Here is a 56,903-nt window from a genome sequence, read left to right on the forward strand (position 1 = left end):
CCGCGATCGCCGTCACCAGGTCGGCGATGATCTCCCGCTGCGCACCGTAGACCGGCTCGGACTCGCGCGGCGCCATCACGTAGGTCACGGCCACGCCCTTGAGCGCGAGGATCTCGTCGGCCGTGTCGTCCGGGACCACCAGCCGGGCGGAGTACCGGGTGAGCGGGCCGTCGCCGTAGACGTCACGCGTCGCGCGCTGCGCCGCGCCGCTGAACCGGCCGATGAGCTGGCTCGTGGCGTCCTTGAGCGCGGCGAGCGACCGCCGTGAGCCGTCGAAGTCGGTCACGAGATGGCCGGTGCCCAGCAGCCGGCACAGGGCGGCGTCGAGCGCCTCGGGGTCGTGCCAGTCGCCGTACCAGGACCGCACGTGCTCCACCACCCGCCGGCGCTCGGACTCGTCGTCCAGCAGGCGCAGGTCCACCCGGCCGCCGACCACGGCGTCCTCGACGTCGTGCACCGAGTAGCTGATGTCGTCGGCCAGGTCCATCACCTGGGCCTCCATGCAGCGCACTCCCCCGCGCGGCGCTCCCTGGCGCAGCCACGCGAACACCGGGGCGTCGTCCGGGTAGACACCGAACTTGTGGGTGGAGCGGCCGTCGGGCCGTGGCGGTCCCTCGCCGAGACGCCACGGGTACTTGACGCTGGCGTCCAGCGAGGCACGCGTGAGGTTCAGACCGCGGGGGGCGCCGTCGTCGGCGATGATCTTCGGCTCGAGGCGGGTCAGGAGCCGCAACGTCTGGGCGTTGCCCTCGAACCCGCCGATGCCGGCCGCGATGTCCGCGAGCGCCCGCTCGCCGTTGTGCCCGAACGGCGGGTGGCCGAGGTCGTGCGTCAGGCAGGCCGTGTCCACGAGGTCGGGGTCGCAGCCCAGCGCGCGGCCCATCTCGCGCCCCACCTGGGCGACCTCGAGGGAGTGGGTCAGGCGCGTCCGTACGAAGTCGTCGCTGCCGGGGGTGAGCACCTGGGTCTTGGCGCCGAGGCGGCGCAGCCCCGAGGAGTGCACCACCCGCGCCCGGTCCCGCTCGAAGGGCGTGCGGTGCTTCGACTTGGCGGGCTCGACCGCCCACCGCTCGGTGTCGGCGTCGGTGTACGACGCCGTACCCTCCTCGCCCGGGGCGGGGCGCGGCCCGGTCCCGACGACGGTCGGGTCGAACGCGTCCTGCGAGAACGTCTGCACGGGGAGCAGCCTACCGAGCACCACCGACGGTGCTCACGGCGTCAGCGCCCGGTAGACGGCGGTACGCAGCTCCTGCTCCCAGGCGGCGTACTGCGGCATATCCGCCGCGCGGGCGGCGGCGAGCTCGGCGTCGACGTCGTAGGGCAGCCGCACGAGCTGCAGGCCGAACGGAGCGGGGTAGACGGTGTCGGGCACGCCCTCGAGGATCGCGTAGGCGGCGCTCGGCTCGTCGAGGGCGTTGCCGACGCTGCCGACGTTGAACAGCGTGCGGCCGCGGTCCGTCTCGACGTAGGCGTCGTGCACGTCGCCGTAGCCCACCATGTCGGGCTCCGGGCCGGGACCGGTGAGCTCGGTGGCGGCGAACATGCCGGCGAACTCCTCCGGCGTGTGGTGGAAGTGCACGCGCGTGTGCACGCTGGCCGCCGAGGCGTGGAACAGGCGGATGCGCCGACCGGACAGCCGCAGGTCGTGGCACAAGGGTCGGCGCCGGATCGCCGCGAGCCGGTCGGCGCCGACCTCGTCGCGCCACCACACCATCTCCGGCGCGCCGTCGTCGGGGATCTGCGGCAGGAAGTCGTCCCAGTTGCCGCGGACGTTGACCTCGCACACCTGCGTGGTGCGGTCGACGACGGCGCGCCCGCGCGGCCCCTTGCCGACGTCGTCGCCCAGGTTGACGATGCGCTCGATCCCGCGTGCCGCGACGTCCGCGAGCACGGTGTCGAGCGCGGTGAGGTTGCCGTGGACGTCGGAGATGATCGCGATCCGCTCGGTGGCCACGCCCGATGCTCCCACAGCCGACGGCTACGCCCGCCCCGTCCTCTCGAGGACGCCGCGCAGGTAGTCGATCTGCGCGGCGTGCTCCAGGGAGTCGACGGCGATGCTCACGAGGCGGGCACCGAGCGTCACCGGCGGGTCCCACGACCGGTCGACCACAGTCTCCAGGTCGACGTCGGCCAGACCGGTGAGCACGTCGAGGGACTCGTTCTGGACGTCCTCGACGTAGCCCAGCAGCAGCTCGGCAGGTGCGCGTACCGCTGCGACGTCGTCCGCGGTGTGGCCGTTGCCGGAGTCCTCCGGGCCGAACGGCAGCGCGAACTTCTCGTCCCACGCGCCCGCGGTCCACACCTGTTCACGCTCGCAGGCTTCGGACACCTGCAGGTCCTGCCCCCGTGCGGCGTGCCAGGCGAGCCACGCGATGGTGTTCGACGCCGGGTCGAGCCGTGCCGTCAGGGCGTGGTCGGACACCCCCTCGACGCCACGGCGCAGCGTGGGCCCGATCCGTGCGTACAGGTCCTCCAGCAGCTGCATGCCGTCCATCAGTCCTCCGTGCTTCCGGGTGGTTCGGCTCGGGGCGGGCCTCAGCGTCGGCGGCGGCCGAGCGCCCACCCGGCGGCGAGCGCGACCGCGATCCCGACGACCTGCCCGCCGAGGATCACCTTGTTCAGGTCGAGCACGGGCTGCCAGCGGGCACCCTCCGGCGAGACGACGTAGACGCCGAGCGGCTTGACCTGGAGACCGAAGCCGCCGCCCCCGCCCCCACCTTCGCCCGACCCTTCGCCGTGGGTCTCGGCGCGGATCTCGCCCTGGGCGTCACCGGAGGCGTCACCCGCGTCGGACCCGTTCGCCGAGTCGTCGCCGGGCTCGTCGGCAGCCCTGGAGCGCGAACCGAGCTGGAAGCTCCGGGACCAGCCGCCGAGGTGGCCGGAGCCCTTCCCCGTGCCGGTCCCCTGCCCGGAGCCGTGGCCTGCGCCCGTGCCGCCGCCACCTCCGGAGCCCGTGCCGATCCCGCCCCAGACCTTGGCGACGGGGATGACGAGGTGGCCCTGATGCTCATAGGGCTCGCCGTACGCGCGGCGCACGGAGAACGAGTCGTCGGCGGCGTCGGTGAGGCGCCCGAGATCCGGGGTGTAGCTGCGCGTGTCATCCGTCATGCGCCCAGGCTATGGCCGCGGTGTGACCACCGCCACAGGCCGGGCCGATGTTCGTCAGCCCTTCACCGACCCGGCCGTCAGACCGCCGACGATGTACTTCTGCAGGAACAGGAACAGCGCGAGGATCGGGATCGTCGAGATGACGGCGCCGGCGGCGAACAACCCCCAGTTGGCCTCGAGCAGGCTGGACACCCACGAGTAGAGGCCGACGGCGAGGGTCCAGTTCGACTCGGACTGCAGCAGCACGCGCGCGATGACGAACTCGCCGAACGTCGCGATGATCGACAGCAGCGCGACGACGGCGAGGATCGGCGTGACCAGCCGCAGGATGATCGTCCAGTAGGTCTGCGCGTGCGTGGCGCCGTCGATCTTCGCGGCCTCGTCCAGCTCGCGCGGGATCGTGTTGAAGAACCCGTACATCAGGAACGTGTTCACGCCCAGCGCCCCGCCCAGGTAGACGCACACGAGCGCCACCTTGGAGTTGAGCCCGAGGGCCGGCACCACCTCTCCGAGGCTGATGAGCAGCAGGAAGATCGCCACGAACGCGAGCATCTGCGGGAACATCTGCACGATCAGCAGCGTCGTGAGCCCGGCCCGGCGGCCCTGGAAGCGGAACCGGCTGAGGGCGTACGCCGCGGCCGCCCCCATCAGCACGGTGCCGATCGAGGTCACCACCGCCACCTGGACCGAGTTGACGAACCAGGACCAGAACGCCGTGCCGGACAGTGCGGCGTAGTTCCCGCCGTCGATCGTGTCGAAGAGCTGGTTGGACCCCGTCAGGGTGCCGCCCTCGGAGAGCGACGCCGAGAGCACGTAGACGATCGGGAACACGGCGTAGACGACGAACACGACGCCGACGACGTGCCGCCAGCCGGTCTCGGCGAACCAGCGTCCGGCGGGCTGCCGACGACGGGACGCCGCCGCCACCGGACGTGCGGCACGGTTCTCGGGGAGCGTGGAGGCGGTCATGTCAGTTGATCTCCTCGAGCGAGCGGGTCCGCTTGAAGGCGATGGCCGAGATCGTCGCGATGATCACGAAGATGACGATGGACAAGGCACTGGCCAGACCGAAGTTCTTGGGCGCGCTGCCGTCCAGCCCGGCCACGGAGTAGACCATCGTGATGAGGATGTCGGTGTGGCCGAGCGGCACGGACGCGTCGTCGAACCGCGGCCCGCCGCCGGTGAGCATGTAGATCAGCGCGAAGTTGTTGAAGTTGAACGCGAAGCTCGAAATGAGCAGCGGCGTGGTGGAGACGAGCAGCAACGGCATCGTCACCGAGCGCCACGTGCGCAGCCGCCCCGCGCCGTCGATCTTCGCCGCCTCCATCACGTCCGTGGGCAGCGACTGCAGCGCCCCCGTGCAGATGAGGAACATGTAGGGGAAGCCGAGCCACAGGTTGACCGCGATGATCGAGAACTTCGCGAGCCAGGGGTCGGTGAGCCACGGGATCGCGGCCCCGCCGAGCAGCACCTGGTTGACGAACCCGAAGCTGCGGTTGAGCAGCCCCGACCACAGCAGCGGGGCGACGAACCCGGGGATCGCGTACGGCAGGATCAGCAGCGTGCGGTAGAGCTTGCGGCCCCGGATCGGGGCGTTGAAGACGGTCGCCAGGAACATCCCGAGCAGGAACGTGGTGGCCACCGAGGCGAACGCGAACACGAAGGTCCACACCACGACCTTGAAGAACGGGCCCGCGTACCGGGAGTCGGAGAACGCGGTGGTGAAGTTGTCGAACCCGACGAACACGCGCCAGCCCACCTGCAGGGTGGTGCCGTCGGCAGCCTCGAACTGCCCGTCGTCGTTCGGGGTGTAGACCGTGCCCGTGACGGTGTCCGTCATGGTGTCGGCAGTCTCGTCGTAGACGAGCGTCGGGGTGAACACGTACCCGGTGCGGGCGTCCTGGGTCCGGACCGAGCCGTCGTTCGGGTCGTCGGAGACGGGCACCCGCAGCGCCGTGACCTCGCTCTGGCGCTCGAGGATCTCCTGGCGGTCCAGGACGTCCCACCCGTCGACGGCGGCGACCTGTCCGTCCGTCACCGTGGCCTCGACGGAGGCGAGCGCGTCGTCCGCGTCGCCCACCGCCGTCGTGCCGTCCGGCCGGACCACGGCGAAACCGAGGTCGTCGCCGTCGCTCACGACGGTCAGCGGCAGGCTGGGCGAGCCCTCGACACGACGTTCGTTCTGCGCCAGCAGCGCGACGACCGCGTCATCCTTGGTCGAGTTGTGACCGTCACCGTAGTTCGTGAAAGCCACCCAGCCGGTGTACGCGATCGTGAAGATCTGGAACGTGAACAGGAAGACCAGGCCGGGCAGCACGTACTTCAGCGGCACGGTGCGCCGGGAGAAGTACACCCAGTTCGCGACGGCGAGCATCGCCACCATCGCGCCGAGCACGATCCACGACTCGGCGACCCACGCCGACCAGACGACGTAGACGCCGAACGCGTCCACGACGGCCATCAGGGCGAGCTTGGCCACGAAGCCGGGGCCGTAGCGCCCGGCCGGGGACTCGTCGCGCCGCGCGGTCCGACGGCGGCGCTCGTCAGGGGGCGGGGTGGCGTCGCCAAACGTCTCGCGGGCGTCGGCGACGTGCTGCAGGTCGGTCATCGGTGGCCTTCCGGGCTGGCGTGCCGGGCCGCGGCGTCACCGCGGCCCGGCACAGGGAGGTCAGGACGTCAGGAGTCGAGCGCGCCCTCGATGTCCGAGATCATCTTGTTCCACGCCTCGGCCGGCTCGGCCTTGCCGGAGATGATGCCGGCCTCGGTCACGCCCCAGAAGGCCCACACCGAACCCATCTCGGGGATGGAGGGCATCGGCACGGCGTCGGCGCCGACCTCGCGGAAGCCCCCGACGATCGGGTCAGACGACGCGGCGTCGGCAGCGGCCGTCAGTGCCGGCGGACGGCCGCCCGCCTCGAAGAGCGCCGTCTGCGCCTCCTCGGTGGACAGGTAGTTGACCAGGAAGTCGTTGGCGAGCAGGGCGTTCTCGCTCTTCGCGCTGACGTAGAAGCCCTGGACGCCGACGAACGGCTGGGCGGGCTCGTCACCGGGAGCCGGGACGGGGTCGATCGCCAGGTCCAGGTCGGAGAACTGCTCCAGCATCCACGGCCCGCCCACGATGAAGGGCGACTCGCCGTTGGCGAACGCCTCGACCGCGATGTCGTAGGTGGTGTCGATGGTCAGGTTGCCGGCTTCGCCCTGGTCGGCGAGCCACTGCGCGTAGGCCTCGCCGTTCTCGCCGCCCATGGCGAGCTCCGGGGCGTAGGAACCGTCGGCGTTCTGCTCGAACACCGGGGCGCCGAACGACGTCTGGAACGGGTAGTACGTGTACGGGTCACCGTTCTCCCCGTCGGACTGGACGAGGAACGGGAACTTCGTCCCCGCGTCCTTGCCGGCGGCGATCGCGTCGTCCCACGTGGCCGGGGCGGAGTCCGCCAGCTCGGTGTTGCGGATCAGGGCGATGTTCTCGATCGCGTACGGCAGGCCGTAGACCTGCTCGTCGGCGGTGAACGCCTGGACGGCGACCTCCTCGAACTCGGCGGCCTTGTCGCCGAGCTCGACGGGTGCCACGACGCCGTTGGTGATGAGCTCGCCGAGCCAGTCGTGCGCTCCGACCGTCACGTCGGGGCCCTCGCCGGTGGGGACCTGCGCGATGAAGTCGGCGCGGATGTCCTCGAACGGCTTGAGGACGAGCTCGACCTCCGCGCCCGTCTCGGCCTCGAAGTCCTCGGCGGCGGCCTCGACGGCAGCCTGCCGGGTCTCGTCGACCCAGACCGTCAGGGCGCCGCCGTCCGCGGCGGTGTCCTCGGCGGCCGACTCCTCGGTGTTCCCCTCGGCTGCCTCACCGGCATCGTCGGTCCCGCCGCACGCCGACAGGGCGAGGGTGGTGACCAGGGCGGAGGCAAGAAGGATGCTCCGTCGCATCGTGGTACTCCCAGCATCAGAAGGATGGCCCGACGGCTTGGACGCCGGTGGGCCCTGCTGGCGGAGAATCTAGGAGGTTCAGTCGCCTTTTGCAAGATCTTGCAATAACATTTCTGCAACACGACGTACGAACTGGCGTCCAGCCGATGGTCGCCCAGGACGAGGGGGTCCGTTGTCACCTACGATCGGCGGCGTGCGAACCCGACTGAGCGACCTGGCCGAGCAGGCCGGCGTCTCCACCGCAACGGTTTCGCGCGTGCTCAACGGCAAGCCAGGCGTCGCCAGCTCGACGCGACAGGCCGTCCTGGCCGCCCTCGACGTCCTCGGGTACGAGCGGCCCACCGCCCTGCGTGGGCGCTCGGCCGGGCTCGTCGGCCTGGTCGTCCCCGAGCTGACGAACCCCGTCTTCCCCGCCTTCGCGCAGGCCGTCGAATCGATCCTGGCGCAACGCGGCTACACGCCGCTGCTGTGCACCCAGGCACCCGGCGGCACCACGGAGGACGAGTACGTCTCCACGCTGGTGGACCACTCCGTCGACGGCATCGTCTTCATCTCCGGTCTGCATGCGGACACCCGGGCGGACCACACCCGCTACGAGCTGCTGCGCGGACAGGGCATCCCCATCGTGCTGGTCAACGGCTACGCCCCGGGGATCGACGCACCGTTCGTCTCCCCCGACGACGTCGCCAGCGTGGACGTCGCGGTCCAGCACCTGGTGACGCTGGGTCACCGCCGGATCGGCCTCGCGATCGGGCCCGAGCGGTACGTCCCGGCCCAGCGCAAGGTGGCCGCGTTCATGGCGGCGCTCGTGCGGCACGGGCTGGCCGACGACGAGGCCGACGCGCGCGGCCACGTCACCAGCACGCTGTACACGCTGGAGGGTGGTCAGGCCGCCGCCGCGGAGCTCCTCGCCTCCGGCCACACGGCCGTCGTCTGCGGCTCGGACCTGATGGCCCTCGGGGTCGTGCGGGCTGCCCGGGCGCGCGGGCTCCGCGTCCCGGAGGACGTCTCGGTCGTCGGGTACGACGACGCTCCGCTCATCGCCTTCACCGACCCGCCGCTGACCACCGTGCGCCAGCCGGTCGAGGCGATGGCCCACGCCGCGGTCAGCGCGCTGCTGACCGAGATCGGCGGCGACCCGGCCCCGCGCACGGAGCTGCTGTTCGCACCGGAGCTGGTGGTGCGCGGATCCACGGGCATCGCCCCCCGCGCCTGATTTGCGCGCACCCAGCCTGCCACGCAGGCTGGTCTGCAAGTGCGACACGCCCGGGCGCGCCCCGCGCCAGCGTTGCAAACCTTGCAGCAAGGAATACACTCGACCGACATACCTACCGCCGACTCATCGAGGACCCTCATGGCCACCACCGAGCCGACCCCTCCGACGCCCGCGCCGCTCACCGCCGACGGCACCGTGCACGTCGGATCCGCCGCAGCCCGCGAATGGTGGCGCGACGCCGTCATCTATCAGGTCTACCCGCGCTCCTTCGCGGACGGCAACGGCGACGGCATCGGTGACATCCCGGGCATCACGTCCCGGCTCGACCACCTGCAGACCCTCGGGGTCGACGCCGTCTGGCTCTCGCCGTTCTACCGGTCCCCGCAGAAGGACGCCGGCTACGACGTCGCCGACTACCGCGACGTCGACCCGCTGTTCGGCACCCTCGCCGACTTCGACGCGATGCTGGCCGGCGCCCACGAGCGCGGCATGCGGGTCATCGTCGACCTGGTCCCGAACCACACCTCGGACCAGCACGTCTGGTTCGCCGAGGCGCTGGCCGCCGAGCCCGGGGCGCCCGCGCGCGACCGCTACATCTTCCGCGACGGCCGCGGGCCGGACGGCTCCGAACCGCCCAACAACTGGCAGTCGATCTTCGGCGGCGCGGCCTGGACGCGCGTCGACGACGGCCAGTGGTACCTGCACCTGTTCGACGCCTCCCAGCCCGACCTGGACTGGAACCACCCCGAGGTCCGCGCGGAGTTCGAGGACGTGCTGCGGTTCTGGCTCGACAAGGGCGTGGACGGGTTCCGCATCGACGTCGCCCACGGCATGGTCAAGGCCGACGGCCTGCCGGACTGGCACGGTCACGTCTCGATGGTCGAGGGCAGCGCCGCCGAGGAGGACCAGCCCGTCGACCCCGGCGCGCCCGAGGACGGCTCCACCGGTGCCGGCAACCAGGGCCCGATGTTCGACCAGGACGGCGTCCACGAGATCTACCGGTCCTGGCACCGCGTGCTCGCCGAGTACGACGGCGACCGCTGCCTCGTGGCCGAGGCATGGGTGGAGCCCCTCTCCCGCCTGGCGCGCTACGTGCGACCGGACGAGATGCACCAGGCGTTCAACTTCTCGTTCCTGACCACCGCGTGGGACGCGGCCGCTCTGCGCCGCGTGATCGCGGCGTCGTACCGTGCCAACGACGAGGTGGGCGCCCCCACGACGTGGGTCCTGTCCAACCACGACGTGGTGCGCCACGCCACCCGCCTCGGGCTGCCGGAGGTGGGCGTGCGCCCGAACGGCGTGTTCGCGACCGACCCGCAGCCCGACGAGGAGCTGGGTCTGCGCCGGGCGCGGGCCGCCTCGCTGCTCATGCTCGGCCTGCCTGGCTCGGCCTACCTCTACCAGGGCGAGGAGCTCGGCCTGCCCGAGCACACGACACTGCCGAACGAGGTGCGCCAGGACCCCGGACACTTCCGCACCGGTGGCGCCGAGGCCGGCCGCGACGGCTGCCGCGTGCCGCTGCCCTGGGAGGCCGACGCCCCCGGGTACGGGTTCGGACCGTCCGGTGAGACCTGGCTCCCCCAGCCCGAGTCCTACGGCCGCTACGCCGCCGACACCCAGTACGGCGTCGACGGCTCGACGTTCGAGCTGTACCGGGCGGCGCTGGCGACGCGGCGCGCCGAAGGGCTCGGGCACGGCGGGCTGACCTGGCTCGAGGCCTGGGCCGACTCCCCCGACGTCGTGGCGTTCGTCGACCGTGGCGTCGCCGTCGTGGCGAACCTGGGATCCGATCCGGTCGCGCTGCCCGAGATCGAGGTGCTCCTTGCCTCCGGCGACCTTGCCGAAGGCATGCTCCCGGCCGACACGACGGTCTGGCTGCGCGTCTGACGCTCCGAGGGTTCGCGCCGAGGTAGTGGGGCGGTCTCGGCGGGGATCAGCCGCCGGAGACGCTCAGCTCGGCCTCGCGCAGCTTCGCCTCGAACTCGGCGTCCAGCTCGCGCGAGTCCAGCCAGCCGTAGGGCAGGTGCGGCTTCTTCGGCGTGCCGGCGCGCCCGCGCGGCCCTTCGGCGTCGGCCCCCGGGTAGCCGAGCGTGAGGTCGAGCGCGTCGAGGAGCGTACGCAGCTCGTCGAGCGTGGACACCATCGCCAGCTCACGGCGGGTCTCGCCGCCGACGGCGTAGCCCTTGAGGTACCAGGCCATGTGCTTGCGCAGGTCGCGCATCGCCTTGGACTCGTCGCCGTCGTAGTAGGAGATCATCAGCTCGCCGTGGCGGTGGATCGTCCCGGCCACCTCGCGCAGACCGGGCCGCACCCGCTGGTCGGAGCCGTTGAAGGCGGCGGCCAGATCGGCGAACAGCCAGGGGCGGCCCTGGCAGCCGCGGCCGACGACGACACCGTCGGCGCCGGTCTCGCGGACCATGCGCAGTGCGTCCTCGGCGGACCAGATGTCACCGTTGCCGAGCACCGGCACCGTGGTCACGGCCTCCTTGAGGCGAGCGACAGCGGACCAGTCCGCCGTCCCGGAGTAGTGCTCCGCCGCCGTGCGGGCGTGCAGCGCGACGGCGGCCACCCCGAGGGACGCGGCCGTCCGGCCGGCGTCGAGGTACGTCAGGTGGTCGTCGTCGATGCCCTTGCGCATCTTGACCGTCACGGGGACGCCGTACGGCTCGGCGGCGTCCACGGCGGCGCGCACGATGTCGCTGAAGAGCTGCTTCTTCCACGGCAGCGCGGAGCCGCCGCCCTTGCGGGTCACCTTGGGGACGGGGCAGCCGAAGTTGAGGTCCACATGGTCCGCGCGGTCCTCGCTCGCGATGATCTTCACGGCGGCGCCGACGGTCGCGGGGTCGACGCCGTAGACCTGCGCCGAGCGCGGCGTCTCGTCGTCGCCGAAGGTGACGATGCGCAGCGCCTCGGTGTTGCGCTCCACGAGCGCCCGGCTCGTGACCATCTCCGCCACGTAGAGCCCCGGGTCGAACCCGGTGGAGCGGCCGGCCTCGCGGCACAGCGTGCGGAAGGCGCGGTTGGTGACGCCGGCCATGGGTGCGAGGACCACGGGCGTGCCGACGGTGATCGGCCCGATCTGCAGCGGGGGCAGCACGCGCGTGCCCGACGACGGAGCCCCGGTCGCGCTGGCGGGCTGCGGCGTCGTCGTGCTGACGGGTTCGAGCGTGGAAGTCACATCCGCCATTGTCGCAAACGTCTCCCGGCGACACCGGGCCGTCAGAGCCTCCCGGATGCGTGACACCGGTCACCGGACGATCGCTCGACGTGCCAGCACCGCGAACCTGTGACACGTTCGGAACATGTCGCGACAAAAACTGTCGTGACGGACGAAGGAGGTCGACATGCCCCTCTGGCTGATTCTGATCCTGATCGGCGTGGTGCTGGTCATTCTCGGTGTTGCGACCGAGATCGGGATGTTCCTGCTCTGGATCGGCGTCGCGGTCCTGGTCGTCAGCCTCGTGCTGGCGCTCATGAGGCGCGCCAAGACCTGATCGTCGTCTTGACGTGCTCCCGCCCGAGTGCGGGAGCAGAACGGGGGCCGTCCACTCGGGACGGCCCCCGTTCGCGTGCTCGGGCGGATCAGCCTCAGACGCCGGGCATCCGCTGGGCGAGGTAGCCCGCGACCTGGTCGAGCGCGACACGCTCCTGGGCCATGGTGTCCCGGTCACGGATCGTGACGGCCTGGTCCTCGAGGGTGTCGAAGTCGACCGTCACGCAGTACGGCGTGCCGATCTCGTCCTGACGGCGATACCGCTTGCCGATCGCCTGGGTGACGTCGTGGTCGACGTTCCAGTGCTGGCGCAGCTCGGCGGCGAGCTTGTCCGCCGTGGGCAGCAGGTCGGCGCTCTTGGACAGCGGCAGCACGGCGGCCTTGACCGGCGCGATGCGCTTGTCGAGACGCAGCACGGTGCGCTTGTCGACGCCGCCCTTGGTGTTGGGGGCCTCGTCCTCGGCGTAGGCCTCGACGAGGAACGCCATGAGCGACCGCGTCAGGCCGGCGGCCGGCTCGATGACGTACGGGAAGTACTTCTCGTTGGTCACCGGGTCGCGGTACATCAGGTCCTTGCCCGAGTGCTTCGCATGCGTGCTGAGGTCGAAGTCGGTGCGGTTCGCGATGCCCTCGAGCTCGCCCCACTCGCTGCCGGTGAACCCGAAGCGGTACTCGATGTCCACGGTGCGGGTCGAGTAGTGCGAGAGCTTGTCCTCGGGGTGCTCGTACAGGCGCAGGTTCTCCGGGTCGATGCCCAGGTCGGTGTACCAGGCCATGCGCGTGTCGATCCAGTACTGGTGCCACTCGGCGTCCGAGCCCGGCTCGACGAAGAACTCCATCTCCATCTGCTCGAACTCGCGCGTGCGGAAGATGAAGTTGCCGGGCGTGATCTCGTTGCGGAACGACTTGCCGATCTGCGCGATGCCGAACGGCGGCTTCTGCCGCGACGCGGCCGCCACGTTGGCGAAATTCACGAAGATGCCCTGCGCCGTCTCGGGGCGCAGGTAGTGGCGGCCCGACTCGTCCTCGACCGGGCCGAGGTACGTCGAGAGCATCATATTGAAGTCGCGCGGCTCGGTCCACTCGCCGCGGGTGCCGCAGTTCGGGCAGGCGATCTCGGCGAGCCCGCCCTCGGGCGCACGGCCCTTGCGCTCGGTGAACTCCTCGATCATCTGGTCCTCGCGGAACCGCTTGTGGCAGCTCAGGCACTCGGTCAGCGGGTCCGTGAACGCTCCCAGGTGGCCGGAGGCCTTCCACACGGGCGTGGGCAGGATGACGGCCGAGTCCAGGCCGACCACGTCGGGCCGCCGGGTCATGGCCTTCCACCACTGCCGCTTGATGTTCTCCTTGAGCTCCACGCCCAGCGGGCCGTAGTCCCACGCGGAGCGGGTCCCGCCGTAGATCTCGCCGGACTGGAAGACGAACCCCCGGCGCTTGGCGAGGGAGACGACGGCGTCGAGCTGGGCGGTCGCGGATGCAGCCACGGATCACTCCTGAGGTCGACCCCGCAGGTGGCTCCTGCGGGGCGGGTGTGCACGGTAGGACGGCGCCTGCGAACGGACGACGGCGCCGGTCTGCCAGCCTACCGGGCGGGGCGGAGCGCAGCCTGCGACCCGACTGCTGACACACCTGATCGAAGAGGGCGCCACCGTGATCGAGCAGGAGTGCGGCTCTCGCGATGTCGAGCACGATCGGGCCGTGGAGGAGCTCACCTCCTTGGCCGCCTTCTACTCGAAGGGATACCTGGACGACGTGCGTGAAGGGTGGGGCGAGTGATCGTCGCCGACGCGAACGTCGTGATCGCCGCAGCCCAACCGGACCACGTCCACCACTCAGGTGCCCGACGCATCGTGCGGGAACACGGACTCGAGCACATCGCGATGCACTCCCTGACCCTCGCCGAGCTCCTCGTCGGCCCGGCCCGCGTGGGTGCTCACGCCTCAGTCCGCGCGAAGCTCGCCGAAGCCGGGTTCGCGCTCTCCCCTCAGGGCGACCCGGCGCCGGAAGCGCTCGCCGTGGTGCGGGCCGAGACGTCGTTGAAGATGCCTGCCGCATGCGTGCTCGCACTCGCCGAGCACCTCGACGTCGCTCTCGCCACCTTCGACCAACGCTTGGCCCGCGAGGCCGGGGCGCGTGGGAGGCACGTCTACGGACTCGAGTCGGGCTACCACGCCTGACACTCGGCGCGCAGCGTGACGAACGCCCCACCCGACCTCTTTGACAGAGGTTCCTGCCAAGGCTGAGAATGGTTCTCATGCCCCGACGCCTCGCGCTGCCCGTCGCAGCCGCCCTGCCCCTCGCTCTCGTCCTGGCCGCCTGCGGCACCGACGGTGTGGGTACCGGAGCCGACGGCACGGGCGACGGGATGCAGGTGCTCGCCTCCTTCTACCCGCTGCAGTACGTGGCCGAGCAGGTCGGCGGCGACCTGGTGAGCGTCGACAACCTCACTCCCCCGGCCGCCGAGCCGCACGACCTCGAGCTCGCGCCCTCCCAGGTGCGCGAGGTCGGTGACGCCGACCTGGTCGTCTTCCAGTCCGGGTTCCAGCCGGCCGTCGACGAGGCCGTCGAGGCCCGCGCCCCCGAGCACGTGGTGGACGCCGCCGAGCTCGTCACGCTGGAGGAGAACCCCGGGTCCGCCGAGCACGCGGACGAGGAATCCGGCGACACCCACGATCACGGCAACACCGACCCGCACTTCTGGCTCGACCCCACCCTGCTGATCCCCGTGGCCGACGAGGTCGCCACCGAGCTCGGTGGCGCTGACCCGGACAACGCCGCCACCTACACGGCCAACGCGGACGCCCTCCAGGCCACGCTCGAGGACCTCGACACGGAGTACGCCGCCGCGCTGGAGCCGTGCCAGGGCGAGACCCTCGTGACGAGCCACGCCGCGTTCGGGTATCTCGCCGAGCGGTACGGGCTGTCCCAGATCGGCATCTCCGCCCTCGACCCGGAGGCCGAGCCGTCCCCGGCCCGCCTGCGCGAGATCGGCGACGTCGTCGCCGACAACGACGTGCGGACCATCTTCACCGAGACCCTCACCAGCCCGAAGGTCGCCGAGACCCTCGCCGACGACCTCGGCGTGACCACCGCCGTCCTGGACCCGCTGGAGGGCCTGTCCACCGACGCCGCGGAGTCCGGGGCGGACTACCTTTCTGTCATGGACAACAACCTCGCCGCCATCACCGAGGGGCTGGGCTGCGCGTGACCTCTCCCGTCATCGATGCCCGTGACGTGCACGTACGCCTCGGCGCGAGCCACGTGCTGCGCGGCGTGGACCTGCGCGTCGACGCCGGCGAGGTCGTCGCCCTCCTGGGCGCCAACGGGTCCGGGAAGTCGACCCTCGTGCGCACCGTGGTCGGCGTCCTGACCCCGTCGCAGGGCGAGGTCAGCATGCTCGGCCATCCGCTCGGCAACGGCGTGCCCTGGCACCGCATCGGCTACGTCCCCCAGCGGGTCAGCGCCGCCGCGGGTGTCCCGTCGACGGCGGCCGAGGTCGTCGCCTCCGGGCTGCTGCACGGCCGCCGTCTCGCCCTGCCCCGCGGCTGGCGGAGCCGGGCGCGCGACGCCCTCGACCAGGTCGGCCTCGCCGACCGCGCCGACGACGCCACCAGCCAGCTCTCCGGCGGGCAGCAGCAGCGCGTCCTCATCGCCCGCGCCCTGGTGCGCGAGCCCGAGGTGCTCGTGCTCGACGAACCCGTCGCGGGCGTCGACCGGCCCAGCCAGGAGGCGTTCGCCGCCACCATGACGCGGCTCGTCGGCAGCGGCCTGACCGTGCTCGTCGTCCTGCACGAGCTCGGTGAGCTCGCCGGTCTCGTCACCCGCGCCGTCGTGCTGCGGCACGGCAAGGTGGTGCACGACGGCGCCCCGCCCCGCCCGCACGGCGCCCACGACGCCACGGGCCACGAGCACGTGCACCCGCACACCTCGGAGCTGCCCGTGCAGACGCCGGAGGTCGGCCTCTCCGACGGCCCCCTCGGTACCGGATCGACGGAGGCGGGCTCGTGAGCGAGATCGGCCTCATGCTCACCGACCCCCTCATGCAGCGGGCGCTCGTCGCAGCCCTGCTCGTCGGCGTGAGCGCGCCCGTGGTCGGCACCTACCTGGTGCAGCGCCGGCTCGCGCTGCTCGGTGACGGCATCGGGCACGTCGCCCTCACCGGCGTGGCGCTCGGCTGGCTCGTCGGGGCGGCCCTCGGCCTGGTGCCGGACGACGTCCTGGCCATCCCGGGCGCCGTCGTGGCCGCCGTCGTCGGCTCCGTCCTCATCGAGGTGGTCCGACGGCGCGGGCGCACCTCGGGCGACCTGGCCCTGGCCATCATGTTCTACGGAGGCATCGCCGGCGGCGTGCTCATCATCGGGATCGCCGGCGGCTCCTCGGGAAACCTCATGGCCTACCTGTTCGGGTCGATCTCGACGGTGACCAGCACCGACCTGATCCTGACCGTGGTGCTGTGCGCCCTCATCCTCCTGGTGGGCGTCGGGCTGCGGCCCGCCCTGTTCTCCGTGAGCCTCGACGAGGAGTTCGCCATCTCCTCCGGCCTACCCGTCTGGGCGCTCAACATGGCCGTCGCCGTGCTGGCGGCCCTCACCGTCACCGTCGCGATGCGCGTCGTCGGGCTGCTGCTCGTCTCCGCGCTCATGATCGTGCCCGTCGCGATCGGCCAGCTCGTCACCCACTCGTTCCGGCGCACCATGGCCGTCGGCTCGGTGATCGGGGTCGTCGTGTGCGTCGTCGGGCTCAGCATCACCTACTGGTACCCGGTCTCCCCAGGTTCCCTCATCGTGGTCCTGGCCATCGCGGTGTACGCGGTCGTGGCAGGCTTGCACCCGCTGCTGGCCCGCCGCCGGCCGGCACGCGACCCGCACCCCGACATCCCCGACGACGTCGAGGTGGGGACCACCAGCGAAGCAGGAGAGTGCGAAAGATGACCCAGCAGCTGCGCATGACCAAGCAGCGAGCCGCCGTCGCCGGCGCGCTGGACGCCACCGACGAGTTCCGCAGCGCCCAGCAGCTGCACGAGCAGCTGCGCGACCGCGGGGACGCCGTCGGCCTCGCCACCGTCTACCGGACACTGCAGGCGCTCGCCGCCGGCGGCGAGGTGGACGTGCTGCGCACCGACGACGGCGAGGCCCTCTACCGTCGCTGCGCGCGGACCGAGCACCACCACCACCTGGTGTGCCGCTCCTGCGGCCGGGCGGTCGAGATCGACGGGCCCACCGTCGAGTCGTGGGCCGCGCAGGTGGGCGCGTCGCAGGGGTTCACGGACATCGAGCACACGGTGGAGCTCTGGGGCACGTGCACCGACTGCCGACCGTCGGCAGGCAGGAAAGTTAGGCCAGGCATACCTCAGTAGGGCATGATGGCGGCATGCTCGCCGCCCTGACCGCCACCGCGACCGACGAGGTCGGGCGCCACGGCGTCTTCACGCTCGAGGGTTTCCCGTTCTGGGCCGTGTACGTCATCGCGTTCTGCATCGTCATGGCTCGCGCCCAGGCGACGTACTGGCTCGGCCGCGGCGTCGCCCGCGGCATGGGCGGCACCCGAGTGGCACGGCTGCTGGCCTCCCCGCGCGCCGTCCAGGTGATCGACCGCATCCACCGCTGGGGGCCGGCGGCGGTGACCGTGTCCTTCCTCACCGTGGGCATCCAGACCGTCGTCAATCTTGCGGCCGGCTACCTGCGCATGCCGCTCGGGCGCTACCTCATGGCACTGACCCTCGGCTGCCTCCTCTGGGCGGCCATCTGGACCACCGTCGGCACCGCCGTGGTCTACGGCGCGATCCTGCTGTTCCTGCTCGACCCGGCAGCCCTCGGGGCTGCCGGTGCGCTCGCGATCGGGCTCACCGCCTGGCTGTTGCGCCGCCGTCGGGCCCGGGCGGGCGCGGCACGCCCCGTCGCCGCTGTCGAGGCGGCGGCCGAGCGGGGCTGACCTCTCACGGGCCGGACGGGTGCGTGAGCACCCCGAGGCCTGTGTCAGACTTAGGCAATGCTTACCTCACCACCGGTCACGTCCTCGGACGCGGCCCGTCAGGTGGGACAGCGGACCCGTCGCAAGATCGCCGCCTGCGCGGTCGCCCTCGGAGTGCTGGCCCTCATCGTGGTCGCGAGCCTCGTGCTCGGCGTCCGCGACGTCTCGCTGCCCGTCGTCTGGGAGGCACTCACCGCCCCCGCAGCCGGCAACGTGGACCACCAGGTCATCATGGGCCAGCGCGTCCCCCGGGCCCTCGTCGGCCTCGCCGCCGGCCTCGCCCTCGGCGTCACCGGAGCCGTCATCCAGGGCGTCACCCGCAACCCGATCGCCGATCCCGGGCTGCTCGGGCTGAACTCCGGAGCCTCGCTCGCCGTCGTCTGCACGGTCTGGCTGCTCGGGCTGACGGCGCCCTCGCAGTTCGTGTGGTTCGCCTTCCTGGGCGCCGCGGCCGCCGCCGCTCTGGTGTTCTCCATCGGCTCCGGACAGCCGGTGAGGCTCGCCCTCGTCGGCGCAACCGTCACCGCGCTGATCACACCGCTCATCACCCTCGTGCTGCTGCGCGACCCGCAGGCCTTCAACCTCTACCGGTTCTGGGCGGTCGGTTCACTGACCGGCCGCGGGCTCGAGACCCTCCTGGTCGTCCTGCCCTTCGTCGCCGCCGGCACCGTGCTCGCCGCAGGGCTGGCACAGCGGCTCAACATGCTCGCCCTCGGCGACGACGTCGCCCGCGGGCTCGGCCAGCGGGTGGGCGTGACCCGGGCCGTGGCCGGACTGACGATCGTGCTCCTGGCCGGCTCCGCGACGGCGCTCGCCGGCCCGATCGCCCTCGTCGGCCTCGCCGTCCCGCACGCCGCCCGGCGCCTCGTCGGCACGGACTACCGCTGGATCCTCGTGCTCTCCGCGCTGCTCGGGCCGGTCATGCTGCTCGGCGCCGACGTCATCGGCCGCCTGCTGCTGCCCGGCACCGAGCTGGAGGCCGGAGTCGTGGCGGCCGCGATCGGCGCCCCGGTCCTGGTCGCGGTGGCACGTGGCCGCAAGGTCGCGGGGGTGTGAGATGACTGTCCTCACCGCGGCCCAGGACGTGCGCAGCCGTCGCCACCGCCGCAGGGTCGCCGTGCTCGCCTCCCTCGCCGTGCTCGTCGTCGTCCTGACCACCTTGGCACTCACCCTCGGCGCCGCCTCCCTCCCACCCGGGCGCGCGCTGCTCGCCCTGCTCGGGATCGGCGACGACGGCGACCTGTTCGTCGTCCAGCGCCTGCGGCTGCCCCGGGTCGCCACCGCCCTGCTCGCCGGCGCCGCGTTCGGCCTCGCTGGCGCGCTCTTCCAGTCGACCCTGCGCAACCCGCTCGCCAGCCCCGACATCCTGGGGATCGCCAGCGGCGCCTCGGTCGGTGCCGTGGCGGTGCTGCTGGGCCTCGGCATGTCGGGCCTGGCCGTCTCGGTAGGGGCGTTCGTCGGGGCGGCCACCATCGCCCTGCTCATCTGGTTCTTCGCCTGGCGCCAGGGCCTGCACTCGATCCGGTTCGTGCTGGTCGGCGTCGGGTTCGCCTACCTGGCCTCCTCCGTGCTGGCGTGGATGCTCGCGAGCGCCGGGGAGCGCGACGCCGCCGCCGCCCTCGTGTGGACCGTCGGGAGCGTCGCGGACGTCCGGGGCGCCGAGCTGGCCGTCCTGGGCGGCGGGTTGGTCGCCCTGACCGTCGCCGCCGCTGTCGTCTCCCGCTGGCAGCACCCGCTCGCTCTCGGGGACGACCATGCGCGCGGCCTGGGCGTGGCCACAGACTCCGCCCGCGTCATCACCCTCCTCGTCGCCGTGGGGCTCGTTGCCCTGGCCACCGCGACCGTCGGGCCGCTCGCGTTCGTCGCGCTGGTCGCACCGGCCATCGCCCGCCGTCTCACCGACGACGGCGGGCCTGCCCTGTCCGTCTCCGTCGCCACCGGTGCCACGCTGGTCCTGGCTGCCGACATCGTCGCCCAGCACGGTCTGCTCGGGGTCGCCGCCCCGACCGGCATCGTCACGGGCATCGTCGGCGCCCCCTACCTGCTGTGGCTGCTCGCCACCCACGAGAGAAGAACTCGCGCATGATCGACATCCCGCACGGCATCGACGTGGCACGCGCCTCCGACGCCCCGAACGGCCCGAGCACCCGAGCCGGCGACCTCTCGGCGCACGGCGTGTCCATCGGGTACGACGGCCACCCGGTCATCGACGAGCTCGACCTCACGCTGCCCCATGGCGTGGTCACGGCGATCGTCGGGCCGAACGCCTGCGGCAAGTCCACGCTCCTGCGTGGGCTGGCACGGCTGCACCCGCTCACCGCCGGTCGCGTGACCCTCGGGGACCGCGACGTGACCGGGATGCCCCGCAAGGAGCTCGCCCGCCTCGTCGGCGTCCTGCCGCAGTCGTCGATCGCCCCTGACGGCGTCCGGGTGGCCGAGCTCGTCTCCCGCGGCCGCTACCCCCATCAAGGCTGGTTCGGGCGGCACAGCAGCGACGACGACGTCGTGGTGCAGCGCTCGCTCGAGGCGACGGGCGTGGCGGACCTCGCCGACCGGCCCGTGGCGGAGCTGTCCGGCGGCCAACGTCAGCGCGTGTGGATCGCGATGGTGCTCGCCCAGGAGACCGACGTGGTGCTCCTGGACGAGCCGACGACGTTCCTCGACGTCACCCACCAGGTGGAGCTGCTCGACCTGCTGCACGACCTCAACCGCGAGCGCGGCACCACGGTGGTGATGGTGCTCCACGAGCTCAACCTCGCCGCCCGCTACGCCGACCACCTGGTCGTGATGAGCGCGGGACGGGTGGTGGCGCAGGGGGCTCCGGCGGAGGTCCTGGACGAGGCCACGGTGCTGTCGGCCTTCGGGCTGGACGCCCGGGTCGTGCCGGACCCGGTCGCCGGCAGCCCGATGATCGTGCCTGTCGGGCGGCACCATCGGCCCGACGGCACGCCGGCTCCGGACGGGTCGACCGAACCGACCTCGTGAGCGACCTCACATCACCGATTGCTCACGAAGCGGTCTCCAGGGTTCCACGTCGTGAGCCAGTGAGGTTAGCCTTGCCTCATTAGCCGTCCCTCGCGCTCCGAGCGCGAGCAACCGAGGAGTACCCGTGCGCCTTCACCGTTCCCTGACCACCGCCGTCGGTCTCGCCGCCGTCGGCGCGCTCGCCCTGTCGGCCTGCGCGTCCGATCCCTCCACCGAGGCGGGCACGACCGAGGCGACGGCGGCGACCGGAGGCGCTACCGACGAGTTCCCCGTCACCATCACCCACGCGCTGGGCGAGACGGTCATCGAGGCCGCGCCCGAGCGGGTCGCGACGTGGGGCTGGGGCTCCACCGAGGCCGCCCTCGCCGTCGGCGTCACCCCCGTCGCGGTCGCCGAGCAGTCCTGGACCGTCGGTGAGGGCGCCCTGCTCCCCTGGGTCGAGCAGGAGTACGACGACCTCGGCGTCGACCACCCCGCCGTCCTCACCGACGCCGAGGGCGGCGCCACGGTCCCCTACGAGGAGTTCGTCGAGGCCGACCCGGACCTCATCCTCGCGCCATACTCGGGCATCACGGCCGAGCAGTACGAGGTGCTGTCGGACATCGCCCCGGTCGTGGCCTACCCCGACACCCCGTGGACCACCCCCTGGGACGAGGTCATCACGACGACGGCCGAGGCCCTGGGCCGCTCCGACGCCGGTGAGCAGGTGCTCGCGGACGTCGACAGCTACATCGGCGACCTGGCCGACGAGCACCCCGAGATCGAGGGCAAGACCTTCGCCGCGATCGTCGACTCCCCCTCCGAGGGACTCGTGTACGTCTACACGCCGGCCGACCCCCGTGTCGGGATCCTCGAGGGCCTCGGCGTCATCTCGGCACCGTCGGTGACCGAGCTCGACACCTCGGACGGCGGGTTCTTCTACACGCTGTCCTACGAGGAGCTGGACAAGCTCGAGTCCGACTTCCTGGTCGCCTACACCTACACCGAGGAGGAGGCCGCCACCTTCGGCGAGGGCGAGGAGCTCCAGGCGATCCCGGCTGTCGCGGCCGGCGACGTGGTCAAGGTCGTCGGCAACGTCGCCGTGTCGTCCGTCTCCCCGCCCACCGCGCTGTCCTACGACTGGGCCGACGGCGTGCCCGCGATCGTCGACCAGCTCGCCGAGATCTACGGCTGACCGACCTCTGACGCCGGCCGGACGAACCCGCCGCACGATCGTCGCCTTCCCGAAGTGGAGCGCCCCCAGGGCGCGTGAACGCGATCGTGCGGCGGGTTCGTCCGGCCGGCGTCGATGTGTCAGGTCGTCGACGCGGCGTCCACCGCTCCCCCGTAGCGACGGTCGCGCCGGGCGTACTCCTCGACCGCACGCCACAGGTGCCGCCGGTCCACGTCCGGCCACGGCTCCGGCAGGAACACCAGCTCCGCGTACGCGGCCTGCCAGATCATGAAGTTGCTGGTGCGCTGCTCGCCGGACGAGCGCAGGAACAGGTCGACGTCCGGCAGGTCCGGCTCGTCCAGGTACTTCTGCACCGTCTTCTCGGTCACCCGGTCCGGGTTGATCCGGCCCGCCGCCGCCTCCCGGGCGATCGCCGCGGCCGCGTCCGCGACCTCCGCGCGGCCGCCGTAGTTGACGCACATCGTCAGCGTGCAGCGGTCGTTCTCACGGGTCATCTCCTCCGCGACCTGCAGCTCCTTGATCACCGAGCCCCACAGCCGCGGACGGCGCCCCGCCCAGCGGATCCGCACGCCCCACGACGACATCTCGTCCCGCCGTCGGCGGATGACGTCGCGGTTGAAGTTCATCAGGAAGCGCACCTCGTCGGGCGAACGCTTCCAGTTCTCGGTGCTGAAGGCATACGCCGAGACGTGCTTGACGCCGATCTGCACCGCGCCCGCGACGACGTCCAGCAGCGACTTCTCGCCCTCCTTGTGACCCTCGACGCGCGGCAGGCCGCGCGCGTTCGCCCACCGCCCGTTGCCGTCCATCACCACGGCGACGTGGTTCGGCACGAACTCGGCCGGGATGGCCGGCGCAGTGGCTCCGGACGGGTGGGGGTACGGCTCGGCGTACTGCTGCGGGGCGCGGGGCATCAGGCCTCTCTCTCGATCATGCGCAACGAGCGCAGGGTGCGCTCGAGGTAGAACTGCGAGTAGGCGGCCACCAGCCCGGCCGCCTCGGAACGGTGCCGCCGGTCCGCAGCGTCGGCCACGGCCCAGTCCCCGGCGAGCAGAGCGGCCAGGAGCGTGAAGGTCTCGGGCGCGGGGGCCGTCGCCCCGGGCGGGCGGCAACGCAGGCACACCGCCCCGCCCTGGGCGACCGCGAACGCGTGGTGCGGGCCCGGCTCGCCGCACCGGGCGCAGTCGGTGAACGACGGCGCCCACCCGGCCACCGACAGCGCCCGCAGCAGGTAGGAGTCCAGCACGAGGCCCGGCGCATGGGCACGGCCGGCCAGGGCGCGCAGCCCGCCGGCCAGCAGCCAGTACTGCTGGACGGCGGGCTCGTGCTCCGCGGCCACGAGTCGGTCCGCGGCCTCGAGCATCGCGGCACCCGCCGTGTACATCCCGTAGTCCGCGCAGATCGCGCCGGCGTACGCGCCGAGCGTCTCGACCTGGGTGACCGAGTCGAGGCTGCGACCGGTGTGCAGCTGGACGTCGACCGCCATGAACGGCTCCAGGCGCGCGCCGAACCGCGACGAGGTGCGCCGCACCCCTCGACCGACCGCCCGCACCTTGCCGTGCTCGCGCGTCAGGAGCGTGATGATGCGGTCGGCCTCACCCAGCTTGTGGGTGCGCAGCACGATCGCGTCGTCTCGGTACAGGGGCACCGTGCCATTGTCCCAGGTGCGGCCGACACCAGACGGCGGTCAGCGACGCTCGGCGCGGTTGACGGCCGAGACGATCGCCTTGAGCGACGCCGTGGTGATGGACGGGTCCACGCCCACGCCCCACAGCACGTCGTCGCCGACGGCGCACTCGACGTAGGCGGCCGCCGAGGCGTCCCCGCCCTCCGACAGGGCGTGCTCGGTGTAGTCCAGCACCCGGACGTCGAGGCCCACGTGGGCGATCGCGTCGACGAACGCCGCGAGCGGCCCGTTCCCGGCGCCCGTCAGCGTGTGCTCCTCGCCCCGGTCGACCACGTCGACCTCGAGCAGCGTGGCGCCGTCCTCCGCCGACGAGGTCCGCGTGCGCCGCAGACGCAGCCTGCCCCAGGGCTCCAGGCCCGACGTCGCGTCGACGGGCAGGTACTCGTCGGAGAAGATCCGCCAGATGTCGGCGCCCGTGACCTCCTTGCCCGCCGTGTCCGTGTGTCGCTGCACGGCGGCCGAGAACTCGATCTGCAGACGCCGCGGCAGCTCCAGGTGGTGCTCGGTCTTGAGCAGGTAGGCGACGCCACCCTTGCCGGACTGGCTGTTGACCCGGATCACGGCCTCGTAGGAGCGGCCCAGGTCCTTGGGATCGATCGGCAGGTAGGGCACGCCCCAGGTGAGGTCGTCGACGTCCTTGCCCTCGGCCTCGGCACGGGCCGCCATGTGGTCGAAACCCTTGTTGATCGCGTCCTGGTGCGAGCCGGAGAACGCCGTGAAGACCAGGTCGCCCACGTACGGGTGCCGTTCGTGGACCGGGAGCTGGTTGCAGTACTCCACCGTCCGGCGGATCGCGTCGATGCCGCCGCCCACGGTGAAGTCGATCTGCGGGTCGATGCCCTGGCCGAACAGGTTCATGCCCAGCGTGACCAGGTCGACGTTGCCGGTGCGCTCGCCGTTGCCGAACAGGCAGCCCTCGATGCGGTCGGCGCCGGCCTGGTAGCCCAGCTCGGCCGCGGCGACCGCGGTGCCGCGGTCGTTGTGCGGGTGCAGCGACAGGACCACGTTCTCGCGGTACTTCAGGTTCCGGCTCATCCACTCGATGGAGTCGGCGTACACGTTGGGCGTGGCCATCTCGACGGTGGCCGGCAGGTTGACGATGACCGGGCGGTCCGCCGTCGGCTCGAGGACGTCAAGCACCTCGTTGGAGATCCGTGCGGCGAACTCGAGCTCGGTACCGGTGTAGGACTCGGGCGAGTACTCGTAGTAGACCGTGGTCTCCGGGACCGTCTCCTCGAGCTTGCGGCACAGCCTGGCGCCCTGCAGCGCGATGTCCACGATGCCGTCCATGTCGGAGCGGAAGACGACCTCCCGCTGCAGGATCGACGTCGAGTTGTAGATGTGCACGATCGCCTGCTTCGCGCCACGGATCGCGTCGTAGGTGCGCTCGATGAGGTGGTCACGGCACTGTGTGAGCACCTGGATCACGACGTCGTCGGGGATCCGGTCCGACTCGATGAGGGTGCGCACGAAGTCGAAGTCGGTCTGGGAGGCCGAGGGGAACCCGACCTCGATCTCCTTGTATCCCATCCGCACGAGCAGCTCGAACATGCGCAGCTTGCGCTCCGCGTCCATGGGCTCGATGAGTGCCTGGTTGCCGTCCCGCAGGTCGACCGCGCACCAGCGCGGCGCCTTCTCGATCCGACGGTCCGGCCACGTGCGGTCCGGCAGCTCCACGGTGATCTGCTCGTGGAACGGTACGTAGCGGTGGTACGGCATCCCCGAGGGGCGCTGCGGGTTGGCGGCGGCGATCCCGGTGGTGTTCGGTTCGGCAGTCTGCATCAGGGGTGTCCTTCGGTGTGGGGCTCACGATCGGCCGGCGCACCACGATCCACCGCGGCGAGGTTCCGGCCTCTTAGTAGGCCTCGCCGCGGCACCGAAGGAGGAGGCTCACCGCGTGCTGCACAGTGCCACCGTACACCGAGCGTGCCGTACGTCACGTCGGTGCCCGCAGACGCCGGAGCGGTCACCGACGGGTCCGCAGCGCCGCGTCCACGGACGGGTCGCCCAGGGCGCCGAGCCAGTCGAGCAGCGCCGGGTACGTCGACGGGTTCGCCGCCACGTGGGGGCGCAGGTGCGGCGCCTCCTGGACGATCTGGGCGAGGTCCGCCAGCGGCGTCGTCGGGTCGAGGGCGCGCTCCGGCGTCCAGCGGGAGCCAGGCACGTCCGCCACGGGCTGGAGCACCTGGGTGTGGTCCGGCCGCTGGACCGGCTGGTCGTCGGCGGCCGACCGCGCGGCCTCGACGGGCGCCATCTGCTGCGTCGCGTCCGTCCCGGCCGCCCAGGTGCCGCGCCAGCGCGAGCCCGCGTCGGCAGCGGGCGCGGCGGACGGCGCGGCGACCGGCTGCTGGACGGCGGTCTGCTCGACGCCGGGCTGCCCGGGGCGTGCCACCTCGCCCAGGGGCACCGCTGACGCCATGGGACCGGGTGTCTGCCACTCGCCGGTCGACGTCCCGTCCCGCACCGGCTCTGCCGGCTCGCCCGACCCGACGAGATTCCGGACCGACGGCGGCACGAGCAGCGCGACGAGCACCATCGCCGGCAGCGCGAGCGCCAGCAGGAGTTCCTCGACGTGGGAGCGGGTGCCGACACCGGCACGCGCCACGATGATCACCAGGCCCAGCACGACGATCACGCAGGCGGCGCCGACGGCGGTGGCGTGCGCCGTGCGCGCGTCACGCACCAGGGCGCGCCGCGCGAGGAACGCCATGACGACCACGACCACGCCGACGATCAGGCGCAGGACGGGCTCCACACCGAAACCGAACCCCGGGATGTCCGCCGTCGCCGCGGCGACGAGTCGCACGATCGCGACGAGCGCGACGAACGCCGCCACGACCATGACCAGGTCGAGCGCACGTACCGCGACACGGATCCACCGGGCCGCGCCGATCTCCTCCGGTTCACCGGCCCGCGTCGCCGCCCGCTGCAGGACCACCGGCACGGCGGACGCTGCGACCACCGGCAGCAGGAGCAGCCCGTAGCGGTCCGCGTGCAGGGACTCGACCCAGCCGTGTCGTGCACCGCCGCCCAGCAGCGCGAGCTCGAGCGCGACCGCGCCGCCGACGGCGAGGAGCACCAGACCCGCCGCGTCGTCCTGGTGGCGCAGGAACGCCCCGGCCGTCAGCCACAGGACCCCGACCACGAGCAGCGCGGCCAGCACGCCCCCCACGACGGCCGGCCAGGGCAGACCGTCCACGACCGAGATCAAGGGCGTCAGCACCGCGGCGGCCGCCACCAGCACCGCCGACACGGTCAGTCCCCGGGACGTCGGCAGTGCGGCGGCCAGCACCGCGCCCGCGATGCCCAGCGCGAGGCCTGCCCCGATCCCCCCGTCGCCCACCGAGAACAGGTCGAGCACGACGTAGAGGAGCGCCACGAGGGCGTAGGGGGCGAGCCCGACGAGACGCGCCCGCGGTGCGGCGACGCCCGACCAGCTCTCCGGCACGAGCCCGGCCCGCCACGCGTACGGAGCGGCGACCGCCAGCAGCGCGACCACCGTCGTGAGCACCACCCACAGCAGGTCGCTCCCCCGGAGCGCCACGTCCCACGGCAGCGGCAGCGCCACGAGGAGCGCGACGGCGGCGATGGCGTCGCGCACGATGTCGCGGGTCGGGACGTCCGCGAACGGAGACCGGGGATGAGCGACGTCGGACATGGGTACTGACTCCCTGCATGAGTGGACGACCGAGGGGACCGGTCGGGTCGTTTCTACCCGACTCGACCCCCTCACGTCAGGTCGGGCGTGTCGGCGCGTCAGATGCCGAGCTGGTAGACACCCCAGTACGCGAGCGTCAGCAGCAGCGACACCGACCCGACGACGACGCACCACAGCACGACGGCTGCCGGTGCTGCGCGGGTCACGACGACGTCGCCACCCGCCCGACGTGCCGAGCGTACGTCGGCGATGCGCTGCAGCAGAACCGCTGCCGCCACCGCGGTGGCGACGCCGAGGAGCCGGACGGTCACCCACCCGCCCTGGACGATCACGTCGTTGCGCTGGTAGTCGAACGCGAGGCGCGCGACGAGCAGCAGGTATGCGGCCAGCGCGCCCGTGGTGGCGACGGACCCTGCTCCGAGCGCCACGAGCGAAGGCCCGACGCCCGGCGCGAAGGGCTGCGCCGGGCCGCCACGGCGCCGTCGGGCCAGCGGGACCACCAGTGCCGCGACGCCCCACGCACCGAGCGGGAGCACCACCAGTCCCGTCCCGCCGAGGACCGCCGCCACGACCACGTCCCCGTTGCCCCACCAGAGCGGCTGGGGCACGGGGGCCGCCAGGAAGAGCTGCTCAGGGGTCGCGCCCGCCACCTGCGGTGCTGCGTCCGCCGTTCCCGGCTGGCCCTGGATCCACGCGGCGAGGTCGGGCACGAAGTCGCGGTGCAGCGGAGCCACGCCGCCCCCGGGCACGCCGTCACGCACACGGATCCCGTGATCGGCACCCGCGTAGTAGCGGACGGTGACGGGTGCGTCCCCAGGCCCGGCGGCGGTGTCGGCCAGGACGATCCGGGCCCCCTGCTCGATGGGCATCGACGGGTCGGCGGCGCCGTACACCACCAGCACCGGCGCCGTCTGGGCCGCGAGCCAGGGTCGCACGTCGAAGTCGGCGTACGTGAAGCCGCCGCCGGGGAACTGCATCCCGACCGCCCGCGGGATCGCGCGGAACACCTGGTCGGGCACACGGGTGTTCCGCAGATAGTTGTCGACGGCGTACGCCGCCTGCTCGCGGGGCGGCACGACGGGTGCCGACGTCAGGACCGTGAACGCGATCGTGGGGTCGTCAGCCTGCAGGACGGGCACGATCCAGGTGCCTTCGGACTCGCCGTACAGCCCGACGCGCGCGGGGTCGACGCCCTCGACGGTACGCAGGAGGTCGACCGAGTGGTGGTAGTCGAGCGCCATGGCCTCGTAGTCGCGGTCACGCAGCGAGTAGGTGTCCATCCGCTTGTCGGGCACGAGAGTGACCACCCCGGCGCTGGCGAGGCTCGCTGCCGTCTCCGCGAAGGCCTCCGCGGCCCGCCCGGTGCCCGCACCGTGGACGAAGACGACGCCCGGCCGTCCCGTCATCAGGTCGCCGTCGCCGTCCAGCGGACGGCGCAGCAGGCCGTCGACAGTCGCACCGTCGAGCTCGATGGTCACCGGGTCGGTGCGGACCTCGTGGTCGCCCACCCCGCCCACCTCACCGGCGGCAGCGTCCACGCCGCCGATCGTCGTGTCCTCGGTCGCCGGCACGACGTGCTCCGTGACCGGTTGCGGGTCCCACTGCGGTCCCGCGACGGCACCCGCGACGGCCAGGCCGACCAGCAGCGCTGCGCTCGTCGCGATCGTCCGGAACACCACCCGTCGGATGCTACTCGCCGGAACCGCGCGGCGGGCGGTCGACGCCCGCGGGCGCGGTCAGAAGCCCATGCGTTGCAGCTGCTTCGGGTCCCGCTGCCAGTCCTTGGCGACCTTGACGTGCAGGTCGAGGTAGATGCGCGTGCCGAGCAGCTTCTCGATGCCCTCGCGTGCGACGGTCCCGACCTCGCGCAGCCGCGAACCACCACGCCCGATGATGATGCCCTTCTGGCTCTGCCGCTCCACGAACAGCGTGACGCGCACGTCCAGCAGCGGCCGCCGGCCGGCCTTCTCGTCCCCGCTGCCCTCGCGCTCCACGATCTCCTCGACCGAGACGGCCAGGGAGTGCGGCAGCTCGTCCCGGACTCCCTCGAGGGCGGCCTCGCGCACCAGCTCGGCGATCATGACCTCCTCGGGCTCGTCCGTGAGCTCGCCGTCCGGGTACAGGTCCGGGCCCTCCGGCAGGTGCGCGCCCAGCACCTCGGTGAGCTCGTCCACCTGGAACCCGCCCTTGGCGGACACCGGCACGATCGCCGACCAGTCGAGCTCCATCGACCGGGCGAGCTGGTCGACCGCCATCAGGTGCTCGGCCAGCCGGCCCCGGTCCACCAGGTCCGCCTTGGTCACGACGGCGACCACCGGCACCGGACTGCGCCCCTGCATCAGCGGAGCGAGCTTGCTCGCGATGTACTTGTCACCCGGGCCGATCTTCTGGTCCGCCGGGAGGCAGAAAGCCACGACGTCGACCTCGCTGAGCGTGTCCTGGACCAGGGTGTTGAGCCGCTCGCCCAGCAGGGTGCGTGGCCGGTGCAGGCCCGGGGTGTCGACCAGCACCAGCTGGAAGTCCTCGCGGTGCACGATGCCGCGGATGGTGTGTCGCGTCGTCTGCGGCCGCGCCGACATGATCGCGACCTTCTCCCCGACCAACGCGTTGGTGAGGGTCGACTTGCCGACGTTGGGCCGGCCGACCAGGCAGGCGAAACCTGACCGGTGGGGGATCTCGTGCGTCATGCGGGGACGTCCTTCTGATCGTGCGGCACGACGTCGTCGTCCGCTGCTTCGGGTGTGCTCCTGCGCACCAGGATGCTGGCGACCTGCTTGCGGCGCCCCTCGACGCGCTCGGCCTCGAGGCGCAGCGCGCCGACGTCGGCGCACGCGCCGGCGAGCGGCACCTTGCCGAGCGCCTTGGCGAGCAGGCCGCCGGCGGTGTCGACGTCGTCGTCGTCGAGCCGCAGGTCGAACAGCTCGCCGAGCTCGTCGACCGGCAGCCGCGCGGGCACGCGCCACAGCCCGTCGCCGAGGTCCTCCGGCTCCGGCTCGGGCGCCGTGTCGTGCTCGTCGGTGAGCTCGCCGACGAGCTCCTCGATGATGTCCTCGACCGTGACCAGGCCCGCCACCCCGCCGTACTCGTCGACGACGATCGCGATGTGCGAGCGCCGCGCCTGCATGTCCCGCAGCAGGTCGTCGGCCGGCTTCGACTCGGGGACGAACACCGGCGCACGGACGTGGTCGATGACCGGGCTGTCCTCGGCGGACGGGTCGGCGTCCAGCAGCCGGGCCACGTCCTTGAGGTAGACGACGCCGACCAGGTCGTCCACGGTCCGGCCCACGACGGGGACCCGGGAGAAGCCGGACCGCAGGAACAGGCGCATCGCCTTGCGCAGCGACGTGTCCTCGCTCGTCGTGACCATGTCGGGGCGGGGCACCATGACCTCGCGCGCCAGCGTGCCGCCGAGCTCCAGGGCGGAGCGGAGCAGCTCGCGCTCCTCGGCCTCGATGGCCTCGTTCTCCCGCACCCTGTCGGCCATGTCGCGCAGCTCGTCGGTCTCGGGGGCGGGCGCCTCGCCGGGTGCGCGTCGCCGCGGGACCCAGTCCACGGCCCGGTGGACTGCGGCGAGCGGGCCGCCCAGCGTGATGAGGGCCCGCGCCGGGTGGTGGTGCGCCCACGTCCGCGGGCTGAACCGCAGCAGCAGCACCCCGGCGGCGAGCCCGGCGACGGCGACGCCCAGGAGCGCCTCCCACCACCCGTCGAACCAGTCGGCCAGGAGCAGTGCGAAAGAGCCCACGGCGACGGCCTCCGCGAGGACCCCGACCAGACCCAGGGACACCGGGACGCCCGGGTCGGCAGCCAGCTGCTGCGCACGCCGGATCCGGCGGGTGCGTGCGGGAGCCGCCGGACCGTCGTCGTCCCCGGCGAGCGCCTCGGCGAGAGCGTCAGCCAGCGACGCGCGCGTCACCCGCTGCACCGCCGTCCGCCCCGCGCTGAGCAGCGCCGAGAGCATCAGCGCGACGACGAGCGTCATCCACAGGACGACGTCGGGAGCATCCACCGCGCCCGTCACCGCCCGGCGAGGAAGGTGAGCAGGAGGCGTCGCTGCAGCGCGAACATCTCCTTCTCCTCCTCGGGCTCGGCGTGGTCGTAGCCGAGGAGGTGCAGGATGCCGTGCGTGGTGAGCAGCAGCAGCTCCTCCACCGTCGAGTGGCCCGCCGCCTTGGCCTGCTGCGCCGCCACGTCCGGGCACAGGACGATGTCGCCGAGCGTCCCCGGCGGTGCCTCCTCGCCCTGGCGGCCGGGGCGCAGCTCGTCCATCGGGAAGGAGAGCACGTCGGTGGGGCCGGGCTCGTCCATCCACTGCACGTGCAGGTCCGTCATCGTGGCCGTGTCCACGAACAGGACGGACAGCTCGCTGGCCGGGTGCACGTGCAGGCTGTCGAGAGCGAAGCGGGCCAGCGCCGCGAACTCCGCCTCGTCGACCTCGTGGCCCGACTCGTTGTTGACCTCGATGCTCACCGGCGTCCCCCTCGGTCGTTCCGGCTCCCCCGGCCGGCGCCGTCGCCGCGGGGCCGCGTGGTGTCCCACCGCGCGTAGGCGTCGATGATGTCGCTCACGAGCCGGTGCCGCACGACGTCGGAGCTCGTCAGACGGCAGAACTCCACGTCGTCGACGCCGGTGAGGATGTCCTCCACGACCCGTAGGCCCGACGTCGTGCCACCCGGCAGGTCCACCTGCGTGGCGTCACCGGTGATGACCATCGTGGAGCCGAACCCGAGCCGGGTGAGGAACATCTTCATCTGCTCCGCAGAGGTGTTCTGCGCCTCGTCGAGGACGATGAACGAGTCGTTGAGCGAGCGGCCCCGCATGTACGCGAGCGGCGCGACCTCGATCGTGGAGGAATCGATGAGCTTGGGGATCGAGTCGGGGTCGACCATGTCGTGCAGCGCGTCGTACAGCGGCCGCAGGTACGGGTCGATCTTCTCGCTGAGCGACCCGGGCAGGTATCCGAGCTTCTCGCCCGCCTCCACGGCGGGGCGCGTCAGGATGATCCGGTTGACCTGCTTGGCCTGCAGGGCCTGGACCGCCTTGGCCATCGCCAGGTACGTCTTGCCGGTCCCGGCAGGGCCGATGCCGAACGTGATGGTGTTCGCGTCGATGGCTTCGACGTAGCGCTTCTGCCCGACGGTCTTGGGCCGGATCGTGCGGCCCCGGCTGGACAGGATGTCGAAGGTCAGGACCTCGGAGGGGAGCTGGACGGTCTTGGCCGTGAGCATCGCCACGGACCGCGAGACGACGTCCGGGGTGAGCGGCGTCCCGGACTCGACGACCTCGACGAGCTCGTCCAGCAGCCGGGAGACGATCGCGACCTCGGCGGCCGGGCCGTGCACGGAGATCTCGTTGCCCCGGGCGTGCACGTCGACGCCGGGGAACCCGTCCTCGACCGCGCGGAGCACGGAGTCGCGGCTGCCCAGCAGGGCGACCATCGGTACGTGGGCCGGGACGACGACGCGGTGCTCGGCGGTGTACCCGGCAGGTTGCTGGCCCGGGGGCCGATCGGAGGCGGCAGAGGTCGACATGCTCAGGCGGGGCTCCATCCGAGCTGGGTCCCGGCGATGACGTGCCCGTGCACGTGGAAGACGCTCTGGCCCGCTCGCGGGCCGGAGTTGAAGATGAACCGGTACTGCCCGTCGGCGAGGTCGTGCGCCACGGTGTCGGCGACCTCGACCACCTCGGCGAGCAAGCCGGGGTCCGCCGCGGCGAGCACGGAGACGTCACCGTGGTGCTCCTTGGGCACGACGAGCACGTGCACAGGAGCCTGCGGGTCGATGTCGCGGAACGCGATCACGCGTTCGGTGGTCTCGACGACGTCGGCTGGCAGCTCGCCCGCGACGATCCTGCAGAACAGGCACTCGGGATCAGTGGTGTCGGTCATACCGTCCACGCTACCGCCACCGGCCCAGACGTTCGCTCAGGAGTGCGACGGCGACGGGTCCGGCCGTCGAGGTGCGCAGCACGTGCGGGCCGAGGCGTGCCGCGGTCGCGCCCGCCGCGACGAGCGACGCGAGCTCGGCCTCACCGATCCCGCCCTCCGGCCCCACGACCACGAGCAGCTCGGGCGCGACGGCCCCGGAGGCCCGCTCGGCGGCCGCGGGCAGCGCGACGTCCGCGAGCGCCGTCGTCGCCTCCTCGTGGAGGACGACGACGGTACCCCCGGCGGCCGCGACCTCACGGGTGCGCGCCGCGAGCTGCTTGGTCGTGACGTGCTCGGACACCGCGGGCAGGTGCGCCCGGCGCGCCTGCTTCACGGCGGAGCGCACGGTCGACTCCCAGCGCGCCCGGGACTTCGCGGCCCGGGCGCCTCGCCAGACGACGACGGACCGGTCCGCCTGCCACGGCACGACGGCGTCGGCCCCGACCTCCACGGCCGCCTCGACCGCGAGCTGGTCGCGGTCGCCCTTGGCGAGCGCCTGGACGAGCGTGAGGACGACGCCGGGTGCCGGCTCGGTGGCACGCTCGGCCACCCGCAGGCGGACGTCGGTACCGTCGACCGACTCGACGACGCCGCGCAACCGGGTCCCGCCGCCGTCGACCACGTCGAGGGTCTCGCCGGGTCCGCGGCGCTGCACGACTCCGGCGTGGCGGCCCTCGTCACCGCCCAGGACGTAGACCTCGCCCGGTGCGACCCTGCTCAGGTCGTCCGCCGAGAGGAAGACGGGCGCGCTCACCTCAGCGGCCGCTCAGCTTGTCCTTGAGGCGGGAGAACACACCCGGGTGCGCCGCGACGAGCCGTGGCTCGGGCCGCTCCTCACCGCGCAGGCCGGCGAGCTGGTGCAGCAGCGCAGACTGCTCCTCGCTCAGCTCCGTGGGCACCTGCACCTCGACGTGGATGTTCAGGTCGCCCCGGCCGTTGCCGTGCAGGTGCCCGACGCCGAGACCCTTGAGGGTGATGATCTGGCCCGGCTGGGTGCCCGGGCGCAGGTCGATCTCCTCGGCACCGTCGAGGGTGTCGAGCTCGAGGACCGTCCCGAGCGCCGCCGCCGTCATGGGCACGGGCAGGGTGCAGTGCAGGTCGTCGCCGCGGCGGACGAAGACGTCGTGCGCCCGCTCGCGGATCTCGACGTACAGGTCGCCGGCGGGACCGCCGCCCGGGCCGACCTCCCCCTGGGACGTCAGCTTGATCCGCGTGCCGGTGTCGACGCCGGCCGGGACGTTGACCGTCAGGCTGCGGCGCGAGCGCACGCGACCGTCGCCGGAGCACTCGGCGCACGGCTCGGGGATGACCGTGCCGAAGCCCTGGCAGGCGGCGCACGGCGCCGTGGTCATGACCTGCCCGAGGAAGGACCGGGCCACGCGCTGGACGTTGCCGCGGCCGTGACACACCTCGCAGGTGCGCACGTCGGTGCCGGGCCGGCAGCCGTTGCCGCCACAGGTGCCGCAGACGACGGCCGTGTCGACCTGGAGCTCACGCTTGGCGCCGAACGTGGCCTCGACGAGGTCGATGTCCATGCGTACCAGCGCGTCCTGGCCGCGGCGCGCGCGCGGTACCGGGCCGGAGGCCTGGCCACCGCCGAAGAACGTCTCGAAGATGTCCTGGAAGCCAAAGCCCTGGCCAAAGCCGCCGCCGGCGCCCCCGCCCGGCGCGGTCGGGTCCACGCCGAGGTCGTACTGCTCGCGCTTCTCGCGGTTCGACAGCACCTCGTACGCGCGGGCGACGTCCTTGAACTTCTCCTCGCCGGCAGCCCCGGCGACGTCCGGGTGCAGCTCGCGAGCGAGCTTGCGGTATGCCTTCTTGATCTGCTCGGGAGAGGCGTCGCGCTCGACGCCCAGGATCTCGTAGTAGTCGGTCACAGTTCTCTCTTCGGTGACGTACGCGGTCTGGTCAGGGTTTCCGCGTGGCTCAGCTCGGCAGCACGCGGGAGAGGTAGCGGGCCACGGCGTGCACCGAGGCGATCGTGCCGGGATAGTCCATGCGGGTCGGGCCGATCGAGCCGAGGGACGCGACGGGGTCGCCGCCCGACCCGTAGTCGGAGACGACGACGGATGCCTCGGTGAGGCCGTCCAGCCGGTTCTCGTGACCGATCCGCACACCGACGCCGTCGCTCGACATCTCGGTGAGCAGCCCCAGCAGGATGACCTGCTCCTCGAGCGCCTCCAGCACAGGGCTCAGCCCTTGCTCGAAGGTCGCCTCGGAGCGGGCGAGGTTCGCCGTGCCCGCGAGCACGATCCGTTCCTCGTTCTCCTGGCCGAGGGTGTCGACCACCAGGTCGGCCACGGCACCGGCGACACCCGCCAGGTCCGGGCCGACGGCCTCCACCACGGCGGCGAACGCCACGGGGAGGTCCGCGAGCCGTTTGCCGGCCGCCGCGGCGTTGAACCGGGCGCGCAGCTCGGCCAGCGTCGCCTCGGCCAGCGGGCTCCCGCCGTCGGAGGTGCCGGGCAGCTCGCAGAAGCGCTGCTCGACCCGGCCCGTGTCCGTGATGACGACGACGAGCAGGCGTCCCTCCCCCACGGGGACGATCTCGAGGTGGCGCAGGCCCGACCGCCGCAGCGACGGGTACTGCACCACGGCGACCTGCCCGGTGAGCTGGGCGATCAGCCGCCCGGCCCGCACGAGGACGTCGTCGAGGTCGACGGCCTCGGACAGGAACGTCTCGATGGCGCGCTTCTGCGGGATCGTCAGGGGCCGCACCTCGGCGAGGCGGTCGACGAAGAGCCGGTAGCCGGCGTCGGTGGGCACGCGCCCGGCCGACGTGTGCGGCTGGGCGATGTAGCCCTCCTCCTCGAGCGCCGCCATGTCGTTGCGGATCGTGGCGGGCGAGACACCCAGGCGGTGGCGCTCCGTCAGCACGCGCGAGCCCACGGGCTCCCGCGTCGTGACGTAGTCCTCCACGATGGCGCGCAGCACCTCGAGACGACGTTCCTCGCTCACTCTCCTGCGCCTCCCTCCGCCGAGCACCCTGGCGTTCGTGCGTGGCCGTACCTTTAGCACTCTCGATCGTTGAGTGCCATCCTACGCGTCCCGACGGACAGAACCACGAGTGCCGCCCACCGGCCCGGTGAGGTACCTCAGACCGCTCGAGGGCCTTGCGGTGCGCCGAGAACCGGGCACCTGCCCGATCCACGCGCCTGCCTCACCCGTCGAGGCTGGTCGATGACGGGTCACCCGGCCCGGCACGACAGTCACGGAGGCGATCATGCACCCGATCGAGCACCACACCCTCTACCGCCGCCAGGAGTCCGAGCTCGCCCGACGTGCCGAGCAGGTGCGTCAGGCACGCGAGCGCCGCACCGCAGAGCCGGAGCGCGCCACGGGGCGACGGAAGCCTCGGGCGGACCGTCACCGCCTCACGCTGCTGTGGCGCCGCACGGCGTGAGCACCACCGTGCCCCCCGGTCCGGGGCGACCACGCCGCCACCTGGCACGATGACCAGGTGAGCCTCGAACCCTCTCCGCTGGTGGGCCGCGCCGACCAGCTCGGCACGCTGCGCGGCACCCTGTCGTCGGCCCGGCACGGCCAGGGCGACACGGTGCTGCTGTCGGGCGAGGCGGGGATCGGCAAGACCCGCCTGGTCACCGAGCTGCTCGCCGCCGTCGGCGACGACGTCCTCGTCGTGCGCGGACAGTGCGCCGACTCGGGCTCCGGCCCGGTCCCCTACGCGGGCGTCGAAGGCGTGCTGCGCGAGGTCGTCGCCGCCCTGGGGCCCGCCGACGCCCTCGCCGCCGCCGGCCCGGCCGCGGACGCGCTCGGCGCCGTCCTGCCCGGGCTCGTCGACGTCCGCCCCGACGTCGGCACCGGGCGCGCACCCGACGTGCTGGCCGACCTCCTCACGACGCTCGCCACCGAGCGGCCGGTCCTCGTCGTCGTCGAGGACCTGCACTGGTCCGACGACGTCACCCGCGCCGTCGTGTCCCGCCTGGCCCGCGCGGCACGCACCACCGCCCTGTGCCTGGTGGCCACCTACCGCAGCGACGACGTCGGCCGCCGGCACCCGCTGCGCACCACCCTCGCCGAGCTGGACCGGGCGCGGCTCGTCACCCGGGTCGAGGTCCCGCGCCTCGGTGCGGCCGAGGTCGCCGAGCTCGCCCGGACGGTGCCCGACGGCGGCAGCCCCGTCGCGCTCGACACCACCGCCCTGGCGGATCTCGTCGAACGCTCCGAGGGTGTGCCCTTCTACGTCGAGGAGCTCGCCCGCTGCCTCGACGCGGAGATGCCGACCTCCCTGCGCGACGTGCTGCTGCTGCGCTACTCCCAGCTCTCGGCCGGGGCGCAGGAGTTCTGCCGACTCGTCGCGGCCGCCGGCGCACGGGCCACCCACGACGTCCTCGCCGGCGTGCTGGGCGACGACGCGCTCGCCGCCGCCGAGCCTGCCGCACGCGAGGCCGTGGACGCCCTCGTGCTGCTCGCCGAGCCGGACGGCTACCGGTTCCGCCACGCGCTCATGCAGGAGGCCGTCGACGCGGAGCTCCTGCCGACCGAGCGCCGTCGCCTGCACACCGGGTACGCGCAGACGCTCGCGAGCGGCCCCCGGACCGTGCCTCGGCTCGCCGAGATCGCGGACCACTGGTGGCGGGCCCGGGTCCCCGGCAAGGCGCTCGCCGCCGCGGTCACCGCCCACGCGGCCGCCGGGCACGACGCCGCGGTCTCCACGGCGGCGGCACTCGGCGAACGAGCCCTGGAGCTCTGGGAGCTCGTCGAGGACGCCGAGGCCGTCACCGGCACCACCCACCACGAACTGCTGCTGCGGGTCGCCGACACGCAGCAGCTCGCGACCCGTGCCGACCGCGCACTGACGCTCGGCCGTCAGGCGCTCGTCGAGTGGCCGGCCCGCGACCCTGGCGGACGTGCACAGGCCCTCGGCCAGGTGGCCCTGTACTCGCTGCGCACCGGCGACCCCGCCGGCCAGGACCTGCTGTCCGAGGCGCTCGAGATCGCCCCTGCCGACGACGCGGACACCCGGCTGTGGCTGCTGCGCGCGCAGGCACGCACCGCGATGCTCGCCGGCCGGGCCGACGAGGCGATCGACGCCGCGACGCGCGGTCTCGAGGTGGCGACGGCGTCGGGCGACGCGGTCACCGCGTCGATCCTGCACAACACCCGCGCCGTGGCCCGGATCAACACCGGCGACCTGGTCGCGGTCGACGAGCTCGTGGCGGCCCGCGACCTGGCCGGGGACGACTGGCACGCCGTCAGTCGGTACTTCACGAACGGTTCGGACGCCTTCATCCAGCTCGGCCGGTACGCCGACGCGCTCCGGCTCGCGGCGGAGGGCGCCGACCGTGCCCGCCGCAGAGGTGCGGGCATGGTCAGCCGCACCATGCTCGAGGGGAACGTGGCCGAGGCCCTCGTCATGATGGGCCGGTGGAGCGAGGCCGACGCCTGGTACGAGCAGGCCACGACCCAGGTCGAGCCCAGCACGTTCGCCGTGTACCTCGCCGAACGGTGGACGTGGCTGACCCTGTGGCGCGGTGACGTCGACGGGGCGTTGGCGATGGCCCCCCGCCACCGTCCGGTGTGGATGCGCCACGAGCGCATCGAGACGCAGGTCCGCTACCGGATCCGCACCACGCTGGCCGAGCTGGCCCTCGTGCGCGACGACCTCGACGACGCACTGGACCTCGTCGGCATCGTCACCGACCACCACGATGGCGCCATCCCGTACGCCCTCTCGTTGCTCGGGGTGGCCGGACGAGTGCTGGCCCGCGCCCGCGACGAGGGCCGGGACGTCGACGTCGTGCCCTATCGCGACGCACTGGAGCGGTGCGCCGTGTGGCCCACCCACCCGGTGTGGGAGGCGGTGTTCGACGCCGAGCTCGGCGAGGGGCCCTGGTCGGCCGTCGCTGACCTCGGCCCCGACGACGGCGCGCCGGCTCATCTACGGCCCTACGCCCTGTGGCGCGACGGCCGCGCACGGCTCGACGGCGGCGACACGGCGGGGGCCCGCGGCCTCCTGACCGCCGCCGTCGAGGCGGCCGAGGCGATCGGTGCAGGCTACGTGCGGGACCGGGCCCTCGCCCTGCTCGACGACGCAGGGCCCGCCGTCCCTCGACGTGCGCCGCGTCAGGGCTCCCGGTCCGGCCTCGGCGGCCTGACCGACCGCGAGCGCCAGGTGCTCGGCCTCGTCGCGGAAGGGCTGACCAACGGCGAGATCGCCGAGCGGCTGTACATCTCGCGCAAGACGGCGTCGGTGCACGTCTCGGCGATCCTGCGCAAGCTCGGTGTCGCCTCCCGCACGGAGGCGGCCGTCGTCGCCCGCACCGACTCTCACAGGGACTCGCACACCGCGAAGTAGGGCCGCCTGCCGTCCAGGAGTGCCCGCGGGCCACTTCGCCACCACCGGAGGCACTACTTGACGGTGACGGGGTGTCGGTCACCGCCGCGGCCGCGACCGCTGCCTAGGCTCGCCTGCGTGCACGACCGCTACGGATCCGACGTCCTCGCCACCGCCTCGACCCGCGTGGCGGGCACCCCCGACGGGTCGGCGCACCATCGCCGACGACCCGCGTCACGACCCCAGGCAGCCGAGCCCGGCCTGGTGGTCGAGGAGGTGCAGACCGGCTGGGTGGGCGCCGTCGTCCGCGTGGAGAAGTCCGGCGGGATGCACCTGGTGGTGCTCGAGGACCGGCGCGGCAAGACCCGCTCGTTCCCCCTGGGGCCGGGATTCTGGGTCGACGGGCAGCCGGTCGAGCTCACCGCGCCCGTGACGTCGCGGGCACCCGCCCCACCGGCCCGGACCGCCTCCGGGTCGGTCGCCGTCCACGGCGCGCGGGCACGGGTCGCCCGCGGCTCACGCATCTGGGTGGAGGGCAAGCACGACGCGGAGCTCGTCGAGAAGGTCTGGGGCGACGACCTGCGCGTCGAGGGCGTGGTCGTGGAGATGCTCGACGGGGTGGACAACCTGGCCGACGCCCTGGCGGAGTTCGGCCCCTCCCCGGAGCGCCGTGTCGGGGTGCTGGTCGACCACCTGGTGCCCGGCGCGAAGGAGCAGCGGCTGGCGGACGCCGCGCTACGCACCGTCCGCCCTGGCACGGTGCTCGTCCTGGGACACCCCTACGTCGACGTCTGGCAGGCGGTGCGCCCGGCACGGGTCGGGCTGCCGGCGTGGCCGGCGATCGACCGCGGCACCGAGTGGAAGATCGGCATCCTGCGCGAGCTCGGCTGGCCGGCGTCGGGCCCCGCGGACGTCGGCCGGGCGTGGCAGCGGATCCTCGCCTCGGTCCGGGACTTCCGAGACCTCGACCCGGCCCTGCTGGGCCGGGTCGAGGAGCTCATCGACTTCGTGACGGCGTGATCACAGCATCCCGTCACGCCGGGCGTAGTGGTTGACCTTCTCGGAGATCGACACCACGGCCAGGTAGAACTCGAGCGTGATGCGGGCGATCGCGAGATAGACCAGCGCGATGATCCAGCCGAAGAGCAGGAACCCGATGCCCGCCCACACGCTGTTGCTGAACGCCGCCACGAGCGCGACCAGCCAGCCGAGCGCGATGAGCACCGTCACGATGACGTAGACGATCTTGACGACCTTGGGCGTCACGTAGCTCATGAACGAGTAGTCGAACAGCGCCCCGAAGAATCCCTTGGTGTCGTTGCGGGCCACGTCCGCCGCCGACGACGCCGCACCGGCATAGAACGGGGGGTCGCCCGCGGGCGGCTCGCCGACCGGCCGCTCGCCGATCGGCTGCTGGTACGGCTGGGCCGGCTGCTGGTGAGGCTCCTGGTGGTACGGCTGGTGGGGCGGCTGACCCGGCGGCGGCTGCTGGCCGTACGGGTCCTCCGGCTCTCCGGGGGGCCTCGGCGTGTTCTCGCTCATCGTTCCTCCTCATAGGTGGGCCAGCACCACTCTCGGCCCGCCGGACAGGGCACGCCACCGGTGCGTCCGGTTCGTCCGACATCTGGGAAGCCGCACCGCCCTCTGCCAGGATGGATGCATGACCCACAACCCGCCGCCTCCCGACCAGCACTACGGGCCTCGGCCGCTCTCGCAGCCCGACGAGCGGACCTGGGCGATCCTCGCCCACATCGGCCCCCTGCTGGTGGCGGCGATGACCGGCGGGACGCTCGGACTCCTGGCCCCGTTGATCATCTGGCTCGTGCTCCGCGACCGCAGCGCCTTCGTCGCCGACCAGGCCAAGGAGGCGCTGAACTTCCAGATCACGCTGCTCATCGCGGTCATCGTCGGCTGGGTCACCACCATGATCCTCGTCGGCTGGCTCGTCCTCGTCGCGGCCTGGATCACCGGCCTGGTGCTCGCGATCATCGCGGCGATCACCGTGAACCGCTACGAGCTCTACCGCTACCCGATCATCCTTCGCCTGGTGAAGTGACCGGGTGAAATCTTGTCGCGGCCGTGGAGGCCCGCACCACCAGCCCTGCGCGACCGATAGGTTCGCCCGGGTGCGCCCGGCGCCAGAGAGCGCCATCCGACGATGGAGAGGAATCAGATGACCGAGCAGTCACCCGACCCGAACGCAGGTCAGGACCCCCAGCAGCCGCCCCAGCAGCCCTACGGCCAGCAGCCGCCCCAGCAGCCCTACGGCCAGCAGCCGGGCGGCCCCGTCTCGCCGTCGGACGAGCGCACCTGGTCGATCGTCGCGCACGCCGGCGGCATCCTCGTCGGCTTCGTCGCACCGCTCGTCGTCTGGCTGATCTTCAAGGACCGCAGCCAGCGCCTGAACGACCAGGGCAAGGAGGCGCTGAACTTCCAGCTCACGCTCCTGCTCGCCTACGTCGTCGGGTCGGTCCTGACGATCATCCTCATCGGCGGACTCATCCTCTTCGCGGCCTGGGTCTGCGCCATCATCTTCGGGATCCTCGGAGCGATGGCCGCCTCGCGCGACGAGCTGTACCGCTACCCGTTCAAGATCACGTTCATCAAGTGACGCGGATCCCGGCGCCCGGCGGCATGCCGCCGGGCGCCGGGATCAGGCGGTCAGCTCCCGCACCACGGAGTCGGCGAGCAGCCGTCCCCGCCGCGTGAGCACCGCGCGCCCCTTCACGGCGGCCGTACCGTCCAGCAGTTCCCGGGCCACGAGCCCCGCGACGGCGCGGCGGCCGTCGGCGTCCAGGACTGCGAGGTCGAGCCCCTCAGCCAGCCGGACGCCGAGCATCACCCGCTCGAGGTGCGCCTCCTGCGTGGCCAGCAGCTCGCGTCCAGCACCCGGTGACCTGCCCGCCTCGAGCGCCGCGGCGTAGCGCCGCGGGTGCTTGACGTTCCACCAGCGCACACCGGAGCGACCACCGTCCGCGGCGCCGCCGTCGGCCCTCGAGCGTGCCCCGACGTAGGAGTGCGCACCCGGGCCGATCCCCCACCAGTCGTCCCCGCGCCAGTACGCGAGGTTGTGCCGACAGGCGTGCTCGGACCCCCGCGCCCAGTTGCTGACCTCGTACCAGGCGAGCCCGGCGGCGGTGAGCAGGTCGTCCGCGATCTCGTACTTGGTGGCCTGGTCGTCCTCGTCCGGCAGCCGGACCTCGCCACGACGCACCTGGGCGGCCATCTTCGTGCCGGGCTCGACGACGAGCGCGTACGCGGAGACGTGGTCGACACCGGTAGCCAGCGCAGCCTCCACCGACGCCCGCCAGTCGGCGGCGGACTCCCCCGGCGTGCCGTAGATCAGGTCGAGCGAGACGTCCAGACCCGCCTCCCGGGCCCAGCGCACGACGTCGGGGATGCGGTCGGGGTCGTGGGTGCGCTCGAGGGTGGCCAGCACGTGCGGCACCGCGGACTGCATCCCGAAGGAGACCCGGGTGAACCCGGCCTCGGCGAGCAACGCCAGCGACTCCGGGGTCACCGAGTCGGGGTTGGCCTCCGTGGAGACCTCCGCGCCGGGCGCCAGTCCCCAGGCGTCACGCACGCCGGTCAGCACCCTGGCGAGGTCGGTGGCCGGCAGGATGGTAGGCGTCCCGCCCCCGAAGAACACGGTCGAGACCGGCCGGTCACCCAGGCCTGCGTCGTCCAGCACCCGGGCGGCCAGGTCGACCTCCCGGAGCGCCGTCGTCGCGTACGCGAGCTGCGACGCCCCACCGCCCAGCTCCGAGGCGGTGTAGGTGTTGAAGTCGCAGTAGCCGCACCGCACCGAGCAGAACGGCACGTGGACGTACACGCCGAACCGCGCGCCGTCGTCCGTCGCCGGCCCGGCCACGAAGGAGGGCAGGGCCCCGTCCGCCGGGACGGCCTCGCCGTCGGGAAGAGCGGGCACGCTACTTCTTCTTGTCCTTCGTCTCCTTGCCGCCGGCGCCGTCGGAGGACAGCGCGGCGATGAAGGCGTCCTTCGGGACCTCGACGGACCCGATGTTCTTCATGCGCTTCTTGCCCTCCTTCTGCTTCTCGAGCAGCTTGCGCTTGCGCGAGATGTCGCCGCCGTAGCACTTGGCGAGCACGTCCTTGCGGATCGCGCGCACCGTCTCGCGGGCGATGACGCGGGCGCCGACGGCCGCCTGGATGGGCACCTCGAACTGCTGACGCGGGATGATCTCCTTGAGCTTGGCGGTCATCTTCACGCCGTACTCGTAGGCCGCGTCCTTGTGCACGATGGCGCTGAACGCGTCGACCTGGTCGCCCTGCAGCAGGATGTCCACCTTGACGAGGTCCGCGGCCTGGTCGCTGACGGGCTCGTAGTCCAGGGAGGCGTATCCCCGCGTGCGGGACTTCAGGGCGTCGAAGAAGTCGAAGACGATCTCGGCCAGGGGCAGCATGTAGCGCAGCTCGACGCGGTCCTCGGACAGGTAGTCCATGCCCTGCATGGTGCCGCGACGGTCGGTGCACAGACCCATCACGGTGCCCACGAACTCGCTGGGGACCAGCACCGTGGCCTTGACCACCGGCTCGCGGACCTCCTTGATCTTGCCGCCCGGGAACTCCGACGGGTTGGTCACCTTGACCTCGGTGCCGTCCTCCATCGTCACGTCGTAGACGACGTTCGGGGCGGTCGAGATGAGGTCCAGGTCGAACTCTCGCTCCAGACGCTCGCGCACGATCTCGAGGTGCAGCAGCCCGAGGAACCCGACACGGAACCCGAAGCCGAGCGCGACGGACGTCTCGGGCTCGTAGTTCAACGCCGCGTCGTTGAGCTTGAGCTTGTCGAGGGCGTCGCGCAACGTCGGGTAGTCGGAACCGTCGACCGGGTACAGCCCGGAGAACACCATCGGCTTGGGCTCGGCGTACCCGCCGAGCGCCTCGGTGGCCGGCTTGTTGGCCGTGGTGACCGTGTCACCCACCTTCGACTGGCGGACATCCTTCACACCGGTGATGAGGTAGCCCACCTCGCCGACGCCGAGGCCGTTGGTCTTGATCGGCTCCGGAGCGAGGACCCCGATCTCCAGCAGCTCGTGCGTCGCCCGGGTCGACATCATCTGGATGCGCTCGCGCGGGTTGAGGTCGCCGTCGATCGCGCGGACGTACGTCACCACACCCCGGTAGGTGTCGTAGACGGAGTCGAAGATCATCGCACGTGCCGGCGCGTCCGGGTCGCCCACGGGCGCGGGGACACGCTCGACGATGCGGTCCAGCAGCGGCTCGACGCCCTCGCCCGTCTTGCCCGAGACCTTGAGGACGTCCGCGGGGTCGCCGCCCACGAGGTGGGCGAGCTCCTCGGCGTACTTCTCCGGCTGCGCGGCCGGCAGGTCGATCTTGTTGAGGACCGGGATGATCTCCAGGTCGTTCTCCATCGCCAGGTACAGGTTGGCGAGGGTCTGCGCCTCGATCCCCTGGGCGGCGTCGACCAGGAGCACGGCTCCCTCGCACGCGGCGAGCGACCGGGAGACCTCGTAGGTGAAGTCGACGTGGCCCGGCGTGTCGATCATGTTCAGCGCGTAGGGCGTCAACGGCTCGTCGGCCGTGCTGCCGGCCATCGCCCACGGCATCCGCACGGCCTGGGACTTGATCGTGATGCCGCGCTCGCGCTCGATGTCCATCCGGTCGAGGTACTGGGCGCGCGCGTCGCGCGGCTGTACCACACCGGTGAGCTGCAGCATGCGGTCCGCGAGCGTCGACTTGCCGTGGTCGATGTGCGCGATGATGCAGAAGTTGCGGATCAGCTCGGGCGCCGTGGCGTTGGGCTGGATGCGCTCGCTCAGCGCGGGGGACGGGATGGGCAACGCGTCTCGCTCCGTCGGGTCGGGGCCGGTGGGGATGGGCCTGGTCATTGTCCCATGCCGCCGACGGTCCGGATGGCAGCACCTCGACGGCCCCTGGCAGGCCGAGACCTTCATCTCGGACGCGCCGCCCTCTAGCGTGACGTCATGATCACGGCCGCACCTGTCGTCGACCCCCGCTCCGGTCGCCGCCCCGACGCCGCGGACGATCTCGACCACCTGGCGTTGCTGGGCGGCCTGCAGCAGGCCTTCGCCGTGGACGTCGAGAGCGCGGACCCGGACGCCCGCGTCCCGGCGTGCGGACGCTGGCGAGTCCGGAACCTCGTCACCCACCTCGGGCGCATCCACCACTGGGCCGCAGGCCAGGCCCGTCGCGTGCAGGAGACACCGCTCGGCCGCGGCCCGTTCGACCTCGCGCCGTTCTACGCGGAGCAGGCGGCCGAGGTCCGCGAGGCCCTCGCGACGCTCGGCCCTGACGCCAGGTCGTGGACCCTGCTCGGCAACGGTCCCGCCTCGTTCTGGCGACGCCGGCAGGCGCACGAGACGCTCGTGCACCTGCACGACCTGCGGGCCGCGCGCCAAGGTTCCGCCATCGCCGTCGGGCACGAGGCACCGATCGACGTCGCGGCGGAGGTCTGGGCCGACGCCGTCGACGAGGTCGTCAGGATGTTCGCCCCGCGCCAGGTGCGGCTGGGTCGGATGGACCCGCTGACCGTCGCCGTCGGGCTGGAGGCCACCGACGTCGGCTGGTCCTGGACGCTGGGCGGCGGCACCGGACCGGACGTCGTCGTCCGCGGATCGTCCCGCGACCTCGCCCTGGTGCTCTGGCGGCGCCTCACCCCCGCCGAGGCGGACGTCGAGATCGTGGGCGACGTCGCGGCGCTCGGCAGCGCTCTCGCCGCGCCGATCGTGCCCTGAGGAGACACGGTCTCGCTCGCCACCCGTCCGCTGCCCTGGTTCACTGGACCGCCGACCGGTCCGTCCGCGGTCTCCCCCGGCCGCTTCACCGCCCTGAGGAGCACCCTGTGCCGCACACCGTCACTGTCGAGGACGACGGCGCCGTCGCCGTCGTCACCCTGCAGCGTCCCGAGGCCCGCAACGCCCTCGACCTGACGCTCAAGGAGGAGCTGCTGGCCGCGCTCGGCGAGGTGGGAGCCGATCCCGAGGTGCGCGCCGTCGTCCTCGCCGGCGCCGGCCCCGCCTTCTGCGTCGGTCAGGACCTGCGCGAGCACGTCGCGTCGCTCGACTCGGGTGCCTGGGCCACCCAGCGCACCGTCGAGCGGCACTACAACCCCATCGCGGAGGCGCTGACCACGATGCCCAAGCCGGTCGTCGCCGCCGTGCACGGCGCGTGCGTCGGGGCAGGCCTCGGCATCGCCCTGGCCTGCGACCTGCGGGTGCTCGCCGACGACGCCGTGCTCGGCACGGCGTTCGGCGGCGTCGGCCTGACGTTCGACACGGGGCTGTCGGCCACGCTCACCTGGGCGGTGGGAGCGGCGCGAGCCCGCGAGCTGGTCCTGCTCGGCGACACGTTCGACGCCCGGAGCGCCGTCGCGTGGGGTATCGCAGGGCGCGTCGTGCCCGCCGAGGACGTGCTGACGACCGCCCGCGAGCTCGCGGGGCGGCTCGCTGCCGGCCCGACGCTCGCCCACGCGGCGTCCAAGCGACTCGTCGCCGCGGCGACGACCCAGCCGTTCGCGGAGACGTTGGCGGCGGAGGCCGAGGAGCAGGAACGCCTCGGACGGTCTGCCGACCACCGCGAGGCGGTCGACGCGTTCCTCGCCCGTCGCCGCCCGACGTTCGGCGGGCGGTGACCGGACCTACTCCCAGGTCGCGGTGGCGGGGTCGATGCCGTGGGTCCGGGCGTTCGCGTCGACGATGCGCCGGAACCACGAGGCAAGACCCGGGCGGACGCCGTCGTAGTGAGCCGCGAAACCCGGCTCCGCCTCGAACCGGCGCGCGAGGCAGACCTGCATCTGCCGGCTGAGGGGGAAGCACGAGGCCGAGAAGACCTCGCGGTGCCGTTCGGCGAGCCGGTTCGCCTCGGGACCACCCGGGACGACGCCGTCGTCCATCGCCTCACCGAGCGCGACCTCGACGCCGGCCAGGGCGTCAGCCGCGCCCTGCCACTCCTGCGGACCACGAGAGGCCGAGCGTTCGGCGTAGCGCAACCACTCGGCCGTGTCTCCGTAGCGCCGGCGCGCCTCGGCGGACCAGCCCGGGTCCCAGCCCGGGCCGAGGATCGCGGCCTGCTGCTCCGCGGTTAGCACCAGGCCCCGCTCGTGGGCCTCGATAAAACCGTCCAGACCGACGCCGAGCTGCCGGAGTCGCTCGGCGCGGGCGGCGACCTCGGCACGCTGCGCCCGCAACGCGGCGGGCACGTCCGTCGTCGGACCGTCCAGGACCGCACGGACCGCGTCCAGCCCGAGGCCGGTCTCGCGGTAGACGACGATCCGCTGCAGGCGTTCCACGTCGTCCGCCGTGTAGAGCCGGTACCCCGCGGCGGTGCGCGCGGACGGGCGCGCCAGGCCGATCTCGTCCCAGTGGTGGAGCGCGCGGACCGTCACCCCCAGGCGGGTCGCGACCTGGCCGACCGTCAGGCCGTCGGAGGGCGCGGGCGGGGCAGCAGGCATGCTCCTCAGTATCACCGCCCGTCGCCGTCCCCGGCGTGCGTCGGCCCGGTGATACCGATGTCCGCGAGGTTCCGCGCCTCCTCGCTGTCCCCGTCGTACTGCTTCGCGGCCGTGAGCACGACCCGCGCGTTCTCGGGCGTGATCACCTCCACGTCCCGGGTGTTCCACGGTGTGTCCCGGGGCCCGTGGACCCCGTGCGGTCGCAGGGCACGGCAGGCCTCGGCCACCTCGTCGACCTGGCTCAGCACCCCCGCGAAGCTGTAGCTCATGGCCGGCGGCTCCTCCGGGACGCTCGCCGCGGTGACGAGCAGCACGTCCTGGAACGTCCACCGGCGCAGATGCACCAGGACGCCGGGGATGCCGAACAGCTCGAAGAACCCGAGCCCTCGGACCCAGAAGTCGGTCGAGCCGGCAAGATCGGTCGTGGGAACCGTCACGAACGCCGGCATCCCGTAGATGCCGCGGAACGGCTCCGGCGGGACGGCGTCAGGGCCGGGGGCGGGGACAGGGCTGATCTCGAACGCGTGGTAGAAGGTCATGCGCCCACCCTCCGGCCTCACGCCGCGTGAGGGTCAAGCTATGCTGCCCGCGTGAGAATGCCCCGCTGGTCGACGCTGCGACGTGCGGCTCGAGTCCTCGGTTCCGCGATCGGCGCCCGGCCTCGGGGCCGGCGCACCCCGGTCGGCACGACGTCGCGGTCCGGCGGCCCGGCAGCGAGCGCCCCGACGGCGCGAGGGACCTACCCGGGGGACTACGACCGCGCCGTCCGCGCCAGCTACTCCCCGCGCCCCGACGGCGCACCGGACCCGGGCGAGATCGTCTGGACGTGGGTGCCCTACGAGGAGGACGCCACCCAGGGCAAGGACCGGCCGGTGCTGCTCGTGGGCCGCGACGGCCCCTGGCTGCTCGGCCTGCAGCTCACCAGCCGGGACCACGACCTCGACGCCGCTCAGGAGGCCCGGCACGGCCGGTACTGGATGGACATCGGCAGCGGCCCGTGGGACCGCCGGCGGCGACCGAGCGAGGTCCGGCTGGACCGGGTGATCCGTGTAGACCCGGGGGCGGTGCGCCGCGAGGGCGCCGTGCTGGACCGGCACGTCTTCGACCGGGTGGCCGAGGCGATGGCGCGAGGGGCCTGAGGCTGGTAATCTAGTGCGCTGCGTGTCCGCCCAGGTCGGCGGGCACAGCCACAGTTCCTCTCCACGGGTCCCCACCCCAGTCCCGGAGCTGCGGCCGCCCTCTACGACCTATCCGCTCGCCGTCAGGCGAACACACCAGGAAGTACTCCAGTGGCAAACATCAAGTCCCAGATCAAGCGCAACAAGACGAACGAGAAGGCTCGTCTGCGCAACAAGACCGTCAAGTCGGAGCTGAAGACGCACATCCGTAAGGTTCGTGCCGCCGTCGCCGCCGGTGACAAGGAGGCCGCCTCGGCTGCCCTGCAGACCGCGACGCGCAAGCTCGACAAGGCCGTCTCGAAGGGTGTCATCCACTCCAACCAGGCGGCCAACCGCAAGTCGGCCATCGCGAAGGCTGTCGACTCGCTCTGAGCTGACACCGAACGCTGGTGCGAGAGGGCGCCGTTCCCGGACGGGACGGCGCCCTCTCGCTGTTCCAGCGCCCGCGCCGTCAGCGCATACCACGGGCGCGCGCGATCGTCAGGACGGCCTTCTCGACCGCGTAGACCGGGTCACGCCCCCCGCCCTTGACGTCCGCGTCGGCCTGCGCCACCGCCGCGATCGCCGCGGCCAGGCCTTCCGGTGTCCACCGGGAGAGGTCTCGGTTCGCGTTGCGCACCTGCCACTCCTGGAGCCCTTGCTCCCGCGCCGTCGTCGAACCACCACGGATCGCCGCGACCCGAGCGAGAGTACGCAGCCGCAGCGCAAGAGCCGCCACCACCGGCACCGGGTCCGCCCCGGTGTCCAGGGCGTGCCGCAGGAGCGCCACCGCTGACCCGGCGTCCCCCGCCACGGCGGCGTCCGCCACCTTGAACCCCGTCGCCTCGACGCGCCCGCCGTAGTAGCGGTCGACGGTCGCCTCCCCGATCGTGCCGGTGGTGTCGGCCACGAGCTGAGCGCACGCCGAGGCGAGCTCGCGCAGGTCGTTGCCGAGGGCGTCCACCAGGGCACGCACGGCCGCGGGCTCAGCCCGCCGCCGAGCAGCGCGCAGCTCACCGGAGACGAACGCCACCTTGTCGGCGTCGCGACTGATCGCGTCACACTGCAGCACCGGCGCGCCGGAGGTTGTGATGGCGTCGAGCATCCGTTTGCCGCGGTTGCCGCCGCCGTGCACCACGACGACCAAGCCCTCCGGGTCAGGGGCCGCGACGTAGTCGACCAGGTCGGCCACCAGGTCCTCCGTGCACGCCTCCGCGCCGCGGACCACCACCACCTTGGCCTCGCCGAACAACGACGGGCTCGCGGCGACCGTCAGCTCACCGCCGACGTAGGCGGCGGCCTCGAGCTCGACCTTCTCGATCTCCGGGTCGCGCGACCGCGCGAGGTCCACGACACCGTCGACCGCGCGTTCCGCGAGGAGTCCCTCCGGTCCGCGCACGAGCACGACCGGGGCGAGCGTCGGGTCGTCCCAGGGCCGGGTGTTCGCCGAGGCCTTCGGGCGCCGCGCTGGGCGAGGACGAGAAGAGGTCGATGGCACGGGCCCAGCCTGCCAGACCGCACCGACAGTCGGCGCGGCCCGGCAGGCAGGGCGAACGGTCGCTCGGACCGGTCAGTCCGTGGCGCAGCGCACCCCGTCGAGGTGGAACACCTCGGGCTCGTCGCCGTCGGCACCGCTGCTCAGGTACCCGAAGGTCGCGGTGTCTCCGCGGACTTCGGTGCCGTCCGGGTCGGCCAGACGGCCGTTCCACGAGGCGTTCCCCGCCGTGACCGTGGCGCCCTCCTGCGTGACGTCGGCGCTCCACGACCGCGTCACCGACTCGCCGTCACCCAGCTCCCAGGCGAGCTCCCAGCCGTCGATCGCACCCGGACCGAGGTTGGTCACCCAGACCTGGGAGTTTGCCCCGCCACCGGGCCACGTGCCGTGCCGGGTGTACGACACCTGGCACGTCGGCGTCGGCGGCTCCCACGCCGTCGCGCCGTCGCCCATGTCGGCCGCCCAGGAGGCGTACCAGGCGAGCGCGGCATTCCAGTTGATGGTGGTCTCGTTCGTCGACCACGAGTCGGCGTCGTCGATGTAGCACGCCTGGGGCGCGCAGCCCTGGAGGTTGGCCTGCGCCACCGGGTCCTCGATGCCCGAGTTCGGGCCACCGGCCACCTTCCCGTCCGGGAAGGGCGGCAGGCGATCGGCGGAGGCGTACCAACGGCTGTGCATGTTCTGCGAGAAGTGCGATCCGTACGCCGTGACGTACGAGTTGTTGATCGCGTTGCGGCCGAGCACGTAGTCGATCGACTCCAGCGCCGCGGCACGGTACTTCTCCTCGCCGGTCAGGTCGAACGCCGTGGCGATGATCACCGCGTTGTTGAGGACCTGGTGGGTCGAGCCCCAGACGTAGCCCCCCGGGTTGTACGGGTGGCCGAACGGCTCGCCCTGCTGGATCTCCAGGTAGCCGTCCGCGCCCTCCACCACGGAGTCGATGACGTCCCCGCGGCCGGGCAGGTTGTTCGGCACCGTGGCCAGGTCGAGACGGCCGGCGACAGCCGTCCTGCCCCAGTCGAACCCGGTGGGCGACCAGATGTCTCCCTGGTCACCGCCGACGTGGTACTCGGACTCCAGGACCGCATCGGCGAACTCTTCCTCACCCGTGGTGAGGAAGAGCTGGGCCGCAGCCCAGTACCGGTCGTCGTCGAGCTCGTCGTCGTTGTACGGGCCACCACCCGGGTTCGGGTCGAGGTCGTTCGTGTTGGGCGCGAGGATGTCCGGGTGGGCACCCGCGGCCTCCCACGCACGCCGGGCGGCGTCGAGCAGCTCGTCGGCGTACGCCGCATCGTGCTCGGCGTACAGGCGGGCGCCCTGGGCGGCGGCGGCGGCGAGGTTGAGCGTGGCCGCCGTCGAGGGCCGGTGCACGTAGCGCGGCATCGGGTCCTCGTGGGGCAGCGTGTTCAGCCCGGTCCAGGCGATGTCGTGGAGCTTGTGGTGCACCAGCCCGCCCGCGTCGACCTCGTCGCCGTCGATGGTCATGTCGACGCCGTCGGCCACCTGCATCTTCAGCATCCAGTCGAGGTTCCAGCGCACCTCGTCAAGGACGTCCGGCACATCGTTGCCTCGCTCGGGGATCACGAGGGTGGAGTCGCCGAGCGCGCCCTCGTTCACCACGCCGGCGTGCAGCGAGCGCTCGTAGGCCGAGAGCAGCTGGTAGACCGAGATGCCCGAGTTCACGACGTACTTGCCGTGGTCGCCCGCGTCGTACCACCCGCCGGACGCGTCGATGGTGTACCCCTCGGGGCAGGCCCACCCGTCGGCACCGTAGTGGTCGTCCCCGCCGAGCTGGGGCGAGCCCTGGTGGTCGACGGCACCGGTGGGCGGCAGGCAGGGCACGTCGACGTCGCCCTGGTTGACGTCGCTGCCGCCGAACTTCGACACGTGACCGGCCGGGCGGACGTACTCCTCCTTGTGCAGCTCGCCGTCGATCTCGATCGGCTCGATCTCGATGCCCGAGCGCTGCGTGTAGTAGATGCCGAGGGCGTCGGTGCGCAGCCGCTCGTACAGCGACGGCGTGATCTCGAACGGGTACGACTCCTCGCCGTCGGCAGCCAGGCGGAAGCCGGTGCCCGTCTCGGCGACGTCGCCGAAGTCGATGGTGTGCACGTCCAGGCCCGCCGACTCGTCGAAGCCGGCCGGTTCCGACTCGCCGGAGGCGACGACGTCGCCGCCGTCGTCGAGCAGTTCCCACACGACCGGGTCGACCGCTTCCGTCACCAGGGTGGCGTTCTTCGGGCCGTCCGGCAGGTAGCCGAGCTGGTTCACCCGCACGCGCGGGCCGGTGTCATGCTCGAACTCGGCGACCTCTCCGCCGGTGGTCAGCGAGACCAGTTCCAGGCAGACCTCGAAGTCGTCCTCGTTGCCGCCGAGCTGGAGCTGGATCTCCGACTCGGCGTCGGCCGCCACCTCGAAGGTCTCGCTGAACGACTGCCCGTCGGGCCGCAGCGTGACGTCCGCGAAGTAGAGCGGGGGCCACTCGGTCTCGGGGTCCGGAACGATGACGCGGGCCGAGGCCTGCGGCTCGGCGCTCGCGGTCACCGTGACGGTGTAGGCACGACCGGCCTCGAGGGCGACCCCGCTCTGGCCGACGATGACGTCCCACTGCTCGCCGCCGCCCGGCACGACTCCGCACAGGCGGCCGTCGGACTCTGCCAGCGTCACGTCGCCCGCGGTCCACCACGGCTCGAGCCCGTCGAACGTCGGGTTGGCCAGCAGCTCGGCGACCGGGTTGACGTGCACCGACGTCAGGCACAGCTCGCTGGCGGGTTCGGCACCGGAGAGCTCGAACTGGATCCGCTGCGCGTCGCCGGAGGCCGTGAACGACCACTCGTACTCCTGCGCCTCGGGCGAGACGGCGAACGCCTCCTGGACGTCGTAGGTCACCTCACCGGCGGCACCGTCGGACTGCACGCTCATCTGCAGGCCGGCCGTGCCGGGTTCGCCGTGCGCGGTGAAACCGACGGAGTACGTCTCGCCCGCGACGAGGTCGAGGTCGACGAAGTTGCCGAACCGTTCCACCTCCGGGACGCCGAGGCAGAGCTCGCCGTCGCTCACCTGGCTGTCGTCGATCCCCCACCACTGGCCGGCCACACCCGGTTCGAACGAACCGTTGGCGACGAGGTTGGGGGCGTCCTCGGCCTGGGCACCGATCGGTACCAGGGTGGCGGCGAGGGCGAGTGCTGCTGCGGCGGCCACGACCGGACGGCGTCGTTGCTGTCTTGGTCTCACGCTGTCTCCTCTGTGAGAGCGCTTCCATCTTTGGACGCCCCGAGCCTAGCGCGTGAGACAGATCACGTGAACCCGTGCCCGAATGGATTCGATCCTGTGCCCACGCCGCCGCCCCTCCCCACTCGTGCCGGCCCCCGGTAGCCTGAGCCGGTGCCCCGGACCCTCGTCGTCACCAACGACTTCCCCCCGCGTCAGGGCGGTATCGAGACGTTCGTCCACGCGATGACCTCCCGGTTCGACCCGGCCGAGGTGGTCGTCCACACGTCCGCCACCCCCGGCCAGGACGCGTTCGACCGCACCCTGCCCTACCCCGTGGTGCGCGCGGACACCCGCATGCTGCTGCCGACCCCCGCGCGCACCCGCCAGGTGGTGCGGCTCGTCGAGGAGCACGGCTGCGACAGCGTGTGGTTCGGCGCTGCGGCCCCGCTGGGGCTCATGGCTTCCGCGCTGCGTCGTCGCACCTCCGTGCGCCGCATCGTCGCCACCACCCACGGCCACGAGCTGTGGTGGGCCCGGGTCCCGGGCACCCGCGCGGCGCTGCGACGCATCGGCCGGGACGTGGACCACCTCACCTACCTCTCGGACCGCACGGTCGACACGCTCGCGGCCGCCGTCGGACCGCAGGCCGCGGCGCGCGCCGTCCGCCTCTCCCCCGGCGTCGACCCCGAGACGTTCGCCGGCGCCGACCCGGCCGGGGGCCGGGAGGTGCGCACCCGCTACGGGATCCCGCCGGACGCGCCGGTCGTGCTGTGCGCTGCCCGGCTGGTGGAGCGCAAGGGGCAGGACACGCTCGTCCGCGCCCTGCCGGCGGTCCTGCGCGACGTGCCGGACGCGCGGCTGCTGATCGTCGGGGACGGGCCGGACGCCGACCGCCTGCGCCGGCTCGTCCACGACCGCGACCTGGCTGACCGCGTGGTGCTCGCCGGCGGGCACCCGCACACGGCGATGCCCTCGTTCTACGCGGCGGCCGACGTCTTCGCGATGCCGTCGCGCAGCCGACGCGGCGGGCTCGAGGTCGAGGGCCTGGGCATCGTCTACCTCGAGGCCCAGGCCGCCGGGCTGCCCGTGGTGGTGGGCAGCTCCGGTGGCGCCCCCGACGCGGTGCGCGACGGCAGGACCGGGTTCGTCGTCGACGGCACCGACCCGGACGACGTCGCCCGCCGCCTGGTCGAGCTGCTCGCGGACCCGGCCCGGTGCCGACGCATGGGGGCCGACGGGCCGGGCTGGGTGCGGGGCGCCTGGACCTGGGACCAACGGTTCGACACGCTCCACCGGCTTCTCACGGCCTGACGCCGGGAAGCCGGCGCGCGCCTGACACAGCGTGGACTTCCGCTGCTGTCGCCCCGCGCACGTGGTTGCATGATCCGGTGGACCGCTACCTCGCCGCCGCGCCGACCTTCGCCGCCCGCCGCACGCGGCTGCTGGGTCGCGAGCACGAGGTCCAGGCGGTCCTGGAAGCCGTCGACACGGCCAGCCAGTCCGTCGTGACCATCACCGGCGTCGGCGGGTCCGGCAAGACGTCCCTCGCCATCGAGGTCGGTCACCTGCTCGCCGGTCAGTTCGGGCGTCGATGGTTCGTCGACCTCACGGTCGTCGACCAGCCCGAGGACGTCGTGGTGCACGTGCTGCACGAGGTCGGGCTGCGCTCCTCGCTGGGCGACCCGCACGACGTCCTCGCGGCGGAGCTGCGCAGCGGGCCCGCCCTGATCGTCCTCGACAACTGCGAGCACGTCCTCGACGCCGCGGCCCACCTCGTCGGCATGGTCGCGGCGGCGTGCCCCGAGCTGATGATCGTCGCGACGAGCCGGCGTCCCCTGGACGTTCCGGGCGAACGCCGGCTCGGCCTCGGTCCGCTGCCGCTGACCGACGACGGCGAGCCCGGCCCGGCGGTACGGCTGCTGGCCGCACGGGCGAACGCCGTCGGAGCCCGGGTGGACCCGAGGGGACCGGAGGGCGCCGCTCTGCTCTCCGTGTGCCGGCGGCTCGACGGGCTCCCCCTGCCGCTCGTCCTGGCCGCCACGCAGCTGCGCACCATGACGCCGGCCGAGCTCGACGCCGGCCTCGCCGAGCGATTGCGGCTGCCCGCGATGCGCGGCGGCACCGCCCACCAGCGCACGATGACCGCCTCGCTCGACTGGAGCCTGGCGCTCCTGACCGACGACACCACTGATCTCTACCGGCGGCTCGGCACGTTCGTGGGTGGCTTCGACGCCTCGCTGGCCGGTGCGGTCTGCCCGCCCGGCTCCTCGCCGGCACAGGTCGTGACGGGCCTCGCCGAGCTCGTCGACCACTCGCTGCTGGCCGTCGACACCACCGGTGCCACGACGCGCTACCGCATGCTCGCCGTCGTCCGCGAGCACGCCCGGGCCTGCCTGGACGACGCGGCTCGCGTCGAGGTGACCGCCGCGCACCGCCAGGCCGTGCTGGCCCGGATCTCCGCACAGCGCGACCGTGACCGCTACTTCTCCCCGGAGCAGATCCACGAGCTCGAGGAGCTGCACGACGACATCGTCGCGGCCATCGACAGCGCCATCGCCTGCCGCGACGCCCCCACCCTGGTCGGTCTGCTCACCGGCACGATCCGCTTCTGGCGGGTGACGGGTCGGATCCGGTTCGGGCTGGATCGCAGCAAGGCCGCCATCGCCGTCCTCGACGGCGCCGGGCGTGCCGTCCTGGAGTACATGCTCGCGGACCAGGAGCGCATCCTCGGCCTCCTCGACGACGCGGCCGAGCACGCGCGCGACGCCCTCGAGAAGATCCGTCGTCGCGGTGAGCCGGCCTCCTGGCTGCCCTTCGCCCTGGGGGTCAGCGGAGACGTCGCGGCCGCCCAGGGGCGGTTCGACGACGCCCGCGACGCATACCGGCAGGTGCGGGAGCTGTACGACCCGCAGACGGACCCCCGCCTGCACGCTCTCTGGTGCGCCAACCTGGGCGGGATCGAGCTCGAGGCCGGCGAGGACGCCGTCGCGGAACCGCTGCTGGAGGAGGCCCGGGAGATCTTCGCGGTCCACCCTCCGGTCTGGCTGGCGGGCCGCGTCCGCGGGCACCTCGGGGTCCTGGCTCGACGCCGCGGCGACTTCGGTGCGGCCGCGACGCTCCTGCTCGAAGGGCTCGACGACCTGGCGC

The 56,903-nt window shown here is 72.6% G+C and carries 54 protein-coding genes (2 of these 54 cut by a window edge); 25 read left to right on the top strand and 29 right to left on the bottom strand.

What is annotated here, in order from left to right; all coding sequences use genetic code 11:
- From ACH5HR_RS03095 to ACH5HR_RS03125, 7 genes are all read right to left on the bottom strand, one after another.
- Window positions 1-1,177: the 5' portion of a deoxyguanosinetriphosphate triphosphohydrolase gene (locus ACH5HR_RS03095; protein ID WP_402371278.1), read on the bottom strand. 155 nt of this gene lie to the left of the window's left edge; the window shows 1,177 of its 1,332 coding nt (coding positions 1-1,177); the start codon lies at window positions 1,175-1,177; its stop codon lies beyond the left edge, outside the window.
- A gap of 33 nt (window positions 1,178-1,210) precedes the next feature.
- On the bottom strand, window positions 1,211-1,954 hold the full coding sequence (locus ACH5HR_RS03100; protein WP_416476186.1) for a metallophosphoesterase family protein: 744 nt from the start codon (window positions 1,952-1,954) through the stop codon (window positions 1,211-1,213).
- A 24-nt stretch (window positions 1,955-1,978) separates the two neighbouring features.
- Window positions 1,979-2,494: a mycothiol transferase gene (locus ACH5HR_RS03105; protein WP_402371275.1), complete on the bottom strand. Its 516-nt coding sequence runs from the start codon at window positions 2,492-2,494 to the stop codon at window positions 1,979-1,981.
- A gap of 41 nt (window positions 2,495-2,535) precedes the next feature.
- The gene (locus ACH5HR_RS03110) at window positions 2,536-3,108 is read right to left on the bottom strand and encodes a hypothetical protein (RefSeq protein ID WP_402371273.1); all 573 of its coding nucleotides are present in this window, start codon (window positions 3,106-3,108) and stop codon (window positions 2,536-2,538) included.
- Between the two features lie 54 nt (window positions 3,109-3,162).
- Window positions 3,163-4,077, bottom strand: coding sequence for a sugar ABC transporter permease (locus ACH5HR_RS03115; RefSeq protein WP_416476189.1), 915 nt, complete (start codon window positions 4,075-4,077; stop codon window positions 3,163-3,165).
- Window position 4,078: 1 nt separating this feature from the next.
- Window positions 4,079-5,716 (bottom strand): ABC transporter permease subunit, encoded by a 1,638-nt coding sequence (locus tag ACH5HR_RS03120; RefSeq protein WP_416476191.1) that lies wholly within the window; start codon window positions 5,714-5,716, stop codon window positions 4,079-4,081.
- Between the two features lie 68 nt (window positions 5,717-5,784).
- The gene (locus ACH5HR_RS03125; protein ID WP_416476192.1) at window positions 5,785-7,032 is read right to left on the bottom strand and encodes a sugar ABC transporter substrate-binding protein; all 1,248 of its coding nucleotides are present in this window, start codon (window positions 7,030-7,032) and stop codon (window positions 5,785-5,787) included.
- Window positions 7,033-7,225: 193 nt separating this feature from the next.
- Between ACH5HR_RS03125 and ACH5HR_RS03130 the strand changes: the two genes are divergently transcribed.
- Together ACH5HR_RS03130 and ACH5HR_RS03135 are read left to right on the top strand one after the other, a co-directional pair.
- A complete protein-coding gene (locus tag ACH5HR_RS03130; protein WP_402371265.1) occupies window positions 7,226-8,248 on the top strand; it encodes a LacI family DNA-binding transcriptional regulator in 1,023 nt (340 codons plus the stop codon).
- 138 nt (window positions 8,249-8,386) lie between these two features.
- Window positions 8,387-10,135, top strand: a complete 1,749-nt coding sequence (locus ACH5HR_RS03135) for a glycoside hydrolase family 13 protein (RefSeq protein ID WP_416476194.1) — start codon at window positions 8,387-8,389, stop codon at window positions 10,133-10,135.
- Between the two features lie 46 nt (window positions 10,136-10,181).
- On the opposite strand, the gene dusB is transcribed toward ACH5HR_RS03135, so the two are convergent.
- Entirely contained in the window at window positions 10,182-11,435 is a 1,254-nt protein-coding gene (gene dusB, locus ACH5HR_RS03140) for a tRNA dihydrouridine synthase DusB (protein WP_416476196.1), read from the bottom strand.
- Between the two features lie 157 nt (window positions 11,436-11,592).
- Between dusB and ACH5HR_RS03145 the strand changes: the two genes are divergently transcribed.
- Window positions 11,593-11,742 (top strand): hypothetical protein, encoded by a 150-nt coding sequence (locus ACH5HR_RS03145; protein ID WP_402371258.1) that lies wholly within the window; start codon window positions 11,593-11,595, stop codon window positions 11,740-11,742.
- Between the two features lie 94 nt (window positions 11,743-11,836).
- Here ACH5HR_RS03145 and ACH5HR_RS03150 read toward each other — a convergent pair whose 3' ends face one another.
- Window positions 11,837-13,225 (bottom strand): glycine--tRNA ligase, encoded by a 1,389-nt coding sequence (locus ACH5HR_RS03150; protein WP_416476198.1) that lies wholly within the window; start codon window positions 13,223-13,225, stop codon window positions 11,837-11,839.
- Window positions 13,226-13,391: 166 nt separating this feature from the next.
- Here ACH5HR_RS03150 and ACH5HR_RS03155 point away from each other — a divergent pair, with 166 nt between their 5' ends.
- The 11 genes from ACH5HR_RS03155 (at window position 13,392) to ACH5HR_RS03205 (ending at window position 21,870) form a co-directional block, all read left to right on the top strand.
- Complete coding sequence (locus ACH5HR_RS03155; protein ID WP_402371252.1) at window positions 13,392-13,517, top strand: hypothetical protein; 126 nt, start codon at window positions 13,392-13,394, stop codon at window positions 13,515-13,517.
- On the top strand, window positions 13,514-13,918 hold the full coding sequence (locus ACH5HR_RS03160; protein ID WP_402371250.1) for a type II toxin-antitoxin system VapC family toxin: 405 nt from the start codon (window positions 13,514-13,516) through the stop codon (window positions 13,916-13,918). The genes ACH5HR_RS03155 and ACH5HR_RS03160 overlap by 4 nt, the downstream gene beginning before the upstream one ends.
- Before the next feature lie 77 nt (window positions 13,919-13,995).
- On the top strand, window positions 13,996-14,949 hold the full coding sequence (locus tag ACH5HR_RS03165; protein WP_416476200.1) for a metal ABC transporter substrate-binding protein: 954 nt from the start codon (window positions 13,996-13,998) through the stop codon (window positions 14,947-14,949).
- Window positions 14,946-15,749 carry a metal ABC transporter ATP-binding protein gene (locus ACH5HR_RS03170; RefSeq protein WP_416476201.1) on the top strand — a complete coding sequence of 268 codons (804 nt, stop codon included), beginning with the start codon at window positions 14,946-14,948 and terminating at the stop codon, window positions 15,747-15,749. Before ACH5HR_RS03165 ends, ACH5HR_RS03170 begins: the two co-directional genes overlap by 4 nt.
- A 14-nt stretch (window positions 15,750-15,763) precedes the next feature.
- Complete coding sequence (locus ACH5HR_RS03175) at window positions 15,764-16,672, top strand: metal ABC transporter permease (RefSeq protein WP_416476407.1); 909 nt, start codon at window positions 15,764-15,766, stop codon at window positions 16,670-16,672.
- Window positions 16,669-17,097: a Fur family transcriptional regulator gene (locus tag ACH5HR_RS03180; protein ID WP_402371242.1), complete on the top strand. Its 429-nt coding sequence runs from the start codon at window positions 16,669-16,671 to the stop codon at window positions 17,095-17,097. The genes ACH5HR_RS03175 and ACH5HR_RS03180 overlap by 4 nt, the downstream gene beginning before the upstream one ends.
- A 14-nt stretch (window positions 17,098-17,111) precedes the next feature.
- Complete coding sequence (locus ACH5HR_RS03185) at window positions 17,112-17,672, top strand: DedA family protein (RefSeq protein ID WP_402371239.1); 561 nt, start codon at window positions 17,112-17,114, stop codon at window positions 17,670-17,672.
- 57 nt (window positions 17,673-17,729) lie between these two features.
- A complete protein-coding gene (locus ACH5HR_RS03190) occupies window positions 17,730-18,767 on the top strand; it encodes a FecCD family ABC transporter permease (RefSeq protein WP_402371236.1) in 1,038 nt (345 codons plus the stop codon).
- A gap of 1 nt (window position 18,768) precedes the next feature.
- Entirely contained in the window at window positions 18,769-19,797 is a 1,029-nt protein-coding gene (locus tag ACH5HR_RS03195; RefSeq protein WP_402371233.1) for a FecCD family ABC transporter permease, read from the top strand.
- Entirely contained in the window at window positions 19,794-20,696 is a 903-nt protein-coding gene (locus ACH5HR_RS03200) for an ABC transporter ATP-binding protein (RefSeq protein ID WP_416476204.1), read from the top strand. The genes ACH5HR_RS03195 and ACH5HR_RS03200 overlap by 4 nt, the downstream gene beginning before the upstream one ends.
- A gap of 124 nt (window positions 20,697-20,820) precedes the next feature.
- On the top strand, window positions 20,821-21,870 hold the full coding sequence (locus tag ACH5HR_RS03205) for an iron-siderophore ABC transporter substrate-binding protein (protein WP_402371229.1): 1,050 nt from the start codon (window positions 20,821-20,823) through the stop codon (window positions 21,868-21,870).
- Between the two features lie 119 nt (window positions 21,871-21,989).
- On the opposite strand, the gene ACH5HR_RS03210 is transcribed toward ACH5HR_RS03205, so the two are convergent.
- From ACH5HR_RS03210 to hrcA, 13 genes are all read right to left on the bottom strand, one after another.
- Complete coding sequence (locus tag ACH5HR_RS03210; protein ID WP_416476205.1) at window positions 21,990-22,784, bottom strand: isoprenyl transferase; 795 nt, start codon at window positions 22,782-22,784, stop codon at window positions 21,990-21,992.
- A complete protein-coding gene (gene recO, locus ACH5HR_RS03215) occupies window positions 22,784-23,518 on the bottom strand; it encodes a DNA repair protein RecO (protein ID WP_402371225.1) in 735 nt (244 codons plus the stop codon). Before recO ends, ACH5HR_RS03210 begins: the two co-directional genes overlap by 1 nt.
- 39 nt (window positions 23,519-23,557) lie before the next feature.
- On the bottom strand, window positions 23,558-25,339 hold the full coding sequence (gene leuA / locus ACH5HR_RS03220; protein WP_402371222.1) for a 2-isopropylmalate synthase: 1,782 nt from the start codon (window positions 25,337-25,339) through the stop codon (window positions 23,558-23,560).
- A 184-nt stretch (window positions 25,340-25,523) separates the two neighbouring features.
- Window positions 25,524-27,215 carry a DUF7937 domain-containing protein gene (locus tag ACH5HR_RS03225; protein ID WP_416476206.1) on the bottom strand — a complete coding sequence of 564 codons (1,692 nt, stop codon included), beginning with the start codon at window positions 27,213-27,215 and terminating at the stop codon, window positions 25,524-25,526.
- 98 nt (window positions 27,216-27,313) lie between these two features.
- Window positions 27,314-28,891 carry an alpha/beta hydrolase family protein gene (locus ACH5HR_RS03230; RefSeq protein WP_416476208.1) on the bottom strand — a complete coding sequence of 526 codons (1,578 nt, stop codon included), beginning with the start codon at window positions 28,889-28,891 and terminating at the stop codon, window positions 27,314-27,316.
- Window positions 28,892-28,951: 60 nt separating this feature from the next.
- Complete coding sequence (gene era / locus ACH5HR_RS03235) at window positions 28,952-29,902, bottom strand: GTPase Era (protein ID WP_402371216.1); 951 nt, start codon at window positions 29,900-29,902, stop codon at window positions 28,952-28,954.
- Window positions 29,899-31,221 (bottom strand): hemolysin family protein, encoded by a 1,323-nt coding sequence (locus ACH5HR_RS03240; RefSeq protein ID WP_402371214.1) that lies wholly within the window; start codon window positions 31,219-31,221, stop codon window positions 29,899-29,901. The genes era and ACH5HR_RS03240 overlap by 4 nt, the downstream gene beginning before the upstream one ends.
- A gap of 8 nt (window positions 31,222-31,229) precedes the next feature.
- Window positions 31,230-31,682 (bottom strand): rRNA maturation RNase YbeY, encoded by a 453-nt coding sequence (gene ybeY / locus ACH5HR_RS03245; RefSeq protein ID WP_402371212.1) that lies wholly within the window; start codon window positions 31,680-31,682, stop codon window positions 31,230-31,232.
- Window positions 31,679-32,743: a PhoH family protein gene (locus ACH5HR_RS03250; protein WP_402371210.1), complete on the bottom strand. Its 1,065-nt coding sequence runs from the start codon at window positions 32,741-32,743 to the stop codon at window positions 31,679-31,681. The genes ybeY and ACH5HR_RS03250 overlap by 4 nt, the downstream gene beginning before the upstream one ends.
- A 2-nt stretch (window positions 32,744-32,745) precedes the next feature.
- The gene (locus ACH5HR_RS03255; RefSeq protein ID WP_402371207.1) at window positions 32,746-33,099 is read right to left on the bottom strand and encodes an HIT domain-containing protein; all 354 of its coding nucleotides are present in this window, start codon (window positions 33,097-33,099) and stop codon (window positions 32,746-32,748) included.
- A 10-nt stretch (window positions 33,100-33,109) separates the two neighbouring features.
- On the bottom strand, window positions 33,110-33,892 hold the full coding sequence (locus tag ACH5HR_RS03260; RefSeq protein ID WP_402371205.1) for a 16S rRNA (uracil(1498)-N(3))-methyltransferase: 783 nt from the start codon (window positions 33,890-33,892) through the stop codon (window positions 33,110-33,112).
- Window position 33,893: 1 nt separating this feature from the next.
- Entirely contained in the window at window positions 33,894-35,015 is a 1,122-nt protein-coding gene (dnaJ, locus tag ACH5HR_RS03265) for a molecular chaperone DnaJ (RefSeq protein WP_402371202.1), read from the bottom strand.
- A gap of 49 nt (window positions 35,016-35,064) precedes the next feature.
- Window positions 35,065-36,096 (bottom strand): heat-inducible transcriptional repressor HrcA, encoded by a 1,032-nt coding sequence (gene hrcA / locus ACH5HR_RS03270; protein ID WP_416476211.1) that lies wholly within the window; start codon window positions 36,094-36,096, stop codon window positions 35,065-35,067.
- 265 nt (window positions 36,097-36,361) lie between these two features.
- Between hrcA and ACH5HR_RS03275 the strand changes: the two genes are divergently transcribed.
- The 3 genes from ACH5HR_RS03275 (at window position 36,362) to ACH5HR_RS03285 (ending at window position 40,456) form a co-directional block, all read left to right on the top strand.
- Window positions 36,362-36,541: a hypothetical protein gene (locus ACH5HR_RS03275; RefSeq protein WP_416476212.1), complete on the top strand. Its 180-nt coding sequence runs from the start codon at window positions 36,362-36,364 to the stop codon at window positions 36,539-36,541.
- Between the two features lie 57 nt (window positions 36,542-36,598).
- Window positions 36,599-39,457, top strand: a complete 2,859-nt coding sequence (locus tag ACH5HR_RS03280) for a helix-turn-helix transcriptional regulator (RefSeq protein ID WP_416476214.1) — start codon at window positions 36,599-36,601, stop codon at window positions 39,455-39,457.
- 117 nt (window positions 39,458-39,574) lie between these two features.
- Complete coding sequence (locus tag ACH5HR_RS03285) at window positions 39,575-40,456, top strand: DUF3097 domain-containing protein (protein WP_416476216.1); 882 nt, start codon at window positions 39,575-39,577, stop codon at window positions 40,454-40,456.
- Here ACH5HR_RS03285 and ACH5HR_RS03290 read toward each other — a convergent pair whose 3' ends face one another.
- A complete protein-coding gene (locus tag ACH5HR_RS03290; RefSeq protein ID WP_416476218.1) occupies window positions 40,457-40,978 on the bottom strand; it encodes a DUF4282 domain-containing protein in 522 nt (173 codons plus the stop codon).
- Window positions 40,979-41,096: 118 nt separating this feature from the next.
- On the opposite strand from ACH5HR_RS03290, the gene ACH5HR_RS03295 reads away from it, so the two are divergent.
- Complete coding sequence (locus ACH5HR_RS03295; protein WP_402371189.1) at window positions 41,097-41,492, top strand: DUF4870 domain-containing protein; 396 nt, start codon at window positions 41,097-41,099, stop codon at window positions 41,490-41,492.
- A 117-nt stretch (window positions 41,493-41,609) separates the two neighbouring features.
- Complete coding sequence (locus ACH5HR_RS03300) at window positions 41,610-42,047, top strand: DUF4870 domain-containing protein (RefSeq protein ID WP_402371187.1); 438 nt, start codon at window positions 41,610-41,612, stop codon at window positions 42,045-42,047.
- A gap of 42 nt (window positions 42,048-42,089) precedes the next feature.
- On the opposite strand, the gene hemW is transcribed toward ACH5HR_RS03300, so the two are convergent.
- Together hemW and lepA are read right to left on the bottom strand one after the other, a co-directional pair.
- On the bottom strand, window positions 42,090-43,364 hold the full coding sequence (hemW, locus tag ACH5HR_RS03305; protein ID WP_416476220.1) for a radical SAM family heme chaperone HemW: 1,275 nt from the start codon (window positions 43,362-43,364) through the stop codon (window positions 42,090-42,092).
- Between the two features lies 1 nt (window position 43,365).
- Window positions 43,366-45,309, bottom strand: a complete 1,944-nt coding sequence (lepA, locus tag ACH5HR_RS03310; RefSeq protein WP_416476222.1) for a translation elongation factor 4 — start codon at window positions 45,307-45,309, stop codon at window positions 43,366-43,368.
- A 96-nt stretch (window positions 45,310-45,405) separates the two neighbouring features.
- On the opposite strand from lepA, the gene ACH5HR_RS03315 reads away from it, so the two are divergent.
- Window positions 45,406-46,176 (top strand): maleylpyruvate isomerase N-terminal domain-containing protein, encoded by a 771-nt coding sequence (locus ACH5HR_RS03315; RefSeq protein WP_416476224.1) that lies wholly within the window; start codon window positions 45,406-45,408, stop codon window positions 46,174-46,176.
- Window positions 46,177-46,283: 107 nt separating this feature from the next.
- Entirely contained in the window at window positions 46,284-47,072 is a 789-nt protein-coding gene (locus ACH5HR_RS03320) for an enoyl-CoA hydratase/isomerase family protein (protein ID WP_402371177.1), read from the top strand.
- 6 nt (window positions 47,073-47,078) lie between these two features.
- On the opposite strand, the gene ACH5HR_RS03325 is transcribed toward ACH5HR_RS03320, so the two are convergent.
- Window positions 47,079-47,891 (bottom strand): MerR family transcriptional regulator, encoded by an 813-nt coding sequence (locus ACH5HR_RS03325; RefSeq protein WP_416476225.1) that lies wholly within the window; start codon window positions 47,889-47,891, stop codon window positions 47,079-47,081.
- Window positions 47,892-47,902: 11 nt separating this feature from the next.
- On the bottom strand, window positions 47,903-48,430 hold the full coding sequence (locus ACH5HR_RS03330) for a VOC family protein (protein WP_402371173.1): 528 nt from the start codon (window positions 48,428-48,430) through the stop codon (window positions 47,903-47,905).
- A 57-nt stretch (window positions 48,431-48,487) separates the two neighbouring features.
- Between ACH5HR_RS03330 and ACH5HR_RS03335 the strand changes: the two genes are divergently transcribed.
- Both ACH5HR_RS03335 and rpsT read left to right on the top strand, forming a co-directional pair.
- A complete protein-coding gene (locus ACH5HR_RS03335) occupies window positions 48,488-49,030 on the top strand; it encodes a type II toxin-antitoxin system PemK/MazF family toxin (RefSeq protein ID WP_416476409.1) in 543 nt (180 codons plus the stop codon).
- A 150-nt stretch (window positions 49,031-49,180) separates the two neighbouring features.
- Window positions 49,181-49,441 carry a 30S ribosomal protein S20 gene (gene rpsT / locus ACH5HR_RS03340; protein ID WP_402371171.1) on the top strand — a complete coding sequence of 87 codons (261 nt, stop codon included), beginning with the start codon at window positions 49,181-49,183 and terminating at the stop codon, window positions 49,439-49,441.
- A 79-nt stretch (window positions 49,442-49,520) separates the two neighbouring features.
- On the opposite strand, the gene holA is transcribed toward rpsT, so the two are convergent.
- Complete coding sequence (gene holA / locus ACH5HR_RS03345; RefSeq protein ID WP_416476227.1) at window positions 49,521-50,546, bottom strand: DNA polymerase III subunit delta; 1,026 nt, start codon at window positions 50,544-50,546, stop codon at window positions 49,521-49,523.
- Window positions 50,547-50,618: 72 nt separating this feature from the next.
- On the bottom strand, window positions 50,619-53,777 hold the full coding sequence (locus ACH5HR_RS03350) for a glycoside hydrolase family 9 protein (RefSeq protein WP_416476229.1): 3,159 nt from the start codon (window positions 53,775-53,777) through the stop codon (window positions 50,619-50,621).
- A 150-nt stretch (window positions 53,778-53,927) separates the two neighbouring features.
- On the opposite strand from ACH5HR_RS03350, the gene ACH5HR_RS03355 reads away from it, so the two are divergent.
- Together ACH5HR_RS03355 and ACH5HR_RS03360 are read left to right on the top strand one after the other, a co-directional pair.
- A complete protein-coding gene (locus ACH5HR_RS03355) occupies window positions 53,928-55,067 on the top strand; it encodes a glycosyltransferase family 4 protein (RefSeq protein ID WP_402371163.1) in 1,140 nt (379 codons plus the stop codon).
- A 77-nt stretch (window positions 55,068-55,144) separates the two neighbouring features.
- A protein-coding gene (locus ACH5HR_RS03360) for an ATP-binding protein (protein WP_416476231.1) crosses the window boundary here: on the top strand, window positions 55,145-56,903 show its 5' portion. Its footprint extends 437 nt past the window's final position; 1,759 of the gene's 2,196 nt are visible here — the first part of the coding sequence; the start codon lies at window positions 55,145-55,147; its stop codon lies beyond the right edge, outside the window.

It is taken from the genome of Isoptericola maris (genome assembly GCF_048065335.1).
Classification (GTDB): Bacteria; Actinomycetota; Actinomycetes; order Actinomycetales; family Cellulomonadaceae; genus Isoptericola; species Isoptericola rhizosphaerae.

Bases quoted from the DNA above. Each gene is read 5' to 3' on its own strand.
- ACH5HR_RS03105 (WP_402371275.1), bottom strand. From the start codon at position 2,494: ATGGACGGCATGCAGCTGCTGGAGGACCTGTACGCACGGATCGGGCCC.
- ACH5HR_RS03110 (WP_402371273.1), bottom strand. From the start codon at position 3,108: ATGACGGATGACACGCGCAGCTACACCCCGGATCTCGGGCGCCTCACC.
- ACH5HR_RS03115 (WP_416476189.1), bottom strand. From the start codon at position 4,077: ATGACCGCCTCCACGCTCCCCGAGAACCGTGCCGCACGTCCGGTGGCG.
- ACH5HR_RS03120 (WP_416476191.1), bottom strand. From the start codon at position 5,716: ATGACCGACCTGCAGCACGTCGCCGACGCCCGCGAGACGTTTGGCGAC.
- ACH5HR_RS03125 (WP_416476192.1), bottom strand. From the start codon at position 7,032: ATGCGACGGAGCATCCTTCTTGCCTCCGCCCTGGTCACCACCCTCGCC.
- ACH5HR_RS03135 (WP_416476194.1), top strand. From the start codon at position 8,387: ATGGCCACCACCGAGCCGACCCCTCCGACGCCCGCGCCGCTCACCGCC.
- dusB (WP_416476196.1), bottom strand. From the start codon at position 11,435: ATGGCGGATGTGACTTCCACGCTCGAACCCGTCAGCACGACGACGCCG.
- ACH5HR_RS03145 (WP_402371258.1), top strand. From the start codon at position 11,593: ATGCCCCTCTGGCTGATTCTGATCCTGATCGGCGTGGTGCTGGTCATT.
- ACH5HR_RS03165 (WP_416476200.1), top strand. From the start codon at position 13,996: ATGCCCCGACGCCTCGCGCTGCCCGTCGCAGCCGCCCTGCCCCTCGCT.
- ACH5HR_RS03175 (WP_416476407.1), top strand. From the start codon at position 15,764: ATGCTCACCGACCCCCTCATGCAGCGGGCGCTCGTCGCAGCCCTGCTC.
- ACH5HR_RS03180 (WP_402371242.1), top strand. From the start codon at position 16,669: ATGACCCAGCAGCTGCGCATGACCAAGCAGCGAGCCGCCGTCGCCGGC.
- ACH5HR_RS03185 (WP_402371239.1), top strand. From the start codon at position 17,112: ATGCTCGCCGCCCTGACCGCCACCGCGACCGACGAGGTCGGGCGCCAC.
- ACH5HR_RS03190 (WP_402371236.1), top strand. From the start codon at position 17,730: ATGCTTACCTCACCACCGGTCACGTCCTCGGACGCGGCCCGTCAGGTG.
- ACH5HR_RS03195 (WP_402371233.1), top strand. From the start codon at position 18,769: ATGACTGTCCTCACCGCGGCCCAGGACGTGCGCAGCCGTCGCCACCGC.
- ACH5HR_RS03200 (WP_416476204.1), top strand. From the start codon at position 19,794: ATGATCGACATCCCGCACGGCATCGACGTGGCACGCGCCTCCGACGCC.
- ACH5HR_RS03210 (WP_416476205.1), bottom strand. From the start codon at position 22,784: ATGCCCCGCGCCCCGCAGCAGTACGCCGAGCCGTACCCCCACCCGTCC.
- leuA (WP_402371222.1), bottom strand. From the start codon at position 25,339: ATGCAGACTGCCGAACCGAACACCACCGGGATCGCCGCCGCCAACCCG.
- ACH5HR_RS03225 (WP_416476206.1), bottom strand. From the start codon at position 27,215: ATGTCCGACGTCGCTCATCCCCGGTCTCCGTTCGCGGACGTCCCGACC.
- era (WP_402371216.1), bottom strand. From the start codon at position 29,902: ATGACGCACGAGATCCCCCACCGGTCAGGTTTCGCCTGCCTGGTCGGC.
- ACH5HR_RS03250 (WP_402371210.1), bottom strand. From the start codon at position 32,743: ATGTCGACCTCTGCCGCCTCCGATCGGCCCCCGGGCCAGCAACCTGCC.
- ACH5HR_RS03255 (WP_402371207.1), bottom strand. From the start codon at position 33,099: ATGACCGACACCACTGATCCCGAGTGCCTGTTCTGCAGGATCGTCGCG.
- ACH5HR_RS03275 (WP_416476212.1), top strand. From the start codon at position 36,362: ATGCACCCGATCGAGCACCACACCCTCTACCGCCGCCAGGAGTCCGAG.
- ACH5HR_RS03290 (WP_416476218.1), bottom strand. From the start codon at position 40,978: ATGAGCGAGAACACGCCGAGGCCCCCCGGAGAGCCGGAGGACCCGTAC.
- ACH5HR_RS03295 (WP_402371189.1), top strand. From the start codon at position 41,097: ATGACCCACAACCCGCCGCCTCCCGACCAGCACTACGGGCCTCGGCCG.
- ACH5HR_RS03300 (WP_402371187.1), top strand. From the start codon at position 41,610: ATGACCGAGCAGTCACCCGACCCGAACGCAGGTCAGGACCCCCAGCAG.
- lepA (WP_416476222.1), bottom strand. From the start codon at position 45,309: ATGACCAGGCCCATCCCCACCGGCCCCGACCCGACGGAGCGAGACGCG.
- ACH5HR_RS03315 (WP_416476224.1), top strand. From the start codon at position 45,406: ATGATCACGGCCGCACCTGTCGTCGACCCCCGCTCCGGTCGCCGCCCC.
- ACH5HR_RS03325 (WP_416476225.1), bottom strand. From the start codon at position 47,891: ATGCCTGCTGCCCCGCCCGCGCCCTCCGACGGCCTGACGGTCGGCCAG.
- ACH5HR_RS03330 (WP_402371173.1), bottom strand. From the start codon at position 48,430: ATGACCTTCTACCACGCGTTCGAGATCAGCCCTGTCCCCGCCCCCGGC.
- ACH5HR_RS03335 (WP_416476409.1), top strand. From the start codon at position 48,488: ATGCCCCGCTGGTCGACGCTGCGACGTGCGGCTCGAGTCCTCGGTTCC.